A 43,795-nucleotide genomic window follows, 5' to 3' on the forward strand; every position below is an offset into this window, starting at 1 on the left:
GGGCGGGGCGCATGCGCGTGAAGGCGCTCGTGTGAAGCGCCGACCGACGGTCAACGGTGCAGGGCCCACGGCTCAGGGCATCCCGGAGGCTGGAGGCCGCCGGGCGGGTGGCGGTGATCCTGCGCGTGAGGGGGCTCGCATGAAGCGCCGGCCGACGGTCAACGGTGCAGGGCTCATGGCTCAGGGCATCCCGGAGGCTGAGCGCGGCCGGGCGGGCGGCGGTGAGCCTGCGCGTGAGGGGGCTCGCATGAAGCGGCGGCCGGACGACCTGGTGGTGTTCCTGGGGCCCTCGTTGCCCGCGGCGGAGGCGCGGCGGATCGCGCCGTGCACGGTGTTGCCTCCCGCGCGGCAGGGAGATGTGTGGCGGGCGCTGTCGCTCAAGCCCCGGGCGCTGGTGCTGGTGGACGGCGTCTTCGAGGCACAGCCGTCCGTGTGGCACCACGAGCTGCTCGCGGCGATGGAAGCGGGCGTGGCCGTGTTCGGCGGAGGCAGCATGGGCGCGCTGCGCGCCGCGGAGCTGTCCGCGCACGGCATGGTCGGAGTGGGCCGCATCTTCGGCTGGTATCGCGACGGCGTGGCGGTGGATGACTCGGAGGTGGCGCTGCTGCACGCGGACGCGGAACACGGTTGGCGTCCCCTGACCGTGCCCCTGGTGAACGTGCGGCACGCGGCGGAGCGGGCCCTCAATGCGCGCGTGCTGAAGCGCTCCGGTGCACAGGCCCTGGTGGAAGCGGCGGCGGGCGTCTTCTACCAGGAGCGCACGTGGACCCGGATCCGCGAGGCCGTGGAGCCCGCATGGACCCGGCCCGTGCGCGACGCCTGGGACACGTGGTTCGCGGGCGGGGTGGAAGACCTCAAGCGGCTGGACGCCATCGAGTGCGTGCGCACGGGCGCGGAGTTCGTGAACCGGGCGGCTCCGATGCAGCCAGGAGTGCGGCGCAATCCCTCGTCGCTCGTGCGGCGCCGGCGCCTGCTGGAGGACGTGACGCGGGTGGGCTCGCGCACCGTGGGCTCCGGGCGGGTGATGGAGGTGCTGCGGGGCGCGCCCGATGCGGCGGCCTGGGCGGAGGCGGGCCTGCGGCGGGCATTGCTCGCGGGATGGGCGCGTTCGCTGGGCCTCGCCGCGACGGAGGAGGAGATCGCCGCGGAGGAGGCCGCGTGGTGGCAGGAGCGGAAGGTCCGGGCCTCGCGCCGTGAGGCCTTCCTCGCCTCGAACGGACTCGACGGACTGGAGCTGCGCCGGTTGTGTGAGGCCCGGGCGCTGGAGCGTCTGGCCTTGATGCACGCTTCGCGGCTCCTGCCGGATGGCCCCTCCTGGGACGAGGCCCTGGCCGCCGAAGCCCGGCTGGGAGGCCAGTGGGAGCAGGCCGCCCGCGCGTTGGCGGAAGCGGACGATGTTTCGGGCGAAGGCGAATAGCCGTCCGTTGTTTTCACAGGACCGCTGACGAGCCGCGCCCCCGCGCGAAATCCCAGACAGGCCTCCCCCTGTCACGGCCGGACATGTTGATACCTGTTTCACCGCCCCTGGCGACCCTCAGCCTGCCTGGCGGGTTGGACGCCTGTTCAGGTTCAGCCATCCCAGTGCGTCACGAAAAAACGTGACAGCCCCGCAGGGCCAGATAGGGTCAACCCCGGAGGTTGTCCGCATTGAACACCGCTCCCTGGGTGGTTCCGCCAAGTGGGTCCGCGCCGTCATCGGCCGGGCACGCTCGCGGATTGCGGGGAATCCGACCTCCGCGGTGGGGTATGGCAGGGAAGGCATCCTCGTTGGTCTTGAATCCCTGCAAATGGGTCCCGACCTCGCAGGTTGTGTCACGGCTTGAGCCAGGGCCATGACCACGCCGCTCCACCCGGACCAGCTTGAAGTCGGCCACAGCGTCGGCCCCTGGCGAATCGTCAGCTCCCTGGGTGCGGGAGGCTTCGGCCGGGTGTTCAAGGTGGAGCGGGGGGGGAACGTCTACGCGCTGAAGCTCGCGCTGCGCCCGGCGAACCAGCACGCCAGCGATGAAGAGGACGTGGACGGACGGCTCGCGCGAGAAGTGGCGGCACTGCTCGCCTGCGCGCCGCATCCCAACCTGCCGCGAGTGCACGCGGTGGATCGCTGGCCTGGGCCGCCGGACGGCTACCTCTTCCACGTCACTGACTTCGTGGATGGGGAGACGTTCCACGAGTGGCGCTGGCGGGTGAAACCCTCCGCGGCGCACCTGCTGACCGTCTACACGGAGGTCGTGCGAGTGGTGGCGGATCTCCACCGCCGGGGCGTGCACCACCGCGACCTCAAGGCTGACAACCTGCTCATCCGCCGCGCCGATGAGCGGCCCATCCTCATCGATCTGGGCACGGCGCGAATCCCGGGGGCCTCCACGCTGACGGTGGGCGTGGCGCCCGCGTCACCGCACCTGCTCCCGCCCGAGTGCGTGGCGTTCCTGCGCGAGGGCACCTGGAAGTCAGGGGCGAACTTCGACGCAGGCATTCCGGGAGACCTGTATGCGCTGGGAGCGCTGCTCTTCGAGTCCCTGACCGACGGCTACGCCTTCGACCCGCGCCTGCCCTACGACCGGTTGCTGCCAGCCATCGAGACGGTGGTGCCGCGCGCCCCGAAGGTCATCAATCCCAAGGTCCCCTCCAGCCTGTCTGACATCGCGATGCGGCTGCTCTCCAAGCGTCCCGAGGATCGCTACTCGGGGACGGAGACGCTGCTGCAGGCGCTCTGGGATGCGGCCAAGGACAAGCGCCACGCGGACTGGAAGGTCTCGCTGGACGTCCCGGTGGATCCGGATGCGTCCGGCCTGGATCGGGGCGTGGTGCCGCTGTCGCAGTTCTCCGGGAACGCTCCGGAGCCAGCACCCCGCGCTTCGGTTCCGGAGCCATCGGGGCCGTCCACCGCCGTGGCGCCGAAGCGGCGCCGTCATTCTGGGGCGGTGCTCGGCCTGGGGGCACTCCTGCTGGCGTTCTTGATCTTTGGGCTGGTGCGGCTGACTTCGGACCGCCCTCCACCTGCCGTAGCGCCTGTGTCTGAGAAAGGAAGTTCGTTCGTGACCCCAACCCCGAGTCTCCCCGATGCCGCCGTGCTCGCGGTGGCCTCTTCCCCGGATGCCGGAGCTTCCACCGCCGTGGAGCCGACTCCGCCCGAGGTCGCGAGCGCGCCCGTGAACCCCCTGCGTGTGGACGGCGGCGTCATGCGGAAGATCGCCGGAGCGGCTGTAGCGGCCTGCATGGGCGTGTCCTGCGCGGGTGGCAATGCCAACAGCCGCAGGGACGAAAGCGAACCGTGCCCGGCGGGAGCCGCGGAAGCGATGGCAGCGTTGAAGCTCAGCCACCTTCCGATCGAATACTTCTACCTGCAAGACAACCACGAATTTTCGATGGAGGTCCGTGAAGGACCTATCGAGGGCTTTATCCGCACCTCAACGGGGAGAGGGGGGTATTTGAGGAAGGGTTCGAGGGTTCGGGGCCGGGTGGTGTTCAATCCGCAAAACACACGGCTGCTCTTCACGGAGGCGACCCTACCCACAGGGCAGGTCGTCCCCGTCTGCATCGAGTACTACGATGACAACCTCCGGCGCTTCGGTCATGCGCAAGGCCAGCAGGGCTATGAGGGGGACACCGCCACCGTCCGGCACATCCCGGTTCAGTTGCACGGCGTGATGGCGGTCAAACGTCTCAACGTCTACCAGGCGCCAGAGCCATTGCCCTACTAGGACCTGCTCGCACTGACGCCTACTCACGGAGATGGGTCATCGTCGAACGGGGGGCGCGCATGGCGCTCCGTGGTAGAAGGGAGGCCCCGCTCTGCCCCGGTCCGAGGAGCCCTTCCCACCGTGCCCTCCTGCTTGTTCGTCGCGCTTCCGCTTCTTCTCTTGTCGTCCCATGTCCTGGCGGCTCCGCCCATCGGGAAGGAAGCGCACGAGGGAACGCTCCGGATGGAAGTGGGAGCAGAAGTGAGGGGGACGCGTCCCATCCATATCGGGCCTGGGGTCAGCACGACGCTGCTCTTCGATACCGATATCCAACAGGATCAGGTGAGCCTGGAGCCGCGTGCACACTTCGCGCGAGTAAGCACGGGCAGTTCGATTCTCGTGCTTGTTCCATCCAATGACTTGCAACAAGGGGAGACCCTGACGCTTTCTGTTCCCTTCAAGGATGTGGGCTCGACACTTCCCTCAAGGCTGTCATTGCGCTTGGTGGTGGATTCCAGTGCCGTGGACCGGCAGGTGGAAATCTATCGGCGGGCGCGTTCCGCGGCATCACTTCGCGAAGAGGTACAGCAACTGCGCGCGGAGCTGGAGCGCCTGCGACAGGAGCGCGCTTCCCTAGCGGGCGAGGGGAGGGGGGAACAGACGGGTTTTCGGGGGCTCTTGATGGCCACGACGGAATATCCCGGCGTGTTGGCCGCGAGTCCGCAGCAACATTGGAACTGCAGGCAGCCCTGCTCCTTGCTCATCAAGAAAAGCGCGTCGTATTCGTCGGGCAGTCGTCGGGCAGTGCAGTTGTGGGTGACGACAGTCGACAAGAAGCCATGGACCGTCGGGCATGCAGTGCTGGTCGATCGGAAGGGAAAGGAGTGGGTGTCCCTGCCTCCCGCCCAATCTGGGCCCATCACGGCGGAATCCGGCGCGACATTGGTCGTGGAATTCGACGTGAGCAACGGGGACTTGGAAGGCTATCAACTGAAGATTTCGGATGTGGATGGCGCGCGGACGGCGCAGTGGAGTGGCATCCAGTTCCCCTGAACCGGATGTCTTCCTCAGTCCAGGAACCGGCGCTCCCATCTGCGCAGAGCGTCGTTGTCACGGTAACGGCGTGAAACCTCGCGCGCCGCGAACCAGGGCTCCAGGATTCGAGCAAGTTCCCGGTGAGCAGGGAGCACGCGGCCTTCATCCGTGTCGCCAGCATCAGGCTCGGATCCCAAGGTGACCACGGCACGGTCTTCCCCCAGGGCTTGCACGGTCGTCCCGGGTGTCTGAAGACGGGCCGCCAGCGCGGAGAGACCTCCAAGGGCCTCGAGCACCGGTGGACCCAGGAAGTTCATCCAGTGGATGCCCTGGATCTTCTCTCCCACTGAGTATGCGTTGTTGTGTTCATCCGGCACGTCCATACCGGGATGGCGGAGGCCAAGCTGAAACATGTGCTGCATGAGGTCCTCCATCCCCAGCCAGGCATGGAAGGACGGCCCTGCATGGCCGGAGTTGAAGGGCAGGAGCTTCGCCAGTGAAAGAGCAAGCTCTCGAAGCGGACCACTGCCCTGGGACTGGAGAAGATGTGCCGGCAGCCAGAAGGAAACCGCGCAGGTGTGCAGGCCCGGTGCGCGCAGACTCTCCGGTGAATCCAGATCAACGCCCCGGTAGAGGAATTGATAATCGACGAGGCTCCCGTAGCTGTCCCGCAACTGGATGAGGGGCGCTTGATGCGTCAGCAAATCCCTGTGTGCTGATTCGAGTGCGGAGTCATCCAGTTCCCGCCATTCACCTTCCAGGTCGGGGTACCACGTCAGTGCCTGGCGGCCGACAGCATGGAGGTAGGTCCTCAATGCCTGTGAAATCAATGGTGCCAGTTCCCGGTGAGAACGCCGCATGTAGAAGCAGATGCTGAACCCTGCCTTCATGATGACGGAGCCATGTCCGGCAACGACTTCCACGGGGGGGAGGCTCATGGACATCAATAGACTCCCAGGATCGGTGAGACGCGATACGCAGAGGCCTTCAAGGCCTCTTCATACACTTCCCCCTGGCGACGGTTCGCCCAGGGATGCCCTTCGGGGTACTTTCGCCATACGCCTTCCTTGCCAACAGGGCAGGGGAACTTGAAGTCGTAGCTCGCTTCGACGCGAAGTGCGTTTCCAGAGTGGATGACCACATCGGGGACCAGCGTCCCACGGAGACGCCCTGTTCGACCTGAGCGGATCATGGCTTGTTCTTCTACAGAGGTGACCAGTTCCAGGGGGCCAGTATCCCGGTCGTACCGGTAACGCTGTTCCAGGCTGAATCCACCGGGCCGCTCAACGGATAGACGTGCCTGGACGCAGCGAAGGGCTGCCGTGTGCTTCTCCTGGCCCAGTTGCATCGCCCGGGTGATGGGATTCCCATTCGCGTCCGTTCCGACCTGTTCCTCGCACTGCTTCGCCGTCGGCGTCTTTCCGTCGAGGCGCCGCAGGTTCACGTCCCAGTCCGCCTGGTTCGCGCACTCCTTCAGAATCTCATGCAAACGGCCTCGTCCCGCCGCATCCATGGCCCGCAGTGCTCCCGCCACGGAGGCACCGGCCTGGGCCGTGGCGCGAACCCCCGAAGATACGGCCATGTCCGCGCAGTATGCGGGGTTGTTCCGGCATGCGTTCGAACCTGAATCCAACGTCTGTTGATACTCCCGCCGTGACTGCCCACCGCCCGCGGACTGACACCCGGAGAGCAGCAGCCAGCCCAGCAGGGCCGTCGTGTGAGGCATCCGCATGGCCACCGAGCGTGCCAGAATCCCCTCAGCCCCGTCCCTCATGCCGGGTAGGGTGCCGCTCCACACGATGACCTCCGACCCCACGCCCGAATCCCTGCGCTGCGTCCGGGCCGATGCGCGCGAGCCCGAGGGCTACCGTGCCGCCCTCGGCGACACCCGCGCCTCCCTGCTCCACACGGACCCGCCTTATTGCCTGCTCACCCGGCGCCGCAAGGGCGGGGACCTGCGCGACCCCCGCGCGAACAAGAAGATCGACCGCAACCCCATCGTCCGCTTCGAGTCCGTGCGCGACTACCGCGTCTTCTCCGAGGCCTGGCTGTCACGCGCCACGGCGCACCTCACCCCCGACGCGCCCCTCATCATCTGGACCAACCTGCTGGGCAAGGAGCCCATCCTCACCGCCGCGCGCGACCTGGGCTACACCCACCTGCGCGGTGAATACGTCTGGGGCAAGCGCACCACCGACAAGAACGCCAACGAGCAGCTCCTCCGCGTCTACGAAGTGGCCCTCGTCATCGCCCGCACGCCCGCGCCGCCGCTGTCCCCCGCGGACGCCCCCACCGTGTGGGCCGTCGTCGGCGGCTACGACGATGACGCGGAGGCCGTGCAGTGGGGCGGCCACCCGCACCACAAGCCCTTCTCCGTGCTGGAGCCCCTGGTCCGCACCTGGAGCCGCCCCGGCGACACCGTGCTGGATCCGTTCGCCGGCAGCGGCTCCATGCCCTCCGCCGCCCTGCGCCTGGGCCGCCGCCCCGCCTGCATGGAGGTCGAACCCGAGTGGGCCGAGCGCGTCACCCACCGCCTGCGCGACACCGCCCGTCAGATGGCCAGCGCCCGGTAGAAGCGCGTCTCGCTCCACGTGGGCACGTCCGTGGGACGGTGGCCCCACCAGTTCATCACCAGCGTGCGCCGCTCGCGCGAAGGCCCCGGCAGCTTCCCGTCCGGCACCTGGTTGTCCGCGTCCAGCACCCCGTGCGTCAGCGTCCCGTCGAACACCACCAGCCGGTTGGGGCGCGGCGCCACCAGCGTCAAATCCTCCAGCCGGTCCGGCGCGAGCGACGGGTTGGCCTCGGACGGCAACTCCCGCGTCACCGCCAGCGCGCCGCCCCGCACCCGGTTGAGGAACAACACCGACGAGCGCACCGGGTGCACCAGCTTCCCCGTCGCCAATGCCAGCCGCTCATCCCGGTCCTGGTGGAAGTCCACCCGCACGTCCGTGGCCCGCATCCGCGACAGCCACCACTCCACGCCGGCGATGCGCCACCCCTTCGTCACCCGGGGCCGCAGCGTGTGGATGACCTCCTCCACCACGTTCTCCGGAGGCCCGAAGGCGTACCAGAACGTCGTCTGGTACGTGTGACGCAGGCGCTCTCCCTTCAGGTCCCCCACGCGGCGCGACAGCCGGGTGAAGAGGGGCGGGGGCAGGGCGGGCTCGGTGAGCTGGACAATGGATTCCACGATGGATCCGGAGCTTTCCCCCGAACACGAGGTGGGCGCCACCCCCTTTCACCGGTAGGCTTCGCCCCCTCATGAAGCCCCATCAGAAGATGCTCCTCGGTATTTCCATCGGCGCGGCGGCCGGGCTCGTCTGCAACGCCGTGTTCGGGAGCGCGGACTGGCTCACGTGGACCGTCGAGCACGTCACCAATCCCCTGGGGCAGATCTTCATCCGCCTGCTCCTGATGCTCGTCGTGCCGCTGCTGTTCTCCGCGCTCGTCGTCGGCGTGGCGGAGCTGGACCTCAAGCAGGTGGGACGGCTGGGCGCCCGCACGCTGGGCTACACCGTCGTCTTCTCCGTCATCTCCGTGCTCATCGGCCTGCTGCTCGTCAACACGCTGAGGCCCGGTGACGGCCTGAGCGACGAGGCCCGCGCCATGGCCCGCACGGGCACGACCATCAAACCCGCGCCGCCCCCCGGAGACACCTCCGCGGGCGCGCTCTTCATGTCCATGGTGCCCACCAACCCGATGAAGGCCGCGGCGGACGGGGACATGATTGGCCTCATCGTCTTCTCGCTCATCTTCGGTCTGGGCCTGGCGCTCACCCCGGGCGAGCCCGCGCAGCGGCTCAAGGACGTCGTCCAGGGGCTCTACGACGTGATGATGAAGCTCATCGACGGGGTGCTGAAGCTGGCGCCCATCGGCGTGGGCGCGCTCCTGTTCTCCATGACGGCGCGGCTGGGCTTCCACATCCTGGGACAGCTGGCGTCGTACGTGGGCGTGGTGCTGCTGGCGTTGAGCATCCACATGTTCGTCATGTACTCGCTGTCCGTGCGCTTTCTGGGCGGGCGCAACCCGGTGGAGTTCTTCCGCTCCTGCCGGCTCGCCATCGTCACCGCCTTCTCCACGTCGTCCTCCAGCGCCACGCTGCCCACCGCGCTCAAGGTGGCGGAGGAGAACCTCCAGCTGCCGCGCAACGTGTCGCGCTTCGTGCTCACCGCCGGCTCCGCGATGAACCAGAACGGCACCGCGCTCTTTGAAGGCGTCACCGTCCTCTTCCTCGCGCAGGTCTACGGCGTGCAGCTGGGCCTGGGGCAGCAGGCGACCATCATGTTCATCTGCGTGCTGGCGGGCATTGGCACCGCGGGCGTGCCGGCGGGCTCCATCCCCGTCATCGCGATGATCCTCGGCATGTTCCACATCCCCGTGGAGGGGTTGGGGCTCATCCTCGGCGTGGACCGCTTCCTGGACATGTGCCGCACCGTGCTCAACGTCACCGGAGACCTGGCCGCCGCCGTGTACGTGTCGCGCGGCGAGCCCCCCGACCGCCCGGTCGGCGAGGAGGCTGCGGAGTCCCCTACGGCCTGACATGGCGTCACCCCGGTTCCACCTTTGACCGAAGTCCCATCCGCCGTTCCCGAAGCCAAGGAGCTTCCGCCGCATGAAAATCGCCAACGGTCGCGTCGTCGCGCTCGAGTACCGCCTCCACCTGGGGGACGGGCAGGTCATCGACCAGAGCGCCCCGGGCCAGCCGCTCGCCTATCTGCACGGGCACAAGCAGATCGTCCCCGGCCTGGAGGGCGCGCTGGACGGCCTGGGGGTGGGGGAGAGCAAGCAGGTGGTGGTGGCCCCGGAGCAGGGCTACGGCACCCACAACCCGGAGGGCGTGCGCACCGTCCCCCGCTCCATGCTGCCGCCGGGCTTCACGCCCCAGGTGGGCCAGACGCTGATGGCGCAGACGGAGGACGGCAACGTTCCCCTGCGCATCGAGACGGTGAACCCGGACTCCGTCGTGGTGGACTTGAACCACCCGCTCGCCGGCAAGACGCTCCACTTCGATGTCACCGTGCGCGAAGTGCGTGACGCGACGCAGGAAGAACTCACGCACGGCCACGTGCACGGGCCGGGCGGCGCGCACGAGTAAGGCCGCCGGAACGGCACGGAGCGTTTCGTTCCTTCGGGGGGCGTGCACTATCTTGCGCCCCCCATGGCTCCTCCCGTCCCGAACCCCAGCCAGCTCCGCGTCCCCCCGCCCGACCCCGGCGCCGTCCCTGACCAGCCCGGCGCCTCCGCGGCCATGGATCCAGAGCTGTACTGGCGGGAGCACGTCTACCAGGGCGGCGCGCGGCAGCTCACCGTGCGCGCCATCATCGCCGGGATGCTCATTGGCGCGGTGATGTGCCTGTCCAACCTCTACGTCATCCTCAAGACGGGCTGGAGCCTGGGCGTCACCATCACCGCGTGCATCCTGGCCTTCGCGGTGTTCGGCACGCTGCGCTCGCTGAAGGTGCTGCGCCGCGAGTTCACCGACCTGGAGAACAACGCCATGGGCTCCGTGGCGTCCGCCGCGGGCTACATGACGGGCGGCGGCAACATGGCCGCGGTGCCCGCGCTGCTGATGCTCACCGGCACGCTGCCGTCCTCGGGCTGGCTGATGGTGTGGTTCGCCGTCATCTCCGCGCTGGGCGTCTTCGCCGCCATCCCCATCAAGCGCCAGCTCATCAACATTGAAGCGCTCCCGTTCCCCACGGGCACCGCCACCGCGGAGACCATCCGCGCGCTGCACGGCCATGGCGAGGTGGCCCGCCGCAAGTCGCGTCTGCTGGGCCTTGCGGGCCTGGTGGGCGCGCTGCTGGTGCTGGTGCGCGACGCGCGCTTCACCTGGCTGAAGAACCTGCCGGAGAAGGCGAGCCTGCCGTTCACCATCCTGGGACGCGAGGCGGGCAAGTGGTCCCTGTCCTTCGACTTCAGCCTGCTGCTCATTGGCGCGGGCGCGCTGGTGAACTTCCGCACCGGCTGGTCCATGCTCCTGGGCGCCATCCTCAACTACGGCTTCCTCGCGCCGGCCATGGTCTCCCAGGGCGTCATCCCGGAGGTGACGTACAAGGCCATCAACAGCTGGTCGCTGTGGACGGGCTCCGCGGTGCTGGTGTCGTCCGGCCTCTTGTCCTTCGCGTTCCAGTGGAAGAGCGTGGTGCGGTCCTTCTCCGCGCTGGGCGGGCTGGTGGGAATCAAGCCCAAGGAGGGCGCCCGGGAGGATCCGCTGGCGGACATCGAGTGCCCGCCTGCGTGGTTCCCCCTGGGCTTCGCGCTCCTGGGCCCGGTGGCCGTCTTCCTCATGGCCTACCTGTTCCAGATTCCCTGGTGGGCCGGCGTGCTCGCGCTGCCCCTGGCGGTGGTGATGGGCGTCATCGCGTCGCGCGTGACGGGGGAGACGGACACCACGCCCACCAAGGCGCTGGGCCCCGTCACCCAGCTCATCTTCGGCGGCCTGGCACCGGGCAACATCCCCGCCAACGTGATGAGCGCCAACGCCACGGGCGGCGTGGGGTTGCACTCGGCGGACCTGCTCACGGACCTCAAGTCCGGGTGGCTGCTGGGCGCGTCGCCGCGTCAGCAGTTCTTCGCGCAGTTGTTCGGCGTGGCCGCGGGCGCCATGGTGGTGGTGCCCATCTTCAAGCTGCTGGTGCCCACCGCGGACGTGCTGGGCACGGAGCAGTTCCCCGCGCCCGCCTCCATGGTGTGGGCCGGCGTGTCGAAGATGCTCGCCTCGGGCGTGTCCGCGCTGCACCCCACCGCGCGCGTGGGCGCCCTGTGCGGCGCGCTGCTGGGCATCACGCTGGTGCTCCTGGAGCGCTGGGCTCCGCCGAAGGTGAAGGCCTTCATCCCCAGCGCGTCCGGCCTGGGGCTGGCCATCGTCATCCCCGGCTCCAGCTCCATCAGCCTCTTCGTGGGCGCGGGGCTGGCGGCGCTCCTCCGGCGCGTGAAGCCGAAGCTCGCGGAGGACGCGGTGCTGCCCGTCTCCTCCGGCTTCATCGCGGGCGAAAGCCTCCTGGGCATCGCCATCGCGATGGTGAAGGCCTTCGGCTTCATGCCGAAGTAGCGGCGCTTCAGTCCACCTTGCTGGTGGCCCAGGACAGGCCCGCGACGAAGCGGAAGGTGGGCGTGTCGAACCCCGCGCCCACGCCCGGCCCGCCCATCACATACAGGTCCAGGCTGGACAGGGCGTGGCGGCGGATGGCGATGAGCAGCTCCGCCCCCACGCGGCCTCCGTTCAGCGGGATGCCCGAGATGACACTCACCTCGCCGCGCGTCAGCTCTCCTTGGAGCGACGTCACCGTGGCACCCAATCGCAGCTCATTGCCCGCGACGTCGCGCGGGTCATAGGACACGGGGCCCAGGTCCTGGCGCTTGCGCAGGAACACGCCGGCCTCGCCGCCCACCTGGAAGCCCTCGCCCACGTAGCCCAATTGCAGACGCGGCTGCCAGGCGTAGTCCTCGTGCGCCAGGGCCTCGCGGCTGCCCACCGGCAGCCCCGCGGTCAGCCCCACCGACACGTTGATGGGAGCGCCCTTCGTCTGGCGGAGCAGCGCCGCCCGGGCCGTCAGCCATGGCGTGGCGATGCCTCCGGACTTCGGCCCGAAGTACTCCAGCGTGGGCTTCCCTCCCTGGCTGATGACGAAGGGCAGCTCCGCCCCCACCTCCAGCCACGACAGCACGCCCAAGCCCACCGTGAGATGGGCGCTCATCTTGTTCTCGACCAGGCCCGTGCCCTCGCCGGGCTCCCACCGTGTCTGGAAATGCAGGGGCAGCTGCTCGTAGTGGTAGTTCAATGCCACCCGCAGTTGCCCCGCCCCCAGCGTCCGGCCCGTCCCGACCACCAGCGAGCCGAGGGCCGCCGGGTCCAGGCGCAACCGTTGCAGGTCAAACATGGGCAACGGGCTCTTGGGGCCGCTTTCCAGGGCGTGGGCGGAGAGGGGAAGGGACAGCAGGGCGGCGGCGAGGACCGAGGCCGGACGGAACACGTGACGACTCCCAGGCGGAGGGACGCGGACTCTAGCCAGAGTCCCCCGTTCCGAAAATCATGCACCGGGGCCGCGAAACGATGATTGCCCCACGCAAATACCGCCGCGTCAGGCCGTGCCGGCCGCCAGGTCCTGCAATTCCTGCCATCGCTTATAGAGCCGGTCCACCTCGGCGGTGGTGGCCTCCAGGGCCTGGTTGACCTCCGCGACCTTGGAGCCCTGGCTGTAGACGGCGGGGTCGGCCAGCTTCGCCTCCAGCTCCGCCTTGCGCTTCTCCGCGGCCTCGATGGTGGCCTCCATGCCGTCCAGCTCGCGCTGGTCCTTGTAGGAGAGCTTCGCGGCCTTCTTCTGCGCGGGCTTCGCGGCGGGCTCCTCGCGGGGCTCGTCCTTCTTCGGCTCGTCCCTCTTCGCGGAGGCGGCGGCCTTGAGCGCGGCGGCCTTCGACTGCTCGCGCAGCCGCTTGTACATGTCGTAGTTGCCCTCGTAGCGGGTGACCTTGCCCTCGCCGTCGAAGGAGAGGATGGCGGTGGCCACCTTGTCGAGGAAGTACCGGTCGTGCGTCACCAGCAGCGTGCTGCCGGCGAAGTCCAGGAGCAGCCGCTCCAGGATGTTGAGCGTGACGATGTCCAGGTCGTTGGTGGGCTCGTCCAGCACCAGCACGTTGGCGCCTTCCAGGAACAGCCGCGCCAGGAGCAGCCGGTTGCGCTCGCCGCCGGACAGCGCGCCCACCTTCATGCGCTGCATGGGCACCGGGAAGAGCAGGTCCTCCAGGTAGTCGCGCAGGGCCACCTTCCGGTCCGCCAGCTCCACGTGGTCCTCGCCGTTGGAGGCCGCGTCGTACACCGTCTGGTCCGGGTCCAGCTGGGCGCGCTGCTGATCGTAGTAGGCGACCTTGGTGTTCTTCCCGATGACGAGCTTCCCGCCGTCCGCCGGAATCTCCCCCAGCATCACGCGCAGGAAGGTCGTCTTGCCCACGCCGTTGGGCCCCAGGAAGCCCACGCGCTCGCCGCGCTGGAGGCGGAAGTCCACCCCGTCCAGCACCTTGCGGTCACCGAAGGACTTCTTCAGGCCTTCCGCCTCGATGACGGTGTGGCCCAGCCGGGGCGCCGCCACCACTTTCAGGTCCGCCACCTTGGGGCGCTGGAAGCCCTTCTCCGCCAGCAGCTTCTGCGCCCGTTCGATGCGCGCCTTGCTCTTGGTGCGCCGCGCTTCCGGGCCCTTGCGCAGCCACGCCACTTCCTGGGCAATCCACCGGCCGCGCTTGTGCTCCGCCGTCTCCGCGTTCTCCTGGGCCACGAGCTTCTGCTCCACGTAGGCCGCGTAGTTGCCGGGGTAGGAGATGAGGCCGCCGCCGGGCTGGATTTCGACGATGCGGTCCACCAGGTCGTCCAGGAAGTAGCGGTCGTGCGTGACGAGCAGGAGCGCCCCGGGCAGCTTGTCCAGTTCGTCCTCCAGCCAGTCCACGGTGTCCGCGTCCAGGTGGTTGGTGGGCTCGTCCAGGAGCAGCAGGTCCGGGCGCGTGAGCAGCGCGCGGGCAATGGCCACGCGCTTGCGCAGGCCGCCGGACAGCTGCGCCACCGGCCGGTCCCAGTCCTTCACGCCCAGCCGGTCCAGCAGCGTCTTCGCGTGGTGCTCCGTGTCCCAGCCGCCCGCCTGTTCGATGCGGTCGCTCAGCGCGGACAGCTGCTCCATCATCTTCTGGGTGGCGTGGGCGGGGTCCGCCTCCAGCTTCCGGGACAGCTCCGCGTGCGCATCCAGCGCTTCCTTCAGCGGCGCCTGCGACACGGCGAGCTCGCTCTGCACCGTGGCGCCTTCGGGGAACTCCGGCTCCTGGGGCAGGTAGGTGACACGAGCGCCCCGGCGCAGCTGCAGCTCGCCCAGGTCCGGCCTGGCCGCGCCGGCCAATATCTTCATCAGCGACGACTTGCCGGAGCCGTTGACGCCGACCAGGCCCACGCGCTCGCCCTCCTCGATGGTGAAGGTGAGGCCCTCGAAGACGGTGCGGCTGCCGAAGGCGAGCTGGACGTTGGCGGCGCGAAGCAGCGTCACGGGAAGGAACCTTTCGAAAGGGGGACGGAAGAAAGCGAAAGGGCGCCCCCCACTTGAAGCGGGGAGCGCCCTTCCTACAGCCAGTGCGGCGTGGGCACCCGGACTACTTGCGGGCAGCCTGCTCCGCGGCCTGCTTCTCCTTGTACTGCGCCATCAGGGCCTCCGCCTCGTTGCGGGGCACCGGCGAGTACTTGGCGAACTCCATCGTGAACTCGCCCTTGCCCTGGGTCGCGGAGCGCAGGTCGGTGGAGTAGCCGAACATCGTGTTCAGCGGCACTTCCGCCACGGCCGTGACGTAGCCTTCCGCCGTGCCCGTCTCCATGATGGTGCCGCGGCGCTGGTTCAGCTGGCCGACGACGGAACCCTGGAAGTCTTCCGGAGCCGTGACTTCGACCTTCATGATCGGCTCGAGGATGATCGGCTTGGCGGCGGCGTAGCCTTCACGGAAGCCCATGATGGCGGCCGTCTTGAAGGCCATTTCGGACGAGTCCACCGCGTGGAACGCGCCGTCGTTGATGACCACGCGCAGGCCCACCACGGGGAAGCCGATGAGGCTGCCCTTCTTCACGGCCTCGGCGAAGCCCTTGTCGCACGCGGGGATGAACTCGCGCGGGATGGAGCCACCGACGATGTCGTCCACGAACTCGTACTGCTGCACGGCGTCCGAGGGCAGGGGCTCCACGTAGCCGCACACGCGCGCGAACTGACCGGAACCACCGGTCTGCTTCTTGTGCGTGTAGGCGAACTCGCCCTTCTGGGAGATGGTCTCGCGGTACGCCACCTGGGGCTTGCCGGCGACCACTTCGCAGTCGTACTCGCGCTTCATGCGCTCGATGTAGATCTCCAGGTGCAGCTCGCCCATGCCGCTGATGATGGTCTGCGCGGACTCTTCGTCACGGTGCACGCGGAAGGTGGGGTCTTCCTTGTGGAAGCGGTTGAGCGCCTTGGAGAAGTTGGTCAGCTTGTCGCGGTTCTTCGGCGTCACCGCCAGCGAGATGACCGCGTCCGGCACGAACATGGACGTCATCGTGTAGTTCACGGTGCCGTCGGTGAACGTGTCGCCGGAGGCGCACTCGATGCCGAACAGCGCGACGATGTCGCCGGCCGTGGCCTCGTTCACGTCGTGCATTTCCGACGCGTGCATGCGGACGATGCGGGGAACCTTGACCTTCTTCTGGTTCACCTGGTTGAAGATGAAGTCACCCTTGCTCACCTTGCCCTGGTAGATGCGCATGTAGGTGAGCTGGCCGTAGCGGCCGTCTTCCAGCTTGAACGCCAGACCGACGAACGGCTTGGCCGGGTCCGACTCCAGGATGACCTTGGCCTCGTTGTTCTTCTGGTCGAGGGCCTCGTTGGTCGCTTCCTTGGGGTTGGGCAGGTAGCTGCACACCGCGTTCAGGAGCAGCTGCACGCCCTTGTTCTTGTACGCGGAGCCGCACATCACCGGCGTCATCTTCAGCGCGATGGTCGCCCGGCGCACGGCCGCGCGGAGCTGCTCCTCGTTGATGGCGCCCGGGTCCATGAGGAACGCCTCGCCCAGCTCGTCGTCGACGTTGGCGATGCCCTCGATCATCTCGTCGCGGCGCAGCTTCGCCTCGTCGAGCATGTCCGCGGGGATGGCCTCCTCGCGCACGTTCTCGCCGTTCTCACCATCGAAGTAGAACGCCTTCATGGAGAGCAGGTCGATGAGGCCCTGGAAGCGGTCCTCCGCGCCGATGGGGTACTGGAGCTTCACCGCGTGGTGGCCCAGCTTCTCCTTCAGCTGCGCGGCGACGCGGTCGTAGTTCGCGCCCGAGCGGTCCATCTTGTTGATGAACGCGATACGCGGAACCTTGTACCGCTTCATCTGGCGGTCCACCGTGATGGACTGCGACTGCACGCCCGACACGGAGCAGAGCACCAGGATGGCACCGTCGAGGACGCGGAGCGCGCGCTCCACCTCGATGGTGAAGTCCACGTGTCCCGGGGTGTCGATCAGGTTGATGTTGAAGTCGCCCCACATCGCGTACGTGGCGGCGGACTGGATGGTGATGCCCTTCTCACGCTCCAGGTCCATCGAGTCCATGATCGCGCCCACGCCGTCCTTGCCGCGGACCTCGTGGATCTCGTGGATCTTGCCCGTGTAGAACAGGATGCGCTCGGAGAGCGTCGTCTTGCCCGAGTCGATGTGGGCAGAGATACCGATGTTACGAATCTTCTCGATGGGTACGTTGGAGGCCACGATCCGGTCCTTCTTCGATTGAAAAAATTGCCTGAGGGAACAGAGCAGGCGGGGCCCTTACTTCCCACAGGCCCCAGTTACCAGACAAATCCGCATGACGTAGGGCGTACATCCGCCTACGTTCCGCTGTCCCCGTTCCGACTGAGGTCTCATAACAATGAGCGCGAGCGAAAACTTCTCCCTGGCCCGTGCATGGCTCAAAGCCTTCAACGCCCACGACGTCACGGCCCTGGTTGCCCTGTACGCGGAGGATGCAACACACACCTCGCCCAAGATTCGCGTCCTGCACCCGGAGACGGGCGGGCGCCTGGTGGGCCGGCCGGCCCTGGAGCGGTGGTGGAGGGACGCCATCGCCCGGCTGCCGGGCCTGCGCTACGAGGAGACGGCCCTCACGGCGGACGGGGACCGGGTGTTCATGGAGTACCTGCGCCACGCGCCCAATGAGGCCCCCCTGCCGGTGGCGGAGGTGCTGGAAGTGAAGGGCGGGCGCATCGTCGCGTCGCGCGTCTACCACGGCTAAGGTGCCCTCCATGGCGACCCCTCCCAACTTCGACCGGGACTTCGGATACCTGGTGCCCTTCATGGACAAGGTGGCGGCGGCCGCCTCGGAACTGCCGGACGCGTCCGCCCGCGAGGAGCTGGTGCGGCTGATGGCGGAGGAGAAGGTCCGCTGGGCGCGCATCCGGGAGCTGCTCCAGGGCGCGTCGGGAAGCCGCGTCGCTTCCAAGGGGCCCGCCCAGAAGGCTCCGGCGCAGGCCTCCGCGCAGCCGTCCGCCGCGCCCCCGCTGGCCCGCGTGTCCGCGGACGGGGTGAACCGGGTGGCCCAACGCGAGTCGGGCTTCACGGTGGGCAGCCTCAAGAACTCGCGCTAGCGGACGCGGGGGGGCGGCGCGGTCCGGAGCCTAGGCGCTGCTGACGCGCACCTGGTCCAACGCGTCGTAGGTGGCGGCCTTGTAGGCCTCCGACAGCGTCGGGTAGTTGAAGCAGGTCTCCACGAAGAGCTGCGCGGTGGCGCCGGTGAGCAGCGCGGTGAGCCCCACGTGCACCAGCTCCGAGGCCTGCTCCCCCAGCACGTGCACACCCAGGAGCTTCATGTCGTCGCGGTGGAAGAGCAGCTTCAGCATGCCCTGCCGCTCCCCGATGATCTGCCCGCGCGGGTTGGTTTCGAAGGTGGCGCGGCCGACGACGTAGGGGATGCTGCGCGCGCGCAGGGACTCCTCCGTGTCGCCGGCCATGGACACCTCCGGGATGGTGTAGATGCCGTAGGGCAGGATGGGCGTGAGCGTGCGCTTGCCCGGGCCGAAGGCGTGCTCCACCGCGATGCGGGCCTGCTCCATGGACGTGGAGGCCAGCGCGGGGAAGCCGATGACGTCCCCCACCGCGTAGATGTGCGGCACGGCCGTCTGGTACGCGAGCCCCACTTCAATCTGCCCGCGCTTGCCCTGCTTCACGCCCAGCGCCTCGATGCCCAGGCCCGCGGTGTTCGACGTGCGGCCGGAGGCGACCAGCACCTGATCCGCCTCCAGCACCTCGCCCGTGGACAGCTTCAGGCGGATGGGCTCCTCGTGCGACTCCGGGACGTGCGCGGACTCCACCGTCTGGCCCAGGCGCAGCCGCACGCCCAGCGTCTCCATGCAGTCGCGCAGCAACTGGCCAATCTCCGCGTCCAGGAAGGCCAGGAGGTCGTTCTTCACCTCCACCAGCGTCACCGGGATGCCCAGCGCGGCGAACATGCACGCGTACTCGCAGCCGATGACGCCGCCGCCCACCACCACCAGCGTGCGGGGCAGGGTGGTGATGTCCAGGATTTCATCCGAGTCGTGCACGCGCGGATCGCCAAAGGGGTACATCGGCGGGCGGTAGGGCGTGGAGCCAGTGGCGATGAGGACGGTCCCGGCACTGAGCTTCGCGACCTCCGCGCCGTCGCGCTTCACCGCGACGGTGTGCGCGTCCAGGAAGGAACCCGCGCCCTGGAACACCGTCACGCCGTGGCGCTGGAGGTTCTTGTGGATGCGCTCGCGCTCCATCTGCTTCACGCGGCGTTCGCGGAAGAGGAAGTCGGAGACGGTGGCCTCGTGGCGCAGCGTCGCGTCCACGCTGTAGAGGCCGCGCGCCTTGAAGCCGGACAGGTGCAGCGCCGTCTCGCGCAGCGTCTTGGAGGGAAGGGTGCCGGTGTTGGCCGCGGTGCCGCCGAGCACCGGCTCCCGCTCCACCACCGCCACCCGCTTGCCCGCGAGCGAAGCCTGTACCGCGCCCCATTCACCCGCGGGGCCAGAGCCGATGACCACCAGGTCGAAGTCCGCCATGGGCCGCACCCTAACCCCACCCCGGGGGGCCAGGGCACCCGGAAGTCAGCCCCGGCCAGATGTTCCTCGTGCCTCCTCGGAGGCCGAGGCCCGGGCGTGCGCTCAGGCGTCCTCGGACTCACTCGGGGCGCCGTCGGGCGCACGGCCGTTGTAGTAGAGCTTCTCGCGGACCTCCGCGTCGCTGAGCAGCCGGAAGCCGCTCTCTGGCAGGCCCTCCAGCGTGATGTCTCCCACGGCCTCCCGGTGGAGCGCGCGGGCGGGCAGCCCCACGGCGCCCAGCATGCGCTTCACCTGGTGGTGGCGGCCTTCGGTGAGCGTCACCTCCACCGTGTGCTCATCGCGCACGCGCACGACGGCGGGGCGGGCGAGGCCGTCATCCAGCATCATCCCCTGGCGCAGCGGCTCCACCTTCGCGTCGTCCGCGACGCTGAACACCGTGGCCACGTAGCGCTTGGGCAGGTTCGTCTCCGGGGACGTGCAGTGGGCCACCAGCTTGTCGTCGTTGGTGAAGAGCAGGAGCCCCGTGGTGTCCACGTCCAGCCGGCCCACGGCGTGCCAGCTGAAGCGGTTGAGCTCCAGGGGCAGCTGGGGCAGGAGCACCTCGAACACCGTGCCCGTGCGGTGCTGGCGCGCGGTGGAGGTCAGCACGCCCGCGGGCTTGTGGAAGGCCAGCACGTGCGTGGGCACCACCTTGCGCACCGGCAGCCCGTCCACCTTGATGACGGCGTCCGGCGGCACGGGCGTCAGGGGCGTGGTCGCCACGCGGCCGTTGACGCTCACGCGGCCCGCCTTGATGGCGGCCTCCGCTTCGTCCTGGGGCATGGCACCCGCGCGGGCGAGCGCGCGGGAAAGCCAGTCCGGCTTCTCCTTGCCCTCCCAGCGGTTGGGGCGGGGCGGGGACTTGGGGGGCCGTTCGGGCTTGCGAGGCATGGGCGCGGCACCATAGCCGCGCTCAGGCGGCGGCGTGCTGGGAGTTAGTGCCGGACCGGTTCGTCCGGATCGTCGCCCTCGGCGGAGCCCGGCGTCGGGCCCGGTTCGTCGCCGTTCGCCATGCGGTGGGACTCCTCCTCCAGCCCGCCGTCCTCCGCCGTCCCGGGCGTGCGGCCGGGCTCCTCGAAAACCTCCTCGTCGGGCGGCGCCTGACGGCCAGGGCCGGGCTCGCTGCCTCCCACGATCATCGACTCATAGGGCATGTGGTTCACGCGGTGCTCCTTCCCGAAGGGTTCCGGTGGTCCGGGAAAGGTAGCGACGCACGGGCATCCCGCCGCGCGCGGGAGGGTGTCCCCCTGCCTGCTCAGGTGTCGTCCTCGGGAGGCCGGGCCTCCTGGGGGAAGTGCTTGCGCACGGTGTGCAGCGCGGCCAGCCAGAGCCGGGCCTCATTCCGGGTGAGCCGGGAGCGGCGCAGGGGCGCGACCAGGTCCCTCACCGCCGTGCGCCCGGGCTGCTCATCCACGAGGAATCCCCCCGTGGTCAGCAGCGCCTCCAGCGTGGCCTCCACGCGGGCCAGCTCCGCGTCCGTGGCGGCCAGGGGCAGCGGACCCGGTGGCGGCGCGCTGTCCGCGAGGTGCGCCATGCGGACCTCATAGGCATAGAGGAGCACCGCCTGCGCCAGGTTGATGGAGGGTTGCTCCGGCGCGGTGGGCACGGCGGACAGGTCATGGCAGCGCTCCACCTCCGCGTTGGTGAGGCCGCTGCGCTCATCCCCGAAGACGAGCGCCACCGGCCCCTGCCGCGCCCGCGCCACCAGCTCCTCCCCCACGGCCCGGGGCGACAGGCGGCGCTTGCCCTCCACCTTGCGGGAGCTGGTGCCCACCACCCAGACGCAGTCGGACACCGCCGCGTCCAGCGTGTCCGGCCGCTTCACCCCACCCAGCACGTCCTCCGCGTGCACCGCGAGCCGGTGGGCCGGGCCCAGGTCCTCGACCTCCGGCGTCACCCAGGCCCAGTCGGACAGGCCGCAGTTCTTCAGGGCGCGGGCGGCGGCGCCCAGGTTCTCCGCGTTGCGCGGGCGCATGAGGACGAATCGGACGGGCAGCACCATGGCGGCGCACCCTACGCCGTCGGACACGCGTCCTGTCCACCTGGATGAGAAGGTGAGAACGCAGCTGGGGCTCCCCGCCGGAGGCGAAGCGCACGAACTGGTCCGACAGTCGGACCAGTTGGGGAGCCGCGACCGGGGCCCGCCGCTCCGTCCGAGCCAGCAGCGGCAACTGGTCCGACAGTCGGACCAGTTGGGCGGCACCGGGCGGCAGGGGCGCCCCCGTTCCCGGCCAGGGCCCCCAGTTGACCGCCGAGCCGTCTCACCGCCAGTCTGCGCGGTGAAATCCCGCGTCCCGAGCGCGTCCGGAGGCCACTCGCGAGTGTGGCTGCCCGGACACCCTGTGGGCCCGCGGACGCGCATGGGGGAGCGCCGGCACGTGGTCGCCGGGCCGCACTTTCCGTGCGCCTCCGAGGCGTCCCATGCACGGCACGCGGCATGTAATCGGTTCCGCAGCCACCCCCGGAGGAAACATGTCCCCGCAGTCCGCTGTCCCGCCGAAGGCCGCGCGCGCACCTCGTGCCCGCTGGCTGCTTCCGGCGTTGCTCGTGGGCGCGCTCGTCGCCGGCTGCAAGCAGGAGCCCGCGAAGACGCCGCCCGCGGCCACCCCTGCATCCCCCGCGACGCCCACCGCGAGCACCCCGTCCCCATCCACGCCCGCGCCGGTGCAGGCCGCGAAGCTCACGCCCGTCATCCACGAGCTGGCCAGCGAGAACGCCGTCCCCACGGGCGTCTCCATCGAGTTCGCGCTGCCCGTGCGCCCGCGCTACGAGAACGTCGACGGCACCGTCGTCACGGTGTCGCCGGAGGTCGGTGGCAGCCTGAAGTGGACGGGCCCCTCGTCGCTGCTCTTCACCCCGTCCACGGGCTTCGCGGCGGGCACGACGTACACCGTGTCCGTGGACGCGGTGAACACCGACGCGGGCGTCATCAAGCCGCCGTCGGTGCGGGAGTGGCGCTACAACTTCACGACCTACGCCTTCAAGTTCGCCCAGCTCTACCCCACGCGCATGGACCTCTTGAAGGGCCGCGTGGACGCGAACGTGGACTTCTCCGGCCCGGTGGACCTGTCCGCCGTGCGCTCCCGCGTGAGCTTCCGCGTGGGCGACACCGCCATCAGCGACGTGAAGTGGAGCACCCGCGCGGACACGCGCAACTCCCTGGCCGTGGTGCTCACCCACCCGAAGCTCAAGCCCGGCGCGACGGTGCAGTTCTCGCTGCGCGAGGGGCTGACCGCCGCGGGGGGCGCCTCCACCATCCAGGCGCCCGCGGCCACGTCCAGCTTCCCGCTGAACGGCGGCAAGCGCATGGACATCACCTACGTGAACCTCCAGGAGGGGACCAACGGCTTCTTCTTCGAGGTGAGCTGCCGTGACGTGGAGGCGAACGCCGAGGCGAGCCCCACCGACGAGCAGTGGGATTCGTACTACTACGACAACGACAACAAGGGCTGCTCGCTGAACGACGCGGTGGCGCTGGAGGCCATCCGCTTCAAGCCGAAGGTGAAGTTCACCGTGGCCCCGTCGCGGCGCGGCTTCCGCATCTTCGGTGACTTCAAGCGCGGCCCGCACACGCTCTCCATCGCGGAGGGCACGCTCTCCGTGGGCGGCGGCACGCTCATGGGCGCCTGGTCGCGTGGCTTCTCCGTGCCCGCGCGCCAGTCCCAGGTGCGCTTCAACGCCAACGGCCGCTACCTGCCGCGCAGCGCGTGGCGCAACCTGCCCCTGCAGCACCTCAACGTGGAGGAGGTGACGCTCACGGTGCGCAACGTGCCGCTGGAGAACCTCGTCTTCTGGATGGGCAGCGAGTACTCGGAGAGCGCGGACGAGCGGACGAGCAACGTGCTGGTGCGCAAGGCCGTGCCGCTCAAGTCGACGCCGGACACGCTGCTCACCACGTACATCGACGTGGCGTCGCTGGTGCCCGCCAACACGCGCGGCCTGGTGGAAATCCTCGCGGAGCGCGGCGACTACAAGGCCGCCTCCCGCATCCTGCTCACGGACCTGAGCCTCGTGGCCAAGCGCGGCGGTCCGGCCGTGGGCTCGCAGGACTCTGGCGAGGTGTGGGTCTGGGCCCTGGGCCTGGAGAGCACGGAGCCCCTGGCCGGCGTGGAGGTGTCGCTGGTGAAGAAGAGCGGGCAGACCGTGTCCCGCTGCACCACCCAGGGCGAGGCGGGCTGCCAGCTCAAGGTGCCCGCGCCCGGCGTGGATGACAGCGCGCCGTTCGCGCTGGTGGCGCGCAAGGGCGACGAGCTGACGTACCTCAAGTACGACGAGCTGAAGACGGAGATCGCCAACTCGGACGTGCAGGGCGAGCCGTACCGCGCCGAGCAGCCCTACCGCGCCTCCATCTGGTCCGACCGTGGCGTGTACCGCCCCGGCGACACCGCGCACGTGGCCGCGGTGCTGCGCGGCCAGGACAACCTGGCGCCGCCCGTGGGCATGCCCGTGGAGGTTCGCGTCATCGACCCGCACGAGCGGGAGATCCGCAAGGTGACGCTGAAGACGAACGCGGCGGGCCTCGTGGCGTTCGACCAGGCCTTCGCGGCGTTCCAGGACACGGGCCACTACTGGGTGCGCCTCAAGGTGGCGGACCGCGACCTGGCCTCCTACGCGGTGAACGTGGAGGAGTTCGTCCCGGAGCGCATGAAGGTGACGGCCAGCACCACGGCGCCCGGCTACGTGCAGGGCAAGGAGATCCCCGTGGGCGTGGAGGCCGCGTACCTCTTCGGCGGCTCCGCGGAGGGCAGCCCGGTGGAGATGACGTGCCGGCTGGAGTCCGTGCCCTTCAAGCCCAAGCAGAACGCCCAGTACACCTACGGCGTCTGGCGCCAGGACGGCAACACGCCCCGGCCCGTGACGCTGGGGCAGGTGAAGGGCACGCTCGACGCGAAGGGGCAGGCGCTCCTCAACTGCCCGGCCCAGGCGGCGTCAGGCGCCATCAAGGGCGCGACGCGGCTGTCCGCGGTGGCCAGCGTCTTCGAGTCCGGCAGCGGCCGCTCCACCATCGGTGAGGCCAACGTGCCCGTGCACCCGGAGGCGTACTACCTGGGCCTCCAGGCCAACACGCAGAAGGTGAAGGCGGCCACGCCCTTCACGGTGTCCGGTGTGGTGGTGGACTGGGACGGCCAGCTCCTCACCGACGGCAAGGCGCCGAAGACGGTGGTGCTGGAGTACCAGCTGCTCGAGGAGAACTACGGCTACTACTACGACGAGGAGTCCGGCTACGAGCGCTACCAGCGCTACCTGCGCCCGCAGCGGGAGGGCGAGGCGACGGTGAAGGTGGAGAACGGCCGCTTCACCGCCACGGTGCTGCCGGGCCGCGACGGCGCGGGCTACCTCGTGCGCGCTCGCGCGGGCAACACCCAGACGGACCTCTCCATCGAAGGCGAGGGGCGCTACTACTGGTGGGGCGAGGGCTCGCGCGTGGACCAGACGCCGCGGCCCCAGAAGCCCACGGCGCTGGAGCTGGCGCTGCCCGCGAAGGGCAAGCTGGGCGAAACCCTCACGGTGAAGATGAAGGCACCCTACCGGGGCCGCGTCCTCTTCACGGTGGAGACCGACCGCGTGCTCACCACCGCGTGGAAGCAGGTGGAGCCCGGCGAGGTGTCCTGGTCGTTCACGCCCAAGGAGTACGCGCCCAACGTGTACGTGAGCGCGTTCCTGGTGAAGGACCCGCACCTGGAATCCGCCCAGGCGTTCATGCCGGACCGCGCCTTCGGCGTAGGCAGCATCGCGCTGGAGCCGGTGGACTTCACCCAGGCCGTCACGCTGACGGTGCCCAAGGAGGTCCGCAGCAACGACACCCTCACCGTGGACGTCGCGGTGGAGGGCGTGGAGGGCCCCACCTTCGCCACCGTGGCGGTGGTGGACGAGGGCATCCTGTCCCTCACGCGCTTCCAGAGCCCGGATCCGCTGAAGGAGATCTTCACCCGGCGCGCGCTGGGCATCCAGACCTTCGAGACGGTGGGCTGGGCGCTCCTGGTGCCGCCCGGCGGCAACTCCAGCTCCACCGGTGGTGACGAGGGCGGCGCGGAAGGCCGCGTTCAGCCGGTGAAGCCCGTGGCGCTGTGGAGCGGCCTGGTGGAGGTGCCCGCGAACGGCAAGCTGCGCGTGCCCTTCAAGCTGCCGCAGTACCGGGGCGCGGTGCGGGTGATGGTGGTGACGGCGGGCAACAAGCGCATCGGCCGGGCCAGCGCGCAGGTGCTGGTGCGCGACCCGCTGGTGCTCCAGACGACGCTGCCGCGCTTCCTCACCCAGAACGACGAGATCCAGATCCCCGTCTTCGTCACCAACCTGTCCGGCAAGGCGCAGGACGTGAAGGTGTCGCTGTCCGCGGAGGCGCTGGCGGTGCCGGGGCTCGCGATGCCGGAGGCGGTGGGCTCGCCGCTGGAGCTCAAGGGCAAGAGCGAGGGGCGCGCGAAGCTGGAGGACGGCAAGTCCCGCACCTTCGTGTTCCAGGGCCGCGCGGTGCAGTCGGTGGGCGCGGCGCGGCTGACCGTGACGGTGGAGGGCGGTGGCTACACGTCGCGCGAGCAGCTGGACGTGCCGCTGTCCCCGGCCGGACCCCGTGAGCGCAGGATCCAGCGGGTGGAGCTGGCGCAGGGCACCACGGACCTGAAGCCGCTGCTCCAGGGCTGGGTGCCCACGACGGAGCGCACCACCGTCTGGGTGACGAACAATCCGTACGCGAAGTCGCTCCAGCACCTCTCGTACCTCGTGCGCTACCCGTACGGCTGCATCGAGCAGACGACGTCCTCCACCCGCCCGCTCCTGTTCGTGAGCCAGCTGGTGGAGCGCGTGGATCCGACCCTGGTCTCCACGGCGAAGGTGGAGGACATGGTGCAGTCCGGCATCAACCGGGTGCTGTCCATGCAGACGGCGTCGGGCGGCTTCTCGTACTGGCCGGGCAACACGGAGCCGGTGTCCTGGGGGACGGCCTACGCGACGCACATGCTGCTGGACGCGCGCAAGCTGAAGTACCCCGTGCCGGAGGACCGCGTGGACAGCGCGCTCGCGTGGATGGGCGACGAGCTGACCCGCAAGGAAGGCCGCGTGAATGACGACCACTACGGCCAGAACTCGGAGGCGTACATGCACTACGTGCTCGCGATGGCGGGCAAGGGGCGCAAGGCGCGGGCGCAGGCGATGGTGAGCGCGCTGGAGACGGCGGCGAAGAAGGCGGCGCTCAATGGCCAGGCGCAGGAGGACCTGTACCTGCTCAAGGCCGCGCTGTGGTTGTCCGGCGACCGCCGCTACGAGAAGGAGCTGCGCAGCCCGGACATGTCCACCGTCACCGACGAGCGCCACAACGGCTGGTCGTTCTATTCGGACCGGCGCCGGCGCGGGCTGATGCTCAGCACCTTCCAGGACCTCTTCGGCACCGTGCCGGAAGGCGAGCCCCTGGCGCGCATGGTGGCGACGGCGCTCGAGTCGCGCACGTCGGAGTACTACACGACGCAGGAGCTGGTCTGGGGCATCACCGGCCTGGGCAAGCGGCTGCAGGGCTCGGCCACGAGCTTCACGCCGCCCACGCTCACGGTAGGGGGCAAGGCGGTGGCGTCGCTCGCGGAGAAGGACGCGCGCGTGTCGGACCGCACGTGGGCCCTGGCCCGCGCCAGCGAGCGCGCCAGCATGTCGCTGGACCTGAAGGAGAAGGGCGGCGGCAGCGTGTACCTCATCCTCAACAGCGAGGGTGTGCGCACCACGCCCGAGGTGAAGGTGGGCGGCCAGGGGCTGACGCTCAAGCGCACCTGGCGCACGCTGGATGGCACCACGCTGGACCTGAAGGCCCAGCCGGTGAAGCTGGCGGACCTCATCTACGTGGAGCTGGAGCTCACCAACACCACGGGCGAGCGCGTGCAGAACATCGCGCTGGTGGACCGGTTGCCGGCGGGCTGGGAGATTGAAAACGCCCGCCTGGGCCGTGGCGGCAGCGTGGACTGGGTGGACGCGGATTCGCTGTGGGCCGCGGACTACGTGAACGTGCGCGATGACCGGATGGAGGCGTTCGGCGCGCTGCAGGCCAAGGAGACGAAGAAGCTCGTCTACGCGGTGCGTGCGGTGACGGCGGGCAGCTTCACCCTGCCGTCCGCGGAGGCCGAGGCGATGTACGACTCCACTGTCTGGGCCCGTGAATCCGCGGGCACGGTGCAGGTGTCGGGTCCCTGGAAGGACGACCTGCTCTAGGCCCCATGCGTCGCGTGCGTCTCAACGTGAAGAGGTGGGCGGGGGTGGCGCTGGCGGGGCTCGTGCTGTTGGGCACGGGCCTCGTGGCGGCCTGGTGGGTGCCGCTGCCGGAGCGGTTGGCGGCGCCCCCCTCGGTGGTGATGGCGTACCGGGACGGGTCGCCCGCGTACGTCTTCCTCGCTCCGGACGAGCGGTGGCGCATCCCCGCGCCGAAGGACCGCATCGACCGGGCCTATGTCCGCGCCCTGCTGGCGCTGGAGGACAAGCGGTTCTTCCAGCACCCGGGCGTGGATCCGATCGCGGCCCTGCGCGCCCTCGGCCTCAACGTGAGCCGGGGGCGGCGGGTGTCAGGGGCGTCCACGTTGACGATGCAGCTGGTACGCGTGCTGGAGCCCCGTCCCCGCACGTTCAGCTCGAAGGTGATTGAGTCGTTCCGCGCCGCCCAGCTGGAGGCGCGGTTGTCCAAGCAGGAGGTGCTGGAGGCGTACCTCCAGTTCGTGCCCTACGGGCGCAACATGGAGGGCGTGGAGGCGGCGGCGCTCGCGTACTTCGGGCATACGGCCCAGCACCTGAGTCCGGCGGAGATCGCCACGCTGCTGGCGGTGCCGCAGAACCCGAACCGGCGCTTCCCGTCGCCGGAGAACACGGCCCGGCTGCGCTCGGCCCGGGACGACATCGCCCGGAGGCTGCTGGAGTCCGGAGGGCTGCGGGTGGACGGCGTCGCGTCCGACGCGGTGCTCGCGGAGGTGCGGGCGACGCCGGTGCCGGACGCGCTCACGCCCTTTCCGAGGGAAGCGCCGCACGCGGCGGTGTGGCTCAAGGCGCAGCGGCCGGGGGCGACGTGGCTGGCGACGACGCTGGACGCGGGCACGCAGCGGTTCGTGGAGCGCACGCTGGGGGAGTCCGCCCGGCGGTTGGACCGGCAGGGCATCCACAACGGCGCGGCGGTGGTGGCGGACCGGGAGACGGGTGAGCTGCGCGCGCTGGTGGGCAACTTCGACTTCTTCGATGAGAAGCACGGCGGGCAGATCATCGGCTTCGCCACGCCGCGCTCGCCGGGGTCGGCGCTCAAGCCGTTCTTGTACGCGCAGGGGATTGATCAGGGCCTGGTGGGGCCGGAGACGTTGGTGCCGGACATCCCGGTGGCGTATGGCGGCTACCAGCCGCGCAACTTCGACGGGCGCTTCCTGGGGTTGGTGCGGATGGAGTCCGCGCTGTCGCAGTCGCTCAACCTGCCGTTCGTGAGGCTGCTGGAGCGGGTGGGGGTAGAGGGCTTCCTGGCGTCGCTGCGGCAGGCGGGGGTCGCCAGCCTGGATCCGCGTCCGGGGCACTACGGCCTGTCCGCGGCGGTGGGCGGGCTGGAGCTGACGCCGCTGGAGTTGACGGGCTTGTACGTGGCGCTGGCGGGGGATGGGCAGGCGCGTCCGCTGCGGGTGCTGGCGGAGGACGCGGCGCCGAAGAAGGCCTACACGCTGATGTCGCCGGGCGCGGCGTGGCTGACGCGGCAGGCGCTGGCGTTGAGGGACCGGCCGGACTTCCCGGAGCGGCGGCGGCTCACGGGGCTGCCGGCGCGGGTGCACTGGAAGACGGGGACGAGCTTCGGCAACCGGGATGCGTGGGCGGCGGGCTCCGGACCGAAGCACACGGCGGTGGTGTGGCTGGGCAACTTCGACCACGCGTCGAGCGTGCACCTGGTGGGCGCGGAGAACGCGGCCCCGCTGCTGTTCGACATCCTGGAGGGCATCGGGCCGCGGGGCACGGCGTTGCAGGGGGAGGACGCCGCGCCGCCGACGGACCTGGTGGGCGTGGAGGTGTGCGCGTACTCGGGGCACCTGCCCACGGACGCGTGCACGCAGCGCAAGCGGGTGGACGCGGTGCGCACGGCGGTGCCGACGACGCCGTGTCCGTATCACCACCGGGTGGAGGTGGACGTGGCGTCGGGCCTGGCGGTGGGGCCGGGCTGCCGGGACGGGCGCAAGACGGAGTCACGCGTGTACCTGACCTGGCCGTCCAGCCTGCGGCGGTGGCTGGCGGAGCAGCAGCGTCAGTTGCCTGAACCGCCGCCCCTGGCGCCCGGCTGCGTCGCGGGAGGGGAGCGCGATACGCCGACCATCCTCTCGCCGCCGGAAGGGCAGGTGGCGCTGCTCATCCCGGGCATGAACACGGACGAGCAGAAGATCCCGCTGGAGGCCGAAGCCGCGCACGACCGGGAGTTGACGTGGTTCGTGGACGGAGCCGTCCTGGGGACCGCGAGGGCCGCCGAGCGCCTCTGGTGGAAGCCAAGCGTGGGCACGCACGACATCCTCGTCACCGACGACCACGGGCTCACCGCCCGCCGCACGCTGGTGGTGCGCGAACGGCAGTAGGCTTCAGCGGTCGGCAATCCGCCGGGCCAGGGCGACACCACTGAGGAGCGCGCCCTCCACGCGAGGCCCCGCGCACCAGTCACCGCAGGCGCCCAGCCCAAGCGCGGGGTCGAACAGCGAAGTCGCGTCCAGCGGCGGTGAAGGCATCGCGAAGCGCCACCGGTGCGCCACGGCCTCCACCGCGCGCACGTCCCGGCCCAGCGCTTGTCCGAACGCCTCCACGAGCTTGGGAGCCATCGCCTCCGCCGCCTCCTCCAGGTGCGCCGCGCTGTACTCCGGCGACCCGTGAAGCACCCAGCGCTCACCCGGAGCCCGCCCCGGTTTGCTCGTGTCGCGCGCCACCCACGACAGCGGCGAGTCCTCCACGAACGCGCCATCCAGCTCCACCGCCACCGGTGCCTCGAACCGCGCCATCACGGCCCAGCACGGCGACAGCCCCACAGTCCCCGCCTGCGCCGCCAGCACGGGCGCACCCGCTAGCAACTGCACCGCCTGCGGCGCGGGCACCGCGGCCACCACCACGTCCGCCAGCCCCAGGTCCTCGCCCGTCTCCGACGTCAACCGCCACGCGCCTGCTTCACGCTCCACCCGCTCCACCCGCACCCCGGTGCGCACGTCCAACCCGTCCGCGAGCGCCTTCGCCACCGCGTTCATGCCCGGCACGCCCACGTACCGCACGGACTCCTTCGCGGGACTCACCACCCCACGCGTCAGCGTCCCGATGCGCCCGTGCCACTCCGCCACGACGCCCTCCGCCACCCACGCCTCCACCAGCGACCGGAAGAGCGGATCCCTCGCCGTGAAGTACTGCGCGCCATGGTCGAACGTGCCCCCATCCGCGCTCCGCCGCGTGGACAGCCGTCCTCCCGGCCCGCGCCCCTTGTCCAGCACCCGCACGCCGAAGCCCGCGCCCGTCAGCACCCGCGCGAGCGCCAGCCCGGACATGCCCGCGCCAATGACGGCCACGCGGGGCAGGGGACCGGAACGGCGCGACAACAGCTCATCCAGAACGCGAGAGGCGGGCATGGTCCGGGTGCTAACCCGTCCCTGCCCGCCCCGCACGTCCTGCCCTCGGTCGATGTCCGCGCGACGACTCAGCGCACCTCCCAGCCCTCCGCGCCCCGGACGTAATACCTGCCCGCGGGCAGCTCGCCGTAGAACAGCGCGTCCTTCATCCCCACCACCGACCTGCCGTCGAACAGGCCCACCTCGCCCTTGGAGGGGAAGGTCATGCCCAGCGACGCGGCGGTGAGCCGCACCGTCTGCCCCGGCGCCACCGTGATGTTGTTTAGCACCGCGCCCGTGGGGGCCTTCACGATGGTGGGCGCGTAGTCACCGCCCGCCAGGCTCACCCGCAGGTTCGTCGTCAGCGTCATGCCCTGGAGCGACACCTCCTGCGTGCCATGGTTGCCCACCTCCACCCAGCCCCCGCGCGGGTCGAACGCCTCCATCACCAGCGTGGACTGCTGCGCCTTCAGCCGCTTCACCTCCGCCATCACGAACTCGCGGCGCAGTTTCACGAAGCGCTTCATGTACGCCTTGCCAGCGCTGAACTTCGCGTAGTCCATGTAGGGGTCGGTCTTCATGGACGCGTCAATCAACGAGTGGAGTTGATCGATGTACGGGTCCATCACCTCCGGCTTGAAGAGCTCGTCCAGCGCCTTGTCCAGCCGCGCCTCCAGCCGGGCGCGCAGCACGGGGTTCATCACCACGCGCGTGCCCAGGTTGGAGAACACCGGCAGGTAGCCCGGATAGCTTCCCTGCTCCAGCTTGCGCTGCTGGTACATCTTCTCCACCCAGCCATCCAGCAGCGTGAAGTTGAACAGCGGGTGCTTCATGGTGTTCGTGGTGCCGGTCTGGTCCTGCACCGTGTTCGTGTACCACCAGCGCGCATCCACGTTGTTCAGATCCCAGGGCACGTACCGCCAGCGCCCGGTGATCTGGTCGTGCATGAAGTAGCTCTCGGAGTCCTCCACGTAGTTGTTGGACATCAGCGCGTCCAGCACCATGGAGCGCACGTAGGACTCCACCTCCAGGTTCTTCTCCAGCGCGGCGACCCACTGCGGCTCCGGCGTGTGGTTGATGACGTCCAGCACCTCCCACAGCTTGTCGTCGGGCTCGCTCTCGTTGGTCTTCTTCACCCAGTCGCCCTGGTAGGGCACCTTCCACGTCTTGAACTCCGTGTCCTTCCAGCCCGCGCGGTAGATGGACGCGTCGTCGTCCGGGAACTGCCTCGCCTTGACGAAGGCCTTGTTGACCTGCTCCACCTCCAGGAACACGCCCTCGTACTGGCCATTCACGGAGAGCCGCACGAAGGTCGCCTTCGACGCCGGCACCCGCAGCGCCGCCAGCAGGTCGTAGGAGATCTTCTCCGCGAGCATCGACGCGTCGGCGTACTCGGCCACGAGGTTGAGCGACGTGCGGCCCTCGAACTTGTCCTTGTCCGCGAAGCTGACGTTCCAGCTCTTCTTGTCGAAGAAGCGCGCCGAGGCCCCGCGCAGCCGCACCTTCACCGGGAACGTCTTGCCGCTCGCCTGGAACGTCGCGTCCTGCTCCTCCGTCCACGGGTCCTTCTGGAACTTCTCCATCGCCTCCGGAGGGATGATCAGCGCGTACTCCGGCAGCGACGTCTGGACCTTCGGCAGCGTGAAGGGCCGCTCCACCTCCGGCACCGGCTGCGGATCCGTCCCGGCATCCGCGCTCCCGCCGTCCCCGGAGCCCGTGCCCGCATCCACCGAGCCGCCGTCGGAAGCACCGGCATCCGGTGAGCCCGAGTCCGCGGAGCCCGCGTCAGGAACACCGGCGTCCGGATCGCCCGGGTCCGTGATGCTGGGATCCGTCACGGAAGGCTGTGGGTCATCGGGATTCGACGTGCCGCCGCCACAAGCGGCCAGCAGCATCGAGAGGCTGATCAGAAGTCGTAGGCGCATCATCGTCCGACCCTTGAGCAAGCCCCATGCCTCCCGACCAGGTGGCCGGAGGGGACCCTCCTTCGCCTGCGAGGAAGTCCTCACTGGCGTCACAAGGGCGCGGGACGACCCAATGAAAGGAAAACTCTTTCCCTCCCCGGAATGCTCGCCTGCCCTCACCTGGAGTTCATGACGGAGCGCGTGAAGGGAAGGGCCCGGCCTGCCTGCCTGCTTTCCGGAACAGGAGGCAGCCGGCGTCATCGTCCCCGGGGCGGGCAGCCGGGCGACGGCCGCCGGAAGTCGCCCTGTGCACGGACGCGACCGGCGGCCCTAGCTTCCTGGGAGCAGGCTGGAGGACGGCCCGAGTCCGTCAAGGGAGTGATGATGGAGTCCTGGAACCAGACCTCGACGGATGCCGTGCGCACCCACGCGCCTTCCACGATGAACCGGCGCATCGACGCTCACGTGGAGTCGTGTGTCCGCTACATGGCGGAGCAGGGGGACCGCTCGAAGATGAGCGAGTACCTCGACAAGCTGGAGCACGAGTGGGACGTGCACCGGACCCTGGTCGTTGGCGTCCCCGCGGTGGCGCTGGCGGGCCTGCTGCTGGGCAGCAAGTCCGGTAGGGGCTTGCGCCTGCTTGGCGGGGTCACCCTGGCGCTGCTCTTCCAGCACGGCCTCACCGGCTTCGGGCCCCTGTCCGTGCTGGTGCGGGCGCTGGGCGTGCGCTCCCGCCGGGAGATTGATCTGGAGAAGTTCGCCATCAAGGCCCTGCGCGGAGATTTCGAGCGCATCCCCAATGACGGGGGGCCGCTGGCTCGCGCCAACGCCGCCCTCGTCGCCGCGCAGTCCTGAAACGAGCGCGCCTCCCGGGGTCGCGGGAAGCGCGCGCCCCTTGCCTCAGTGCACCATGGGCGTCGTGTAGCCGCCGCCCAGGGCCGGCATCAGCGCGGGGCCCGGCGTGCTGGACCCCGGCCTGCGGTCGCCCTTGGTGTCGAAGAAGCCGTTGAGGCCGGCGACGCCAATGGAGAAGTTCGTCACCCAGCCCTCGTCAGGCTTGCCCTCGGCGGCATTGATGTCGAAGGGCTTCGCGAAGTGCAGGCGCAACAGCAGGGGCCCCAGCGACAGGTTGAAGCCCACGACGGCGTTGAGCACGCGGTGGTCCCAGAGGTCCCTCGCTCCGTCGCCCACGCCGCCCATGTCCACCGCGGCGATGGCCTCCAGGTCGCTCAGGAAGGCCACCCGGATGATGTCGTTGAGGGGCAGCTGCGCCTCCAGCGTGGAGTAGACGAAGTGCTGGCCCAAGAGCCACCGCTCGTCGCCAAAGTTCACGCCGCGCAGGGTGTCGAAGCTGGACAGGTAGTAGGAGCGCGCGTAGCGGCCGCCCACCGTGGTGCCCGCGCCCAGGCGCGCGAAGAAGTTGGTGCGGCCGTAGATGGGGAAGTACCGCTCCGCGTCCAGGCGCAGGTTGCCGTACGCCTGCCCGTCGAAGGGCTGCACGCCGGCCGTCGCCTCCAGCAGCACGGAGCTGCCCGCGAGCGGCCCCGTCGCGTAGTGGTACTTGATGCTGTCGTAGCCGATGCGCCCGCTCAGCTCCGTCTGGAAGCGGATGTGCTGGTTGTCCGCGCGCCACGCCGACAGCAGCTCCTGGTTGGACTCGTTGCGCTCCGGGAACGCCAGGTAGAACTCACTGAAGTCATCCAGGAAGTACTTCGTGCCGCCGATGCTCAGGTCGCCCTGGAGGTAGAAGAAGGTGCTGAGCGGGTAGCGCAGGCTGCCCAACGCGCCGAAGTAGCGCTCCGATGAGATGAAGAACGGCCGCTGATCCGCCGGCAGGTTGTCGAACGTCTTGTCGATGCGGAAGCGCAGCGATTGGAACAGACCGCCGCCCCACGTCGTGCGCCCCACGTCGTTGACGTAGAGCAGCAGGCCGTCCGTCAATTCGAAGGAACCGTACACCGCGAGCGTGAGGACCATCTGGTGGTCGCGCAGCCGGTCCGACGCGGACGCGAACACCTGGCCCACGAAGCCGCCGCCGCCCGCGCCCGCGAAGCCGAAGATGGGCCCCAGTTCGATGTTCTCCCGGGTGAAGGGCCGGTAGTCCAGCGCGTCGGTGAGCGGCCGGAGGGCCATGGGGGAGGGCGGATCCGCCACCGGCTCCTTCGCGCTCTCCAGCGACAGCATGCGCGGCGGACGCAGCAGGGACGGCTTCCGCTCACCGCTCATGTGGAAGAGCATCCACAGGCCGCCGTCGGGGCCGGGGCCCGGCTCGAAGACGCCCGTGGTCAGGTCGGTGCGCCGCACGATGCGGCCGTCCGCCAGCCGCTCGTGCAGGTCGGAGCTGCTCTCGTTGTAGGCCACGAAGAACACGCGGCCGTCCGGCAGCGCCAGCGGATCCGCCTCGTCGCGGTCCTCGCTGGTGAGGCGCTCGGCCTGTCCCGCCGGTGCATCCGGCTTCACGCGGAAGAGGTTGTACTTGCGGTGCGACGTCGCGTCGGACGTGTAGATGATGCCGGACGGGCCCCAGGTGACCTGCCGCTCGGCGAAGACGTCGTCGGTGAGCTTGCGGATCTTCGCGTCCTCACCCTGCGTCAGGTCCACCAGGTACACGTCGCGCAGGCCCGCGTCGTTGATGCCGATGAACGCGACGTAGCGGCCGTCCGGGGAGAAGGCCGGCGAGTAGATGGCCAGCACGCCCTGCTTGTCGATGCGGTAGCGGCGCCGGTCCCCGGTCTCCAGCTTCACGTTGAGGCCCACCTCCGTGCCGATGCCCGTGCGCACGGCCGAGCGCCTCACCAGCACGTCCGTGGCGCGCTTCTCGGAGATGTGCACGTAGTCCTGCACGTAGAGCACGTCGCGGCCGGTGCGCTCCGCCACGAACGCGAGCTTGTCCTTGGTCAGCGCGAAGTTGCGGCCGGACACCGGGTGCAGGGACTCCACGCCCGGCACGCCGTCACCCGCCACCTTCACCGTCTTGCCCGGCGTGCGCGGATCCGTCAGGTACAGCCGGCTCTCGCCCGTCTCCGGCACGATGGTGCGCAGGGCCAGCACGTTGCCGTCCGGACCGCTGGCCATCGCCGTGACGATGCCCGGCGTCTCGTCCAGCGAGTCCAGCGCGGGCGCCGTCTGCGACGAGTCCAGGTACGTCTTGAACGCCCGGCGCTTGAGCCAGTTCTCGAAGCGCGCGGAGATGCGCTTGGGGTCATCTCCCGTCAGCCGCTCCAGCAGCTCCTCGAACTTGAGCGACGGCGAATCGCGCGAGCCGCCCACCAGCCGCGGCGCCTCCTCCAGGAGCCGCTGGGTGATGCCCGCGCCGTACTCGGCCTCCAGGAACGCCACGCGCGCCTGGCCGACCTTGTAGATCCACAGGTAGCCGTAGGGCCCGGGGGAGAAGAAGTCGAGGAACGCGTAGCCCTTCATCAGGTCCGGGTTCACCAGCAGGTCCCGCACCATCATCTCCGCCTCGGGGTCCAGGCCGCGCTTGGCGTAGAACTCCGCCAGGCCTTCGATGAACCACAGCGGATAGCCACCCAGCGGATCCCCGAAGGTCTTGGCCTGCTCGGCCACGGTGCGCACCTTCTGGATGGTGAACTGGTGCGCCAGTTCGTGCGTGCTGACCTCCTCGAAGAGGTGGTGGTCACCCAGGTACGGCAGCGACAGCTTCAGGTCCTCCGTGGAGGTGACGCCCAGCGTGCCCTCGGAGACGGCGAACACGTTCGTCTGGAGGAACTCCGCGTAGCTGCTGTACAGGATGTACGGGAACGTCTCCGTGGGGACGTACTTGAACTGGTCCACCAGGTACCGGTACGCCTCCTCGATGATGGGCGCGGCCCGCTCGGCCACCTCGCGCTCGCGCTCGTAGAAGTAGAAGCGCACGCCGCCCGTCTTCGAGCCCAGGTCCTTCGCGTAGGTGTAGTTGAAGCCGGCGTCCGTGTTGCCCAGGAGGAGCGGCGCGCCGGAGAACACCGGGCCGCCGTCCGCGCTGGTGACGCCCGCGAGCGTGCCCGCGTCCCCCGCCGTGCCGCCGTCCGCCAGCGCCACCACGCCCGGGGGCGGAATGCCGCCGTCGGGAAGGCCCACGACGGGCGGGGGCGCTCCTGCGTCGGACGCGCCCATGTCGAGCGCGATGCCGCCCGACGCGGACGGCCGATCCGCCGGAGGGGCCATGGTTACGTTGCCGGAAGGGGTGACCTCCGGGCCGCCCGGCGGAGACTGTGTGTCGCCCGTATTGGGTGACGTGGTGGGCGCGCTCGGGTTGGCGCCACCCTGCGTGCCGGGGGGTTGATCATGCGCGGTGTGGTCGGCGGGCTTCGCCAGGCCGGTCGAGCCGGGGCCCACGAGGATGTCGACGTGCCGCCACTCGAACTCGTAGCTGTTCACGGGTGTCTTCCCCGCGCGACGGGGAACGACGAAGACCTGGGCCAGCGCGAGCTCCGGCAGGAGCAGGGCCAGCAGCACGGCGATCACGTGCGGACGGGGGTTCAAAAAGCACCTCGGTAAGGCGAGGAGACAGGCTGTCAGGGGCCCGGCGGAAGGCTCCCTCTCCCACCGGAAACGCACAAGCGGTCGTTTTGTTTCTTTGCGTTGCGGTGGACGTCCCGGGCCTTCCCCCTCTGCGCGCGCCGGGGGACTTGGCGGCGGTCGGGATCGCCCGGTATGGAGGAGGGAATGAACCGTTTCCCGCTCGTCGCCGCTACCGCGTTCCTCGCCTTCGGTTGTGGCAAGGACAGTTCCGAAACCAAGGCCGAGTGTCAGGTTGAAGCCATCGACCTGACCGGTTGTGACAGGTCGACGTTGAGTGCCGTCCAGGCCGACGGCATCTGGAACACCAACATCAACTTCGACGACGGCTACACGGGCCCGTCCTCCATCCGCTTCTCCCCCGGGGATCCGCTGCTCGTCGGCCTGTCCATGACGACGAAGCAGGTCACCCCGGACACGTTCTATCTGGCCAGCGACGTGACGGGCTCGGACGGCTCCACGTTGCGCTACGCCTTCTCCGGCTGCAAGGCCTCCGGGCCGGGCGCGGTGCTGGGCGTGGCGCGCGTGTGCCGCAACGGGGAGACCGTGCGCAACGGCACCTTCACCGCGGTGCGCGTGGCGCGTCGCGCGGGGGAAGCCGAGTCCGACCGCGTCGCGCTGCTGGGGCAGGGCGCGCTGCCCCGGGGCGCGGCCAACGGCGTGGCGGTGGCGGGCGGCTACGCCTACGTCATCGCGGGCACCGAGGGCCTGTTCGTCTTCAACGTGAAGGACCCCGCGCACCCGGCGCTGGTGTCCGAACTGAAGATCCCCACGGAGACGTTCACCAGCACGCTCATCAGCGGCACGACGCTCTACCTGGGCACCTACGCCACGGGCATCCGCATCTGCGACCTCGCCGCGAACCCGGAGGTCCCCACCTGCGACAAGACGGTGCTGGCGGACCTGAAGGTGCGGGTGGACGGAATGTCGAAGGACGGCAACCTGCTCTACGTGGCGTCGCCCCTGCCCAAGTCGGACATCGTCATCCTGGACGTGACCCAGCCGTCCGCGCCGACGCTCGTGGTGCGCTACACGGTGGAGGGCGCCTCGGCCGACCTGAACGAGTACCCCTACGCGCTGGCGGTGCAGGACAACCGGCTGTACGTGAGCAACTGGAGCTACGGCGTGACGGTGACGGACCTCGCGCCCCTGGCGACGACGACGAAGGTGCCCAAGCTCCTGGGCCGCTTCGGCGGGCCGTCCACCAGCGCCCTCGCGGTGGGGAAGCTGGGGGACTCCACCGTCGTCTACCAGGGCTCGGACGGGTGGGGCTCCTCGCTCCTGGCGCTGGACGCCACGCACCCGGAGGCCATCGTGCAGCGCGGCGAACTGCCGCTGCGGCCCGAGGCGACGATGGGCGGCATGGCCCTGTCCGGCACCACGCTCTACGTGGCCAACTACCAGGACGGCCTGCGGGTGTACGACGTGGCCACGCTGGGGACGCCGAAGGCCGCCGGGTACTTCAACACCTGGAACGAAACCGAGGCGAACCGGGGGCTCAGCTACTTCGACGGGCTTCAGGGCGTTCACGTCGCGGACGGCCTGGTGTATGGGTGGGACACGACGCGGGGCCTGCTCATCTTCCGCCACACCCCGTGACGCCAGGGCCGCTCCATGACCTCGTTGAACGGATGTGGCCGCTGCCAGACCCTGCCCGAGACGCCCGACGCACCGGGGCGCCTCTTCCTGTGGCCGCCGCTGGGCCACAGCCTGGGCAAGCTGGTGGCGCACCTGCGTGATTCGGGGGGCACCTACCAGCTGCGCACCGATGCGCAGTGCGTCGTGGTGGGAATGGGGGAGGGCGGCCTGCGCAAGCTCTCCGCGCACCTGCCCAACGTGCTGACGGCGGAGGAGGTGCGGGGCACGCGCGCCCTCTTCATCGCCGGTGACGGCGAGCCGGGCATGGCGGACTTCCCGCGCGTGGACTCACTGCAACGGCTCACCACGCTGCACCAGTCCGGGTGGCTGGTGGACATGCTGGCGGAGACGCGGCTCACCACGTTCTTCCAGCCCATCGTCCACGCGCAGGACACCTCCCGCATCTTCGCGCACGAGGGGCTGCTGCGCGGGCGTGACCGGGACGGCGCGCTGGTGCCGCCCAACCGCCTGTTCGACACGGCCCGCGAGGCGGACCTGCTGTTCCAGCTGGACCTGGCCGCGCGCACCACCGCCATCCGCGAGGCGGTGCGGCACCGGCTGAGCACGCACCTGTTCATCAACTTCACGCCCACGGCCATCTACGACCCGGCCTACTGCCTGCGCTCCACCGTGGCCGCCATCCGCGAGTCGGGCATCCCGGAGTCGCACGTCGTCTTCGAGATCATCGAATCCGACCGGGCCGCCAACGCCGCGCACCTGCGCGGCATCGTGGACTTCTACCGGGCGGCGGGCTTCAAGGTGGCGCTGGATGACCTGGGGGCGGGCTACTCGTCGCTGAACCTCATCCACCAGCTCAAGCCGGAGTTCATGAAGCTGGACATGGAGCTGGTGCGAGGCGTCCACGAGGACCCCTACAAGGCGTCCATCGTGCAGAAGCTGCTGGAGATCGCGAAGCAGCTGGGCATCCAGACCGTGGCCGAGGGCATCGAGACGGCCGAGGAGCTGTCCTGGGTGCGCCGCCACGGGGTGGACTTCGTGCAGGGCTACCTCATCGCCAGGCCCGCGGCCGCCCCCGCCAGCGCCACCCCGCGCATCACGGATTGAGCAGGACGTTGGACGTCCCGGACTGCTCCAGGCTCGCGGCGCGCGCCAGCTGCAGCATGTAGCCCGCGTTCTGCAGGGCGATGCGCGCGGCGTAGGTGTCCCGGCGGTTGGCGGCATCCCGCGCGATGGCGATCTGCGCGCGGATGCGCTCGGCCTGCACCACGACCGTGCCCTGGCCGTAGGTCGAAGCGCTCTCGCGCACGACGGAGAAGTCCTCGTCGGCGATGCCCAGGGCGTTGTCCACGCCCAGCTCGCCCTGCTCCATCGCCTGATCCGCCGCGAGCATCCACTGGCCGCCGGACTGGATCCGCGCCAGTCGCTGCTGCCGGGCGCGCTCGGCCTCGTACGCGCGCTGCTCGTGTGTATCCACCTGCGACTGCACGGCCTGGGTGCGCTCGGTGGCCCGCGTGTCGCGAGTCTCCATCTCCTGCTCCAGGTCCGCGATGCGCTGGCGCAGGCGGGTCGCTTCCTCGTTGGCCGCGTTGGCGTTCGCACCGGCGGCGCCTTGTGGCTGCTGGCCCTGGGCGCCCTGCGTCGTCTGATTCGAAGGCGTCACTGGCGACGTTCCACCCGGAGCCGGAGCCGTCGTCCCCGTTGAAGGCACGGCGGTCGAGCCCGGCGGAGCGGCGTTCCCGGTCCCCGCCGTCCCCGCGCCACCCGTCGCGGGCGCCGGAGTCACTGGAGTGGGAGCCCCCGCGGGGCTGGCGGCCCCGTCGGACGTGGGGGTGTCCGTCGTCCCGGCGGTCCCCGCGCCGCCCGTCGCGGACGTGGAGGTGCCCGGCTCCTGCACCGTCACGCGTGACGAATCCAGCGGGACCTCACCCGTGGTGCCCGGCGCGACGTTGCCCGGAGCCGTCGAGGAGGTCGCGCCCGTGTCGTAGGTGCCACCGAAGCCCGCGGCGTTCGCGTTGGTGGGGCCGGACGAGGGGGAAGTCCCCGCGGCACCCGCGCCGGTATCGGACTGCCCCGCGGTGGTTCCCCCCACGGTCGAAGCAGTGCCCGCCGCGCCCGCGCCTCCGGTGCCCGACAGGGGTTGTGCTTGCTCCGTCTCCGCCGTCTCGGTGGGGGCGGGCTGCTGCTCGAAGACCGTGGGCACGGGCGGAGGCACATACGTCTGGGACTGCTGGACCGCGACCTGACCCGAGGTCACGGGCGCGCTCCCATCCGGGAGCATGGGCGTCAGCGAACGGTAGTTGCCCTCGGTCGGATCCGTCGGAGCCTGGAGGGTATAGCCCTGCGGAGGACGTGCCCCGTCCATGTCGTCCGCGGCCTGCTCATAGGCATCCTGCAGGGCCGCGGCAGCGGGGTCCCTCACGGAGGGATCTTCCGGGGGCAGTGGCGCCACATCCTGCGCCTGTCCAAGGCTCAATCCCGCGACGATGGCGATCCAGATGCGCATGCCCGGAAGATGTTCACGCGCGAACGCTTCCACATCGCGGCCAGCACTCCTTCGCCCGCTGGCCTGCCTGCGGGACAGCCAGGGCTCAAGCCTTCGAGCGCCGCGCCAGCAACTCGTCCGCCGCACGCCGGCCGGTCTCCAGCGCGCCATGCACGGTGCCTTCATCCCCGTCTGCGTGTGTGGCCTCTCCGGCGAAGAACAGCGTCCGGCCCACGGGCCTGGCCAGCGCTTCGACAGCGTCCATCGCGCCCGAGGGGATGACCGCGTAACCACCGCGCGTATACGGCTCGGCCTGCCAGTCCTGCACGTGCCACGCCTCCAACTGCTCATCCAGCTGCCGCACGGGGCGATGGAAGAGCTGTGACAGGCTCCGGAGCGCGCGCGCCAACACCGCCTTTTCACTCATGCGCGACAGCGCCGCGGCGGGAGGGCCTCCGCTCCAGCCCACCAGGTGCCGGGTGCGGCGGTGCGGCGACAGCGTCCACCACGTGGGGAACGGGGAGGCGGGCGCGTGGAAGAAGCCGAAGCGCGCGGTGGCCTCCTGCTCCCGCCAGAACGCCGTGCGGAAGCGGAGGAGGACCTTCACCAGCGAGCCCATCACCAACCGGTTCCAGGCCCCCTCCTGCGCCCGGATGCGCGGCACGAAGCGCACGGCCCCCGGGGAGGGCGGCTTCGCCTGCAACACGCCCACGGGCAGCGTCACCACCGCGTGCTCCCCCTGGAACGTCCCCAGGGGAGTGCCCTGCCGGGTCCGGGCCCGCACACGGACGCCGCCCGGCTTCCAGCGCACCTCCTCGGCCACGGCGTTGAGGAACAGCGTGTCCGGCTTCGCGAGCAGCTTCGCGGCCATCGCATGCATCACGCGGTCGTACCCCTCCAGCACGCGTGAAGGCGTCGTGCCTCCGGAGGCGTCAGCGGTCCGCTCCATCCGGGCGATGGCGAGCGTGCTCGCGACCTCCGGATCCGCCGCGTAGAACCCCTGGACATACGAGCGCGCCATCGCGCTCACGACGGGTGGCCAGCCGTGGATGCGCGCCTGCTCCGCGACCCACGCCGCCATGGGACGGTCCGGTCCCTTCGCGGCCATCAGGGGGGCCTCGAACGCGAAGGCATCCTCTCCGTCGTCCAGCTTGCCCCGCCACAGGAGCGCGTGCGTGTCGTTGCAGGGGCTCACCGTCAGCCCCGCGCGGTGGATGCGCCGCAGCAGCGCGGCGGGCTTGCCGTGGACGAACTCCGCCCCCAGCTCCAGGGGCACGTCCGCCACCGTGTCCCGGAGTGTCGCCACGCGGCCGCCCACGCGGTCTCGCGCCTCCAGCACGATGACCCGCAGGCCCTTGCCCATCAGTCGGTCGGCCGCGGCCAGCCCCGCCGCGCCGGCTCCCAGGATGACGACATCCGCCTTGTGCTCCATGCCGCTCCTGCTCCGCCTTGCGCGAAGCGCCCATCATGGAAGGACGCCCGCGGCCCATCCGACGAACGGAAGGGCCGCGAGGGAAGGGGAGACGCGGTGCTAGTAGGTCTTCGGCGAGCTGCTGGAGCCCGTGCTGGAGCCCGTGTCCGGGTTCATCGTGGAGTCGTCGCCGCTGCCCACGTCCTGGTTCTTGTCATCCATGCCCGAGCCGCCCGTGCCCTCGTTGATGGACGAGTCCGGCGACATCACGTCGGTGCCCGAGCCGCCCGTGCCCGAGCTCGGCGAGATGCTGGTCGCCATGTTCTTCTCGTCCTTCACCTGGAAGCTGGCGCGGATCTCCTGGCCCTCCTTCAGGCTCTTGGCGTTCTTCATGCTCGGGTCGGTGAACTGCGTCTTGCTGTCGATGTCCAGGGGCACCACCGCGCCGCTGGTGCTGCTGACGTAGACCTTCTTGCTCTCGCTCTTGACGACCTTCCCCGTCAGCTCGTTCGAGCCCGTCATGCTCGAAGAGCCCGTCGAGTGCGCCGCGGACGACCCCGACCCGCCGACCGCATCCGGGCTGCCCGTGCCGCTGCCGGGGGAGCCCTGCATGCTGCCGGACGACGTCGACGGCTGCTGGGCGCCCTGTGTCGTGCTGTCCTGGGCAAAGGCCACGCCGGAACCCAGCAACGCCACGGACGCAAAAACCCCAATGAGCTTCTTCATGGAATCTCTCCCGGATGATGTGAGTGGGACGGGGCGGCACCCTCGGGAGCTCCCCGCTGGGCAAAACCTAGGGGTGATGGGAGTCAGCGAGAGGTCGGAGGGAGAAGACCGGATGCGTGCCTGTTCGCTCCCCGGCCCGTGGGGCGTGGTCCGCTCCCGACAACCGGCGCTCCGGCCGCCGGGTGGGGTGCTTGAAGCTGATTCCGGATTCACCTAGCGTGCTGGCCAAAGAGCGGAGGCTGGCCGACCGGCCTGCCCCCCGCCAGGAGACCGTGACCTCGATGCCCC

Annotated in this window: 30 protein-coding genes; 14 read left to right on the forward strand and 16 right to left on the reverse strand. The window is 69.9% G+C overall.

Features of this window, described 5'->3' with window-relative positions:
- Positions 1-247: 247 nt before the first annotated feature.
- The 3 genes from D7W81_RS10160 (at position 248) to D7W81_RS10170 (ending at position 4,733) form a co-directional block, all read left to right on the forward strand.
- Positions 248-1,417 carry a TfuA-like protein gene (locus D7W81_RS10160; RefSeq protein ID WP_120555146.1) on the forward strand — a complete coding sequence of 390 codons (1,170 nt, stop codon included), beginning with the start codon at positions 248-250 and terminating at the stop codon, positions 1,415-1,417.
- Between the two features lie 415 nt (positions 1,418-1,832).
- Positions 1,833-3,701, forward strand: a complete 1,869-nt coding sequence (locus D7W81_RS10165; protein WP_120555147.1) for a serine/threonine protein kinase — start codon at positions 1,833-1,835, stop codon at positions 3,699-3,701.
- A 120-nt stretch (positions 3,702-3,821) separates the two neighbouring features.
- Positions 3,822-4,733, forward strand: a complete 912-nt coding sequence (locus tag D7W81_RS10170; protein WP_158621532.1) for a DUF2381 family protein — start codon at positions 3,822-3,824, stop codon at positions 4,731-4,733.
- A gap of 14 nt (positions 4,734-4,747) precedes the next feature.
- Here D7W81_RS10170 and D7W81_RS10175 read toward each other — a convergent pair whose 3' ends face one another.
- Positions 4,748-5,638, reverse strand: a complete 891-nt coding sequence (locus tag D7W81_RS10175) for a type VI immunity family protein (protein WP_158621534.1) — start codon at positions 5,636-5,638, stop codon at positions 4,748-4,750.
- Between the two features lie 20 nt (positions 5,639-5,658).
- Positions 5,659-6,249 (reverse strand): hypothetical protein, encoded by a 591-nt coding sequence (locus D7W81_RS41905; RefSeq protein WP_147445417.1) that lies wholly within the window; start codon positions 6,247-6,249, stop codon positions 5,659-5,661.
- A gap of 265 nt (positions 6,250-6,514) precedes the next feature.
- Between D7W81_RS41905 and D7W81_RS10180 the strand changes: the two genes are divergently transcribed.
- Positions 6,515-7,288 carry a DNA-methyltransferase gene (locus tag D7W81_RS10180; protein WP_120555170.1) on the forward strand — a complete coding sequence of 258 codons (774 nt, stop codon included), beginning with the start codon at positions 6,515-6,517 and terminating at the stop codon, positions 7,286-7,288.
- On the opposite strand, the gene D7W81_RS10185 is transcribed toward D7W81_RS10180, so the two are convergent.
- The gene (locus D7W81_RS10185) at positions 7,267-7,905 is read right to left on the reverse strand and encodes a 2OG-Fe(II) oxygenase (RefSeq protein ID WP_120555171.1); all 639 of its coding nucleotides are present in this window, start codon (positions 7,903-7,905) and stop codon (positions 7,267-7,269) included. The two genes, D7W81_RS10180 and D7W81_RS10185, sit on opposite strands and share 22 nt — an antisense overlap.
- A 71-nt stretch (positions 7,906-7,976) precedes the next feature.
- Here D7W81_RS10185 and D7W81_RS10190 point away from each other — a divergent pair, with 71 nt between their 5' ends.
- The 3 genes from D7W81_RS10190 (at position 7,977) to D7W81_RS10200 (ending at position 11,769) form a co-directional block, all read left to right on the forward strand.
- Positions 7,977-9,254, forward strand: coding sequence for a dicarboxylate/amino acid:cation symporter (locus D7W81_RS10190; protein WP_120555150.1), 1,278 nt, complete (start codon positions 7,977-7,979; stop codon positions 9,252-9,254).
- Positions 9,255-9,327: 73 nt separating this feature from the next.
- Positions 9,328-9,810 carry an FKBP-type peptidyl-prolyl cis-trans isomerase gene (locus D7W81_RS10195; RefSeq protein ID WP_120555151.1) on the forward strand — a complete coding sequence of 161 codons (483 nt, stop codon included), beginning with the start codon at positions 9,328-9,330 and terminating at the stop codon, positions 9,808-9,810.
- A gap of 63 nt (positions 9,811-9,873) precedes the next feature.
- The gene (locus D7W81_RS10200) at positions 9,874-11,769 is read left to right on the forward strand and encodes an OPT family oligopeptide transporter (RefSeq protein ID WP_120555152.1); all 1,896 of its coding nucleotides are present in this window, start codon (positions 9,874-9,876) and stop codon (positions 11,767-11,769) included.
- A 7-nt stretch (positions 11,770-11,776) separates the two neighbouring features.
- On the opposite strand, the gene D7W81_RS10205 is transcribed toward D7W81_RS10200, so the two are convergent.
- From D7W81_RS10205 to fusA, 3 genes are all read right to left on the reverse strand, one after another.
- Positions 11,777-12,598 carry a flagellar motor protein MotB gene (locus tag D7W81_RS10205; RefSeq protein WP_244227116.1) on the reverse strand — a complete coding sequence of 274 codons (822 nt, stop codon included), beginning with the start codon at positions 12,596-12,598 and terminating at the stop codon, positions 11,777-11,779.
- 201 nt (positions 12,599-12,799) lie between these two features.
- Entirely contained in the window at positions 12,800-14,740 is a 1,941-nt protein-coding gene (locus D7W81_RS10210; RefSeq protein WP_120555154.1) for an ABC-F family ATP-binding cassette domain-containing protein, read from the reverse strand.
- Between the two features lie 103 nt (positions 14,741-14,843).
- Positions 14,844-16,961 (reverse strand): elongation factor G, encoded by a 2,118-nt coding sequence (gene fusA, locus D7W81_RS10215; RefSeq protein ID WP_120555155.1) that lies wholly within the window; start codon positions 16,959-16,961, stop codon positions 14,844-14,846.
- Between the two features lie 157 nt (positions 16,962-17,118).
- Between fusA and D7W81_RS10220 the strand changes: the two genes are divergently transcribed.
- Both D7W81_RS10220 and encD read left to right on the forward strand, forming a co-directional pair.
- Positions 17,119-17,481: a nuclear transport factor 2 family protein gene (locus tag D7W81_RS10220; RefSeq protein ID WP_120528677.1), complete on the forward strand. Its 363-nt coding sequence runs from the start codon at positions 17,119-17,121 to the stop codon at positions 17,479-17,481.
- 10 nt (positions 17,482-17,491) lie between these two features.
- Entirely contained in the window at positions 17,492-17,833 is a 342-nt protein-coding gene (encD, locus tag D7W81_RS10225) for an encapsulin nanocompartment cargo ferric reductase EncD (protein ID WP_120555156.1), read from the forward strand.
- Positions 17,834-17,863: 30 nt separating this feature from the next.
- Here the strand turns inward: encD and sthA are convergent, their stop codons facing one another.
- From sthA to D7W81_RS10245, 4 genes are all read right to left on the reverse strand, one after another.
- Positions 17,864-19,267, reverse strand: a complete 1,404-nt coding sequence (sthA, locus tag D7W81_RS10230) for a Si-specific NAD(P)(+) transhydrogenase (protein WP_120555157.1) — start codon at positions 19,265-19,267, stop codon at positions 17,864-17,866.
- A 102-nt stretch (positions 19,268-19,369) separates the two neighbouring features.
- Entirely contained in the window at positions 19,370-20,197 is an 828-nt protein-coding gene (locus tag D7W81_RS10235) for a pseudouridine synthase (protein ID WP_120555158.1), read from the reverse strand.
- Positions 20,198-20,241: 44 nt separating this feature from the next.
- Positions 20,242-20,469, reverse strand: coding sequence for a hypothetical protein (locus tag D7W81_RS10240; RefSeq protein ID WP_438503355.1), 228 nt, complete (start codon positions 20,467-20,469; stop codon positions 20,242-20,244).
- Positions 20,470-20,561: 92 nt separating this feature from the next.
- Complete coding sequence (locus tag D7W81_RS10245) at positions 20,562-21,308, reverse strand: RNA methyltransferase (RefSeq protein WP_120555159.1); 747 nt, start codon at positions 21,306-21,308, stop codon at positions 20,562-20,564.
- Positions 21,309-21,778: 470 nt separating this feature from the next.
- Between D7W81_RS10245 and D7W81_RS10250 the strand changes: the two genes are divergently transcribed.
- The gene (locus tag D7W81_RS10250; protein ID WP_120555160.1) at positions 21,779-27,493 is read left to right on the forward strand and encodes an Ig-like domain-containing alpha-2-macroglobulin family protein; all 5,715 of its coding nucleotides are present in this window, start codon (positions 21,779-21,781) and stop codon (positions 27,491-27,493) included.
- A 5-nt stretch (positions 27,494-27,498) separates the two neighbouring features.
- Entirely contained in the window at positions 27,499-29,859 is a 2,361-nt protein-coding gene (pbpC, locus tag D7W81_RS10255; protein WP_120555161.1) for a penicillin-binding protein 1C, read from the forward strand.
- Positions 29,860-29,862: 3 nt separating this feature from the next.
- Here the strand turns inward: pbpC and D7W81_RS10260 are convergent, their stop codons facing one another.
- Both D7W81_RS10260 and D7W81_RS10265 read right to left on the reverse strand, forming a co-directional pair.
- A complete protein-coding gene (locus tag D7W81_RS10260; protein WP_244227118.1) occupies positions 29,863-30,855 on the reverse strand; it encodes an NAD(P)/FAD-dependent oxidoreductase in 993 nt (330 codons plus the stop codon).
- Positions 30,856-30,953: 98 nt separating this feature from the next.
- Positions 30,954-32,792, reverse strand: a complete 1,839-nt coding sequence (locus D7W81_RS10265; RefSeq protein WP_120555163.1) for a CotH kinase family protein — start codon at positions 32,790-32,792, stop codon at positions 30,954-30,956.
- Between the two features lie 360 nt (positions 32,793-33,152).
- Between D7W81_RS10265 and D7W81_RS10270 the strand changes: the two genes are divergently transcribed.
- Positions 33,153-33,623 (forward strand): hypothetical protein, encoded by a 471-nt coding sequence (locus D7W81_RS10270; RefSeq protein ID WP_120555173.1) that lies wholly within the window; start codon positions 33,153-33,155, stop codon positions 33,621-33,623.
- A gap of 45 nt (positions 33,624-33,668) precedes the next feature.
- Here the strand turns inward: D7W81_RS10270 and D7W81_RS10275 are convergent, their stop codons facing one another.
- Positions 33,669-37,253, reverse strand: a complete 3,585-nt coding sequence (locus D7W81_RS10275; RefSeq protein ID WP_120555164.1) for a PD40 domain-containing protein — start codon at positions 37,251-37,253, stop codon at positions 33,669-33,671.
- A gap of 183 nt (positions 37,254-37,436) precedes the next feature.
- Here D7W81_RS10275 and D7W81_RS10280 point away from each other — a divergent pair, with 183 nt between their 5' ends.
- Both D7W81_RS10280 and D7W81_RS10285 read left to right on the forward strand, forming a co-directional pair.
- Complete coding sequence (locus D7W81_RS10280; protein ID WP_158621536.1) at positions 37,437-38,888, forward strand: LVIVD repeat-containing protein; 1,452 nt, start codon at positions 37,437-37,439, stop codon at positions 38,886-38,888.
- Between the two features lie 15 nt (positions 38,889-38,903).
- Positions 38,904-39,992 carry an EAL domain-containing protein gene (locus D7W81_RS10285; protein WP_120555166.1) on the forward strand — a complete coding sequence of 363 codons (1,089 nt, stop codon included), beginning with the start codon at positions 38,904-38,906 and terminating at the stop codon, positions 39,990-39,992.
- Here D7W81_RS10285 and D7W81_RS42300 read toward each other — a convergent pair.
- The 3 genes from D7W81_RS42300 to D7W81_RS10300 form a co-directional block, all read right to left on the reverse strand.
- On the reverse strand, positions 39,982-41,391 hold the full coding sequence (locus tag D7W81_RS42300; protein ID WP_158621538.1) for a hypothetical protein: 1,410 nt from the start codon (positions 41,389-41,391) through the stop codon (positions 39,982-39,984). The genes D7W81_RS10285 and D7W81_RS42300 overlap by 11 nt on opposite strands.
- An 85-nt stretch (positions 41,392-41,476) precedes the next feature.
- A complete protein-coding gene (locus tag D7W81_RS10295) occupies positions 41,477-42,802 on the reverse strand; it encodes a flavin monoamine oxidase family protein (RefSeq protein WP_120555168.1) in 1,326 nt (441 codons plus the stop codon).
- Positions 42,803-42,901: 99 nt separating this feature from the next.
- Entirely contained in the window at positions 42,902-43,507 is a 606-nt protein-coding gene (locus tag D7W81_RS10300; protein WP_120555169.1) for a hypothetical protein, read from the reverse strand.
- Positions 43,508-43,795: the final 288 nt, after the last annotated feature.

This window comes from Corallococcus aberystwythensis (genome assembly GCF_003612165.1).
Classification (GTDB): domain Bacteria; phylum Myxococcota; class Myxococcia; order Myxococcales; family Myxococcaceae; genus Corallococcus; species Corallococcus aberystwythensis.

Coding starts and splice junctions, on each gene's coding strand:
- D7W81_RS10235 (WP_120555158.1), bottom strand. CDS start 20,197: ATGCCTCGCAAGCCCGAACGGCCCCCCAAGTCCCCGCCCCGCCCCAAC.
- D7W81_RS10190 (WP_120555150.1), top strand. CDS start 7,977: ATGAAGCCCCATCAGAAGATGCTCCTCGGTATTTCCATCGGCGCGGCG.
- D7W81_RS10250 (WP_120555160.1), top strand. CDS start 21,779: ATGTCCCCGCAGTCCGCTGTCCCGCCGAAGGCCGCGCGCGCACCTCGT.
- D7W81_RS42300 (WP_158621538.1), bottom strand. CDS start 41,391: ATGCGCATCTGGATCGCCATCGTCGCGGGATTGAGCCTTGGACAGGCG.
- D7W81_RS10300 (WP_120555169.1), bottom strand. CDS start 43,507: ATGAAGAAGCTCATTGGGGTTTTTGCGTCCGTGGCGTTGCTGGGTTCC.
- D7W81_RS10200 (WP_120555152.1), top strand. CDS start 9,874: ATGGCTCCTCCCGTCCCGAACCCCAGCCAGCTCCGCGTCCCCCCGCCC.
- D7W81_RS10180 (WP_120555170.1), top strand. CDS start 6,515: ATGACCTCCGACCCCACGCCCGAATCCCTGCGCTGCGTCCGGGCCGAT.
- D7W81_RS10195 (WP_120555151.1), top strand. CDS start 9,328: ATGAAAATCGCCAACGGTCGCGTCGTCGCGCTCGAGTACCGCCTCCAC.
- encD (WP_120555156.1), top strand. CDS start 17,492: ATGGCGACCCCTCCCAACTTCGACCGGGACTTCGGATACCTGGTGCCC.
- D7W81_RS10265 (WP_120555163.1), bottom strand. CDS start 32,792: ATGATGCGCCTACGACTTCTGATCAGCCTCTCGATGCTGCTGGCCGCT.
- D7W81_RS10295 (WP_120555168.1), bottom strand. CDS start 42,802: ATGGAGCACAAGGCGGATGTCGTCATCCTGGGAGCCGGCGCGGCGGGG.
- pbpC (WP_120555161.1), top strand. CDS start 27,499: ATGCGTCGCGTGCGTCTCAACGTGAAGAGGTGGGCGGGGGTGGCGCTG.
- D7W81_RS10270 (WP_120555173.1), top strand. CDS start 33,153: ATGGAGTCCTGGAACCAGACCTCGACGGATGCCGTGCGCACCCACGCG.
- D7W81_RS10220 (WP_120528677.1), top strand. CDS start 17,119: ATGAGCGCGAGCGAAAACTTCTCCCTGGCCCGTGCATGGCTCAAAGCC.
- D7W81_RS10205 (WP_244227116.1), bottom strand. CDS start 12,598: ATGTTTGACCTGCAACGGTTGCGCCTGGACCCGGCGGCCCTCGGCTCG.
- D7W81_RS10165 (WP_120555147.1), top strand. CDS start 1,833: ATGACCACGCCGCTCCACCCGGACCAGCTTGAAGTCGGCCACAGCGTC.
- sthA (WP_120555157.1), bottom strand. CDS start 19,267: ATGGCGGACTTCGACCTGGTGGTCATCGGCTCTGGCCCCGCGGGTGAA.
- D7W81_RS10285 (WP_120555166.1), top strand. CDS start 38,904: ATGACCTCGTTGAACGGATGTGGCCGCTGCCAGACCCTGCCCGAGACG.
- D7W81_RS10245 (WP_120555159.1), bottom strand. CDS start 21,308: ATGGTGCTGCCCGTCCGATTCGTCCTCATGCGCCCGCGCAACGCGGAG.
- D7W81_RS10280 (WP_158621536.1), top strand. CDS start 37,437: ATGAACCGTTTCCCGCTCGTCGCCGCTACCGCGTTCCTCGCCTTCGGT.
- D7W81_RS10160 (WP_120555146.1), top strand. CDS start 248: ATGAAGCGGCGGCCGGACGACCTGGTGGTGTTCCTGGGGCCCTCGTTG.